This is a genomic window from Methanobacterium sp., assembly GCA_039666455.1.
In the GTDB taxonomy this organism is placed as follows: domain Archaea; phylum Methanobacteriota; class Methanobacteria; order Methanobacteriales; family Methanobacteriaceae; genus Methanobacterium_D.
This window is the reverse complement of sequence record JAVSLW010000007.1, coordinates 1-57,016: the sequence shown is the minus strand read 5'-3', so window position 1 is coordinate 57,016 and position 57,016 is coordinate 1. Positions and strand designations below refer to the sequence as shown.

Here is a 57,016-nt window from a genome sequence, read left to right as displayed (position 1 = left end):
GTGTAAGATCTATCAGTAATTAATTTTGTTGGACGCCCTATTAAAAACATGGGGTAATCAGGTTAAAAGTTAAATGTGATATTAACCAAATTATAGTGATATATTGAATCATCAAATTTTATTTAACTTTTCTGGTGAAAAATATGAAAAAAGCAATAATTGAAACTGATAAAGGAAATATAGAACTGGTATTATTTGATAAAGAAGCGCCAAACACAGTGGCTAACTTTGAAAAACTTGCAAAAGAAGGATTTTATGATGGATTAACTTTCCACAGAGTTATCCCTAATTTCGTGATTCAGGGAGGATGTCCAAGAGGTAACGGTACAGGCGGGCCAGGATACACCATAAAATGTGAAATAAACCCACATAAACACGGGACTGGAGCGCTTTCAATGGCCCATGCTGGTAAAGACACTGGGGGAAGCCAGTTTTTCATAACACATTCACCACAGCCCCACCTTGACGGAGTACACACTGTCTTTGGTAAAGTTGTTAAAGGAATGGATGTTGTAAACAGGATCCAGGCTAATGATGTGATGAACAAGGTCACAGTTTTTGATGAATAAATTCATCAAATTTTTTGGAGTTTAAAACAGGTTGAAACTTCATATTACTTTTTTATGTTAACTTATTCCTTAAAATTTTAACTGGGGTTTGCAAACCTGATGTTTATTTAGTATTTTAACCCATTACAAAATGTTTATTAGTGACCAACTTCAAATATTAGTTAAAGTTTTAGTTATTGGGTGAAAACAGTTTTGAATCTGGAAAGAAAGTGGAGGATACTTTTATCTCTTGCCATTGGAACTATAATGGTACCTATAAATGCCAGTATAGTTAATATTTCGCTTCCAACTATTACAGTTTTCTTTTCTACAAATATTACAGTCTCAGAATGGGTAATAACTGCATATCTAATCAATTTATTGGGATTTGTTTTATTCTTTGGTCGGCTGGGTGATTCTTACGGTCATGAAAGAATTTATATGGCCGGGCTTTTGAGTTTCATGGCCACATCATTTTTATGCAGTTTAGCCACATCAATAGAGCTATTAATTCTTTTTAGAGCACTACAGGGAATAGCAGCTGCTTTAATGATATCTGTTTCCATGGGTATTGTTAAGGAAGCATTTCCACATAAACAAACTGGAAAAGCGCTTGGAATATATGCTGTTGCAATAGCCGCAGGATTAGCCATAGGTCCAATGATAGGCGGGATATTACAGAGCCTGTTTAACTGGCAAACCATCTTTCTGGTTAATGTACCAATTGGAATTATAAGTTTTTTAATGTGTTATAAAATCCTGGAAAGAGGTGAAACCAAAAAAGTTAAATGGGATATTTCAGGTACCTTATTGCAGTATATATGTCTTTTTTCCACAGTATATTTATTAAACAGTATTCAAAGTTTAAAAATAGACATCCTAACCATGGTAATCGCCGCTGTTGCAATAACAACGTTTATTTTATTTTTATGGAATGAAAAAAATGTTGAACATCCTCTTCTGGATATAGAAATGTTTAAAAATAGATCTTTTTCTGCGTTCAGCCTCAGCCTATTTCTTAATTACATCAGCATGTACATGATCCTTTTTATAATGCCTTTCTACCTTCAAAAAGTTTTAAAATTTGATCCAGCAATGATTGGGGTAATTTTAACCATAAATCCTGCAATTATGATGATTTTAGCCCCAGTAAGTGGAATTCTTTCAGACAGATTTGGATCCAGACTCCTGGCTATTATTGGGGCATTAATAAGCGCTGCAGCATTTTATTCCATGACCTATTTAACCATATTTTCTGGAGTATTTGATGTGCTCTGGAGACTTGCTTTACTGGGAATGGGTGCAGCAATCTTCCAGGCGCCTAATAATCGGGCAATAATGAATATTATACCAGATAAAAATCAAGGAGTAGCATCGAGCATCATTGTGACTATGAGAAATCTGGGAATGGTTTTTGGAGTATGTATTGCAGGTATATTATTATCCAGTACTATAAATCCTGCTCTTTTAGAGCAAAATGTGCTTTATAATTTGAATGCTTATAATTTTACCATAGGAATGCGCCTGGTTGTTCTTTTAGGTGCTGTTTTAAGTATTCTTATTTTTATTCTCTCTCCGGTTGGTATTTACCGCAAAAAAATTGCAGAAACCAGAGAAATGATTGAGGAATCAGACATAATTCCCGCACCACAGGATATAATTGAGGAGTCGAAGGAGATCATTGATGACTCAGAATTATTAAAATATTCTAAAGATCTTATTAAAGAATCAGAGCTTGTAAGATATTCAAAAGAAATAATTGAATCTTCAGAATCACTCCAAAAACGTAAAGAAGTTCTTAAAAAGCACTACAAAGAAATTGGTTTATTGAGTTTCAAAAACAAAAATAAATGAATGAGCAGTTAAAGATATTCATGAAGAATAAATGCATAGAAATCAGCTATTTTCTCTGCTATTTTCAGGTGTTCATTATTGTAATCTTCTTCAGGGTTTCCAAGAACAATCTGGCCTAATATTTTTTCTTTATAAATAACAGGAACTGAAAGGAACTGCTCTACAGATACATGGCCTGGCGGCATGCCGTGAGCTGCAGGGTGAGAGGCAATGTTTTGAACATAGAATGATTTTCCTGTATCCAGAGAGTATCCGAGAAGTCCGCCGTAGCTACCGTCCTTTTGGACCTTGAAACGTGCTTCTCCCATTTTTTCATATTTTTCACATTCTCCAGTCATGTGCGTGAATGATATTCCAACACTGTCTTTGTTTTCAGGATCAACATATGCTACATAACAAAATTCACTTTTTGTAAGTTTTCTTGCTTCTGTATGCACCATATCTGAAATTTCTTTAAGTGAATAACTATTTGATATATTTACAATCTGGTTAATAAAAGTTTCATCTTCATGGGCTGAATCTAACTTAATAAATTCTTTAAGCATGGTTTTAAAACCAATGGTTCCAGATAAATCATTAAAGTGTGTTTTCATGAGTATTCACTTTGTTTTTAGTATTAGTTAACTAATCTGGAAATAAATGGGCATCATTTACTCCTATAATTTTCATTATTTTTCCTGCAGTAAATTCTAAAGGTATTTCCAGATCATCATGGGTTTTAATATACCTGCAATTGTCTTTATGGAAGGTCTTAGAAACTTCTATAATATTAAAAGGAATGTAACCTGCTAATTTAGCTTTTGAAAACCAGTAGGCAGATACCGGACATATTTGGGGCCATAAAATCAGATCACCCTCTTTAACAGATTCTGGATTTTCTTTAACTACCAGAAGATCTCCTTTTTTAGCAAAAGGTTTCATATCCTCTTTTAATTTTAATAAAAGAGTTTTATGATATTTAAGGTTTCTTGAATGCTTTTTTATAACTTTTGATAGATATCTGGAAGTTATAGCTTCTAAATTATCCCTGGAATCATTTTTTGAAAGTAAATGTTCATGAATTCCTCTTTCAAAAGCACCTGTAAGCCTTATCCATGCGTCAATATCTCTGCATGAGGTTGATTTACTTGTAGAACGCATAGGACATTTCCAGCAGTGTTCTTCATTTAAAATTTCCTGAATTTTCCTGTAATGATCCCTTGAGACCCTGCTGAATTCTTCTAAAGCTTCAAATAGTTTACTCATAAAAACCACTTCAATAATTAAAAATCAATATCCAGTATCTCTTTTATGTTCCCTACAACAATATCTGCAGCATCATAAACCTTTTTGGGATTATTTTCTTTTTGCTGCTCTGTTAAAACACCAATATCTGCTTCTTTCAGTGCAAATATGTCATTTACACTGTTTCCAACCATCATAACCTTATAATTTCGTTTTAATCCTTTAACTATTTCCATTTTTTTCCATGAATCAGCAGTGTCAAATACATTTTCTTTTGGTATTCCAGTATACTCTGCTAACTTTTGTAGAGATCCTTTTCTATCTCCTGAAGCAATAAAAATATCAATACCCCGATTTTGGAGTTCTTTAATTACATCTCGCACTTCTGGAAATACCTTTCCTCCTGAAGATACTGTAAACTCAATTTTTTGCATATTAAGCGCCACAATAATTCCAGATCCACTACATAGCTCCACATTATAATTTTTAGCCTTTACTGCATTAATGGTGTCCTGAATGTCTTTTACAAGGGACACGTCATTTTTGATAGCGTCCATAATTTCTTCTTTTTTAATTTCAGTTGCAGCGTAACTTATGGAAATATCTATTTTATTTCTATTAATAAATTCAAATATGGTCTGGTTTGGATTTGCATTGATTATGCATTTTCCAGGGTCTGTCTGCAGGACTACAAGCGCTCTTTCAATTCCATTATCAACAAGGTCCAGAGAACTTACATCATCGCATAATAAGCCTGTCTGGACATCTTTTAAAACACGGTATCTTTCTATGAGTGTCCCTGAATTATCGAATACAGCTGCTTTCATATTATTAACTTTCATGGTCCCCTTTTAGTATTTGTAAAATATCTTTTTAATACATTACTCTTTCACTCATGTTCCAGGTTGTGCAAATTTATATGAATTAAGTTCAAAATTAATGAATATGAAAGATGGGTTTAGTTTAGTTTCAAAGTTATGTATTCTGATGAAGAAAGGACTATGGAAGTTTTTGGACGTATAAAAAAAATTCTATGAGTTTCGAGTTTCATTTATAAACTGAATTTTAGCTAAAAACATGATGGAGATAATTAAATGGATAAAATTATTAAAAAGTTGAAGGATAAGGATGTTGAAGTAAGAAAAAATGCCGCAGAAGAAATTGGCAGGTCCAGAAATTCTAAGGGAATTGAACATTTAATTAAGGCATTCAATGATGAAAATCCGGAGGTAAGGTTTCAAGCTGCTAAATCCCTTGGATTAATAGGTAAACCTGCAGTAAAACCCCTTATCAGCGCCCTAAAAAGTGATGAAAATGGAAATACAAAAAAATATGCAACTCTTGCACTTAAAGATATTGGAGATCCAGGCGTGGTGGACACCCTGATTGAAGTTTTAAATGATGAAAATTTTGCAGTCCGAAAATTCGCTGCAAAAGCACTTGGAGAAATAGGAGATGTAAAAGCTGTGGCTCCCCTGATTAAAACTTTAACAGACGAAGATTGGGGAGTAAAAATGGCAGCACTAAAAGCTCTTGGAGATTTAGGTGATGAAAGAGCAATGGATCCTATTAAAAAAGCTAGAAGAGCTGCAACAGGCGATAAAGATTTTAAAAAAGTAGCAAATAAAGCTTTAAAGAAACTCAGCAAATAGATTACACCAATAACATGAAAAATAACTCTATTTTCTTATTTTATTAATTAAGTTACCTACAACGCTTCTTTTTTCTAAATCCCTTATAATTTTGTCTTTTTCCTGGACAACATCCCACAAAAGTTCGTGACTTTTCTTTAACCTATCGTATTTATCACTGGCTAATTCAATTTCATGAAGCTTAATTTTTAAAGATTCTTTTTCCAAAGCCCTTAAATTTTCTAATCTTTTTAATTCCCTTTCAAGCTCTCTTATTTTATCATTAAGCGCTTTTATTTCAGTTTTGTATTCATTTGCAGTATTTTTAAGCTTTAATTGAAATTCTTTATTTAAATTCTTCTTCAGATCATCTATACTATTATTTTCATTGATCTGTTCTTTTAAATCTATTAGTTGCAGTTCTTTATTTTTAAGAGATTGTTTGAGCTTTTCATGACTTAAATCCATGACCTTTGATTTTTGTAACTCATGTTCAAACTCTTCTTTACATAATATGACTATATCATCTACTTCTTGAAATTTAGTACCTTCAATCTGGTCCCTTTTAACAGGGATCATATATCTTCTGCTAACCTGTTGTTTACCGTCTTTAGATTTTTGTCTGGATTTTCTCTCATATTTTTTGAGCTTGCAGTGTAAAACAGAGATATTATCATTCATTATCTATGGATATAACAACTTCTGGTATAAATGTTTTGAGCATTTTTCATTAAATTTTATCCTCTAATTTAAAAATGAAATTATAAAAATATTTAGCAAAAAAAATACAGATTATTACTATGAAAACCAGTGCACAATCTGAAAAAATCCCTATTTACTCGGTTAAATTAAAAAAAATTGAGTTAAAGGAAAAAATTGTAAAAACAGATGATGAGTGGAGAGAGATTCTTACCCCTCAGCAATTTAATGTAGCAAGGAAACAGGGTACAGAACCTGCTTTTACTGGAAAATATCACGATTGCCATGAAGATGGGGTTTATAAATGCGTTTGCTGTGATATAGATCTCTTTGATTCAAAAACCAAGTTTGAATCAGGTACTGGCTGGCCAAGCTTCTTTAAACCAGTTGCAGAAGAAAATATTAAAACTAAAACCGATACAAGTCATTTTATGGTTAGAACTGAGGTTTTATGTTCCCTGTGCGATGCACATTTAGGCCATGTTTTTGATGATGGCCCACCACCGACTGGTAAAAGATACTGCATGAATTCCGCTGCATTAAAGTTTGTTAAAAGAGGAGATTTGTAGGATCTTATCAAACGAATATTATTTTTCAATTATGCAATACATGTCATCTCTTCTATTTTTTAGTAATGGCAGCTCATTTCTTACCTTTTTTAGTTTATTCAGGTCAATATCTGCATAAATAATTCCTTCCTTTTCGTCTGCTCTTGCTATTACATCACCCCATGGTCCTGTAATCATTGAGTGGCCGTAAGAAACATATGAAAGTTCTTTATTTCTTGCAGGTGATGCTGCAGCTATAAAAACCTGGTTATCAACTGCTCTACCACGTATCAATAATTCCCAGTGCGCAGGGCCTGTGGTCATATTAAAAGCTCCAGGTATAATAAATAGTTGTGTCCCTTTAAGTGCCATAATCCTTAATAATTCTGGAAATCTTATATCATAACAGATTGCAACTCCAATTCTTGTAAACTGTGTATCAAAAACACCTATCTGATTTCCGGCGCTTAAAGTATCTGATTCTTTAAATTTAATTTCAGGAGTATCTATATCAAAAAGGTGCATTTTTCTGTATTTACCTATTAAATCCCCATAATTATTAAAAATAAAACAGGAATTGTAAATTTTATCATTATCTAATTCTGGAATGGAACCGGCAACAATTAAAACATTGTTATCCTTTGAAGCTTTAGATATTGCTTTAAGAGTTATACTTTCCTCTTTAATTTCAGCATATTCTTTAAATTTAGTGTTATCGTAGGGACAGTTGAACATTTCTGGTAAAATAACTATATCTGCACTGTTTTTTGCTGATGTTTTAATCATTTTCAGCGCCTGATTAACGTTAGATTTTTTATCATCAACTACCTTCAACTGACAAACAGCTACTTTAAAATAGTTTTTCATTGATATACGCCCCAAATTTTTCCCTTTGAAATATTTTTGGTATTTCATTAATTAATACATATTACATGTTCTTTAAAATTAGGCTTTGTAGAAAGATGAGTTAACAAAAAGTGATCCCATGAATGATTTAGGTAAGTGGAAACAGAGAATTTCTTTCATTAAAGAGTGTTATCATGCAGGCCATTGGGTAGGCCCTTCTGGAGTACCAAGTGTAATTTATTCCTGTAAAAATGTCTTAGAATTGATAATAAAAGGTTAAAAAGGATTAAAATACAAAAATAATACCGATTACTATTTATTTTTCAAGTATTTATAATATTAAGATCTTCTTAAATAATTAATATGGTTGAAATGCTATGAAAAAATCTCTAAAAGTTCTTTTAGCTGGCTATAACGGCGCCAATAATACAGGTTCTGAAGCAAGATTACTTTCAATAATAGATGATATAAGGTCTATTTTAGGTCTGAAAGTTAAAATTACTGTTCCCACACTAAATGAAGTTAATTTAAGGCGTTATCTTAAGGAAGATGAGTATTTAAAGATTGCTCCTATTCATCCAATATTCTTTTTTGATATCAGAAGACTGGTTAAAGAACACGATGTTCTTTTATTAGTTGAGGGAAGCTGCTATATGGACACATGGACTTCAGCACTTTTATGGGCCTTTTTATGGGCCACCAGGTGTGCAAAAAATTTTAAAAAGCCAAGCATTGCTTATGCAGTAGATGCTGGTCATTTATCTCCTTTTAACAGGCGTTTAGTTAAACGGGAAGCAAGTAAAACTGATCTGATTTTAACAAGAACAAAATTAGCAGCAGAAGAACTTAAAAAAATTGGGGTAAAGGCTCCTATTGACGTAACAGCTGACTGTGCATTTACATTTAAGCCCCTAAAGGAGGATGCTAATATTTTAAGAGAAACATGGCATCCGTCTAATTTGGGGGTAGCAGGTCTGGCACCCATAGATTTCTATTTATGGCCTGTTGTAATGCGTCCGTGGGGCAAAAAGGAGAATCAATATAAATGGCCTTATTATTTCTCCCGCTCCCAAAAAAGAATTCAGGAAACTGAAAGACTGGCCAGTAGATGGGCGAAAGTTGCAGATAGAATAGTTGAAAAGCATGGAAAAAGGATAGCACTAATTTGCATGGAGGAACTGGATGAGCCCATAGCTATAAGTGTAAAGAATAAAATGAAAGACCCTGAAATGGCGAAAATATTCTCGTCCCGGGAATTTAATGCATCACAGATGACAAATATCCTTAGAAGTCTTGATTTACTTGTAACTTCTCGTTATCATGGTGGAGTTTTATCTCTTGAAGCTAAAGTTCCCCAAATAGCTATAGGGCATGATACACGTCTTAGAGGCTTTTACATGGAACTTGGAATAGAAGATTATTTATTAGATTACATGGCACCTGAAATCTGGCATAAATTAGAAAAAAAGGTTGATAAACTGCTTGAAAATCCTGAAATACAGCAGGAAAAATTAAAAAATGGATTTATCCACCATTTGAGCCGTGCCAGTAAAAACCCTGAAATACTTAGGAACTTCCTCCAAAAAAGGGGATGGAAAGTGAGAACATGAGCAGATCTATATTATTAACAGGTGCTAATGGCTTTTTAGGGACACAAATTGCTTTACGTATTATTAAACATTATGATCATGAAATCATCGCTTTAGTAAGGGGTAAAAATAAAGAAGATGCTGTAAATAGGTTATATAGGGCATGGTGGGAGTTTCCAGAACTTTTAGAGGAAATAGGTAATCGAATTCATGTAGTTAATGGTGATATATCAAAAAATGGACTTGGAATGGAAAAAAATGAATATGAAAAGCTTGTTCTGACGGTTACTCATGTAATTCACACTGCTGCAGATTGGAGTCTTAAATCTTCTTTAGAAAAATTACAAAAAATCAATGTACAGGGAACTCAAAATGTGCTAAAATTAGCCCAATTAGCTCATAAAGACCATGGGTTGGAACGATTCTCTCATGTATCAACTGCTTATGTTGCTGGAGGAAAAATGGGCATTATTTTTGAGGATTCTCTAACTTCAGAATATGGATTTTTAAGTGATTATGAAAAAACCAAATTTGAAAGCGAAGCCCGAGTAAGAAAATCATCATTTGACATATCTATTTTTCGTCCGAGCATGATTGTAGGGGATTCTTCCACAGGATATATTAAAACGTTTAATACGTTATATGTACCACTTCGGCTCTATTTAAACGGAAAATTACCTTTAATTCCGGTCTCCAGCTCAATGAAAATTAATTTAGTGCCTGTAAATTACGTTGCAGATGCAGTCATAAATCTGACTTTTGATAAGCGAGCAGTGAATAAGACTTTTCATCTGACAGCACCAAATGAATCTCTTCCAACGATAGAAGAACTTCTTAAATTTGTTAAAGCATGGAGCAACGAAAATATTGATGTTAAACTTAACGATCCTATCTACATGCCGTTAAATGCTTCATTTATTCAAAAAGTCGTATCTATGGGTCATTTATTTGGAAAAGGGACCGCTAAATTGCTTGAAACCATGGATACTCTTTCCCCTTATTTCAATGAAAATAGAGAATATCAAAGGGATAATGCAGATGAATTATTAGGGCCTTATAAATATAAATGGCAGGATTTAATGCCTAAAATCCTTGAATTTGCAGTTTATTATGGGTTTTTCCACCGATCTGACCGTACAGTTCATGAGCAGGTTTTATTCAGACTAAAAGGCAGAAACAAGTCTGTTAATTATTATGATATAAGAAAAGGCGAAGTTAAGCATCGACAATCAACTGAAATTTATCAGGACATGCTTGCTGCTACAAAATCACTTAAAAGCATGGGAATTGGCAAGGGAGATAGAGTAGCGATTGTTGGATTTAACAGCACCCGTTATCTCACTGTTGATGTTGCAGCTGGTTTATCCGGTTGTGTAAGCGTACCACTTTATTATACAAGCCCCTTAAACGAAATTAAAGAAATACTGGATAAAAGCGAAGTAAGTGTTCTTTTTGCCGGCACTGAAGGACTTTTAAAAGAATTAGAAAAGCTTAAATTAGATATTTCAGTTATTTCATTCTGTAGTGGAGATATTAACCTGCATTCTAATATTATATCCTGGAATGAATTCCTTAAAATGGGAAAAAATGAAAAAAACATAACTAATGCACCATTAAATTTTAATGATATCGCCACCATCCGTTATACTTCTGGAACTACTGGAAAACCTCGAGGGGCTGTGTTTACGCATGGAAATCTTCGGTGGATGGCGGAATTTATTGCTTCAATGCCCCCATGGAAAGATCGAATTAGTGAAGTATCTTATCTTTCATTCCTTCCAATGAATCATGTAGTGGAGGGAATTATGGGAATTTATTCACCTTATTATGCACCGGCATCATTAAATCTTTATTTTTTAGAAGATTTCTATGATCTTGCAAAGGCTCTCCGGAAAGTAAGGCCTAAAATATTTTTTTCAGTTCCCCGTTTCTATGAAAAAGTGTGGTGCAGTGTGAAGGAATCAAAAATGGGTAAAATATACTCTACCTCCAGCGGGATTTTAAAGAAGATTTTAGGAAAGTTGATTAAAAGACAAATTCTAAAAAAAACAGGTCTTGACAGATGCGCCCAACTGATTGTTGGTTCTGCTCCAGTAAGCGATGATTTGCTTCAATCCTACCATGAAATGAATATTGAAGTCTATAATGCCTATGGATTAACAGAAGCACCGCTTGTAACTATTAACAGGATTGGAAGAAACAGAATAGGAACAGTGGGTGAGCCTCTTCCATCTACTGACATTAGTATAGATGTAGATGGTGAAATACTGGTAAAGGGACCACAGGTGACTTTAGGCTATTTTAAAAAAAGTTCAAGTTCTCTTTTTAAAGACGGATGGCTTTGCACTGGTGATTTGGGCCATATGACACCTGAAGGAAGTCTTGTAATTACTGGCCGTAAAAAGGAAGTTTTGGTAAATTCCTATGGAAAAACCATCAGTCCCTTAAAAATTGAAGGAATGCTTAAAAACATTCCTGGAATTGATGAAGCAATGGTAATTGGCGATGGAAAACCTTACTGTAGTGTGCTTATATGGTCAGATGAACCGGATAAGTTAAATAATCTCCAGGGTTATATTAAAGAAATAAATAAACGACTTTCTCGCCCAGAAGAGATTAAAAAGTGGGTTATTTTGGATAATGATCTTTCAATAGGTGTTGAACTAACTGCAAATCTTAAACTTAAACGAAAAGCGATTATTAAGCGTTTTGAAGATGTTGTTGATTTCATTTATGGATCTGGAACTAAGCCTGAATATGTACGGTATTATGGCCATATTGAGGTGCATTCATGAACATTCCACTAAAAATCGCTTCGTTATGGCTTCCGGATTTTATTTTAAAAAAAGAACTGGATAATGTGGCTATAAAGACAATCAACGGGCTAAATGATGTTTTAAAGCAGCATGCGCCTGAAAAAATAATTGATAAAAAAGATGAGGTTCTAAAAGGTAGTTTAGAAGAAAGAAGAACCATAATGACTAAGGCACATAATAGACGAGTTAAAGCATTAATTGAAGAATTAGGATATGAAAACGCTATTAAATTTGGAAGAAAGGCTATGTTTAAGGTTGGTTATCAATTAGGACGAGATGCTCGCCTGAAACTTGGAGTTGGCGATGATTTTAAGGATCTTGAACTTGCAGCAAGGGTACTTTACAAAATACTTGGAATAGAATTTAAAATAGAAAATAAAGGCGGAAATATAATTATGGTTGTAAATAGATGTGCTTTATCTAAATATTACACTCGGGAAGCTTGCATGGTTTTAAGCGCTGCAGATGAAGGCGTGGTCAGCGGCTTAAATGAAAACGTGGATATGCAGTTTAAAGAGAGAATTACTGAAGGCGCATCTGAATGTATAGCCCGTATAAATGAGGTAAAAAAATGAGATCAATAGTTGTAGGCACTGGAGCTGGAGGAGCAACGGCTGCACGTGAATTAGCAGCTAATGGATTTGAGGTCATAATACTGGAAGCAGGAGGAGAATTTAAACCATTAAGAGGGCTTTTAAAATTAGCTGAGCCTTTAAGGAAAACCGGTCTTTTAAGTGAGAAAATAATCACTCCCCTTTTCCCACATTATGCTGTAACTCGCTCAGCAAATGATCTTGCACTGTTCAGGGGCATGACCACAGGCGGTTCTACAGTACTCTCTTGTGGTAATATGGTACGTGCTGAACATGGATTAAAGGAAATAGGGCTTGATCTTACACCTGAATTTGAAGAAATTGAAAGAAATATAGGTATAACTGAATTTCCAAAGAAAAGATGGCGGCCAGTAACCAGAAGCATGTTTGAAGCTGCGGAGAAACTTGGCCTGAAACCTAAAGTGACTCCAAAAGCAGTAGACAGCGTTAAATGCATTTCCTGCGGATTATGTGAGCTGGGATGTACCACTGGTGCAAGGTGGGATTCTCGAAGATTTTTAGATGATGCAATTAAAAAAGGTGCATTATTGCAAACATCTTCACCGGTTGAAAAAGTTATAATCGAAAATGGTCAGGTTAAAGGAGTTGTTGTTAAATCAAGAACCGTAAAAGCAGATATTGTAGTTTTAGCTGCAGGTGGAATTGGCACAGCACAAATATTAAAAGCTTCAGGACTACCTGCCAGGGATAATTTATGGGCAGACATTGTCCTTACATTAGGCGGCGTCTTAAATGGGGCCGATCAGATTAAAGAACCACCTATGGTGTGGTATACAAAACATGAGGATTATATTCTCTCTCCTTATCTTGATATTCTCTCTCACTTATTCCATAAACCATGGAAAAATGTCTCTATAAATGATAGAGTTGGAATGATGGTTAAACTTGCAGATATTGAAGAGGGGGCAGTTTTTGCTGATGGAAAAGTGCAAAAAACCGTTAAGAGAGAGGATCATATTCGTCTTGATGAGGCGGTTGGTGAAGCTAAAAAAATTCTGGAATCTGCAGGTGTTTCAGGTCCATATATTAAAGGAATGCATCATGGAGGACATTTAGGAGGTACAGTCCCTCTAAAAGTAGATGATGTGGATTCAATGAAGCCTTCATGGCTACCTGAAGGATTATGGGTTGCAGATCTCTCATTAGCACCTCGTTCACAGGGTTTACCTACAATACTGCTTACTGCAGCGCTTGCACTTAAAGTAGCAAGAAAAATAACAGAATATATCGGGCCAAAGGAAAATTAGTTCTAATTTAAACTCATTTTTTGTTCTTTTAACCATATGGCATAAATTATTTGCATAATAAGAACTATAAATATGTGTATGAAAGAAATTTACACAGAAATCGAAATTAATGCTTCTGCAAGCATAGTTTGGGATATTATCACTGATTTTGATAATTTTCCAAAGTGGAATCCATTTATTAAAGAAATATCTGGAAACCAGCAGGAAGGATCACAAATCGAAGTTTTTATTAAGCCTCCAAACTCAAATGGGATGAAATTTAAGCCTAAAATAATTAAATTTCAACCAGAACAAGAGTTAAGATGGTTAGGGAAATTATGGATTCCAAAGCTTTTCGATGGAGAACATGGCTTAATTATTAAAAAAATAAATGATAATAAAGTATTGTTTATTCAAAAAGAAAGATTTAGTGGGTTATTAGTCCCGATTCTTTCAAGTATGTTAAAAGATACAGAATCTGGTTTTGAACTGATGAATCAGGCTTTAAAAGAGGAAGCTGAGAAGAAATAGATAGTATACAGGATATTTTCTTTAAAATTAAAGTTATTATTTAGCTACACTGTTAATTAAAAGATTGTAGCCCATTTATCTAAGTTTTGAGAAGATTTAAATAATTCTTTTTACTAATATTTAAATAATTTAAATAAACTTTGTTAAATTAAGAAGGGTCAAAATGTCAGTAAATCAAAATGAGGCTAATCTGGAAGCTATAACCATTACTATCGCTCATTTAGAGAAAAATGGTAAATGCGATGAAAAAGTAGTGAAAAAACTTAAAGATGAAAGAGATAGGCTTTTAAGAGAATTGAATGTTTACAGTCTTTAAATTATTCGCAAAAAGGTGATAAATATGAAAAAATCCATTGGTGCAAAAACAATTGTATATCCAACTCCTGTTTTTATAATTGGGACGTATGATAAGGATGGAAAACCAAACGCAATGAATGTAGCGTGGGGAGGAATATCCTGTTCCGTTCCACCGTGTGTTTCAATTTCTCTAAGGGAAGCGACTTATAGTCATGGAAATATCAAGAATAAAGAGGCATTTACAGTAAATATCCCTTCAGAAAAATACATTAAAGAAGCAGACTACTTTGGAATGGCATCTGGAGAGAATGAAGATAAATTTGATGTTACCGGTTTAACGCCTGTAAAAAGTGAAAAAGTAGATGCTCCATATATTGAAGAATTTCCAATAGTCTTAGAATGTAAATTGGTACATACTGCAGAATTAGGGTTACATACTCATTTTACTGGGGAAATTGTGGATGTAAAAGTTGATGAAAGTGTATTAGATAATGGAGATCCAGATATAGAACAGATTAAACCGTTTTTATACGATCCTTCATTTAGGGCGTATTATGGTATAGGAAAGCGTCTGGGAAATGCATTTTCAATTGGAAGAGAATTAATGAAATGAGTTACCATTTTAAATTCAAACGGATCTAATGGTAACTTTTAAAAAAACACCTGATTTTTTAGAATTTACTGATTTAGAAGAACATCTTTCCAATTTGGTGGGATTTAAAGTGGAAATTGTGACTCCCCGTGGCTTAAAAGAGAAAATAAAGCCAGTCATAATGAAAGATATGGAATTTATAGGTGCAAAATCAAAATAATCTTTATTTTTATTTGAGGCAAGTACTTCCCGAACTTAAAACCCAAATAAAAGAAATAAAAAAGATTTAGTGACTGAAACTTTAAATAGAAGGAATTTATGAAGATCTTTCTTTAATTTTTTCCAGTTTAGCTTTTTCTTTTCTCCATATACGTAAAAATGAGTCTTCATCTTTTGTAGGAGTTATATCTAATCCTAATTTTCTATGTTCTTCGATCCATTCAGTGTTAAATATAGGAAGGTCTACTTTTATAGGTTCATTTGTGGGATTAACTACAATCATGTTTCTGTAAGGGAAATTAACTTCAACAATATATCCGCCGAGACTTACAATGTGTTGAGGTCTTACTACGAATTTCATGTTCATCCTGTCCTTTGATGTGAATTAATTTTGTTTTTATCAAGTTAAGGGTTATAAAAAAGCTGCAACCAGTGCAAGCACTCCTAATATTGATGTTGCAGCTACTACTGGGTAGAACTGCCTGAATGTGAATACCGGGGAGAATGTGCTCATCACCGCCATTGCTATGGGGAATATTACTGCAACAGCAACTGTCACCATTATTCCAGGGCTAAATATGTTTGGTGGAATTCCAAGGAACATGGTTGTAAACAGGCTTGCAAGCACAAATATCAGCAATCCTCGAGTGATATAGGTGTATGCTCTGTATTTTGACATGTACTCCAGTAGGGGTCCTTCTATAACATCTGCTCTGGTTTTCATTATGGCAAAGGGGTATTCGTTTAAAAATATCATGAAACCAATGAAGTAGACAACTGCACCAATGGCCCCGGCAACAGTAAAGAGCACTGGGCCGTGCAACTGTTGATATACCACTATATCTCCTATGAATAAGCTTTGAGACATAACTACAGGTACAAATAGTGCAATGTAAAGTGGGAAAGACCCGAAAGCTATAAGGCGGAATGCACGGAGGCTACTTAGCTCTTCAATAAAAGATCTTGTGGTATTAACATGTTTAGCACCTTTTACAAGGTCTGGAAATGGCATACTCACTGATAATACTGATTTTGAAAGCGAACCCATGAACATGTACATTATTTCTTCAACTTTAAGCAGCCCTATAACTGCTATAATACTTGCTAAAGCCCCTAAAAAGTATAATTGAGGTATTATTGCCAGTAATATGAATACTACTATAATTAAACTGATAAGTGGAAGTGCGTTATACAATCTGGGCATCGGAGAGTTGGGTGTTAAAGTCTGTTTAAAGAAGAACTTGATGGGGGCCATGAATCCGGGACTTGAAACTGGGGGTCCAACCCTTTGCTGAATCCTTGCATGAACGAATTTCCTTTCAATACCTGGAAGCCAGATACTGACTGCAAATGCTATAATCAATGTTCCAATTACTGCCACAACCGAACTTATAATCATTGTTGTATCCATTCTGACACTTCCTAAGATTTATTATAATTTCTATCACTATAAAAATAAATCAGTTTTTTAAGCTGATTAAATTCTGTTCTTATTTTTCTTAAGCGGATGATCCACTATTTGAACCGCACGGTCAGTGCATGTAAAGCAGGGATCACATTGAACAATTGCTAATTGTGCATCGGTTATATGAGTTCCGATACATGCAAACTCCATTGTGTTAACATTTGTTATTGAGGGTGTCCGGACAATAGAACTTCTTACTCTCCCATCCTCTATACTGTAAGAGTGATAGAGCTCACCTCTTGGCACTTCTATGTAACTTCTTATAATGCCTGTATCCTGCATTTCCCAGCTTCTATTGGTTATTTTCCCATCTGGAAGGTCTTTAACAGCCTGTCTAATTATTTTTACAGCCTCTGGAATTTCAAAAATACGCATCAAAAGGTTTGCCTTAACATCTCCAGTATCCTGGGTAATCACATCAAATTCAAAAGGTTCATATTGTTCCATATCTCGCCTTAAATCAACTTCAATACCTGTTGCTCTAAGTGTGGGGCCGGTTGTAGCTAATCTTCTGGCATCTTTCCTCGTAATTGCTGCAACTCCAGATATACGGGACATAACCATCGGATCTCTCATGAATCTATCAGCAAATTCTGCAATTTTCTCTTCAATGTAATCCATGCCCTCGTTGATCTTTTTTATTCTCATTTCATTTAGATCACAGCGCGGTCTTACACCGCCTATGATGGAAGCACCATACTGAACACGGTTACCTCCTATCATTCTTAGAAGTTCCATTGCAGTTTCTCTTATATAAAAAAGCCTCATTGCAAAAGTTTCATGCCCCAATACTTCACTACCATGAGCTAAATAAAGCATATGGCTGTGTAATCTTTCCAGTTCTTCCATGATGATTCTTATATATTCTGCACGTGGAGGGACATCAATTTCAAGCCCTTTTTCTGCAACAAGACATGAGTTCCAGAGGTGGCTGTTGGAACAGATTCCACATATTTTCTCAGTGAGGCTGTTTGCCTTTTCAACAGGTAATCCTTCCATTATTCTTTCTATTCCTCTGTGATTGACACCTACTGTTACTTCAGCATCTCTTATAATTTCATCCTCAACAAATAATCGCACTCTGTATGGTTCAATTGCAGCAGAGTGAACTATTCCTATGGGAACTTCTGTCTCGATCATTTTGTCTGTGATTTTGTTATTGTTATCCATAATGACACTCCTTGCAAAAATAGTTCTGGTAATTTAATCTGCATCTAATAATAGGGGTAAAGCTCTGACCAAACCTGAAATAACATCTTCAGGCCTTACTGCACAGCCAGGGACTTTAGCGTCTACAGGTATAATTTTATCAACCGGTCCTGCAATCTCTTCAGATGGTATATCTCCGTTAATGTTTTTATAAACTCCACCCATTGTTGCACAGGCACCTGCAGCAACAACAGCTTTAGGTTCGGGTATTGCTTCATAAATTGCTTTTAAAGGTGCTTCTGTATGCCGGGTAACAGGCCCGGTTACAAGTAGAACATCAGCTTCCCTTGGATTCCATGTTAAAAAGACTTTATACTGTTCTGCGTCGTATTTAGGTGAGAATATACAGTTTACTATTTCAATATCACATCCGTTGCATCCTCCAGTGTATACAAGCATAACGTGTACTGCTCTTCCTCTTGAATATGATTTTAAACCCAAATTCATCCCTCTTGATTAGTTAATTACCTTTGTTTTCTCTTTTTCTGATTATTGCATTGTCAGAAAGGTATTGAGATATAAATGCTATTTTATCGTCAGATATCTTAACTGGCTTTTTAAGCAGTTCTTTTATATTTTCTTCAACAGCTCCCACATCATTTGGATGTATGGTGCCTGCTTCTCCAAATAAAGCGTAAAGCGGGCAAAAATCATGGCAATAATAACAATTTACGCATTTTAAACTGTCTAAAACAGGTATTTCTTCTTTAATAAGTCCTTCTATTAATTCAACGGGTTCTTCAAGTTTTACCATTTCTATTGCGCTTGTTGGGCACACATTTTTACATCCAGCACAACCTATGCACGGTATTTTAGCAACCTTATCTGTAGGTGCAATACTGCCTTCCAGGATTTTATTTCGAAGTTCCATGTCTGTTACTCTATCTGATGCGAAAAGAATTCTCATTATGTTGCTATATGTTCCCTCCAGGATAATTCTGACTATATTTTTCATTGTAATACCTCAAATTCCCTTTCAAATAATATGGCCCTTGCAGGACACACATTATTACACGCACCGCAGTATATACACTTTGAATCGTCTACAATAATCCTGCCGTTTTCATCTTCAAAAATTGCTTCTTCTGGACATGTTTTAACACATAGTTTGCAGTTCATACATAATTTATTTTCAATAAATACGAATCCGTCTTTGATGGCTTTTTTGTGCATTGTGGTTTTGGGAATTGCATCCACCGGGCAGTGGGTTGCGCATTTTTCGCATAAAATGCATTTTTCAAGATCTACATCAATACTTCCTCTTTTAAGGGTTATTGCACCTTTTGGACATAATTCTGCACATATTCCGCAGGATATACAGTCATCAGTTACGGTTCCATCCCAGGTGACGTTTTTAAAGCTTCTTGCTTTATTTACATCGCATGCTCTGACACATCTTCCACATGAAACACAGAATCCCTTTATTCTGCATACATGGTCCTCTGATAACCTGAGTGTCCCTACAGGACATACATCCAGGCATTCCATGGTATCACATTCATCGCAAAGCGAAGGATCGTAACGTATTTTTCCATTTACCCTTTTTAATGCACCGCTTTTACATGCATCAGCACATAAACCACAGTTCAGGCAGGATATGATACTTCCTTTTACTTCTCCTTTGTTTTCTGCTTTTTTAATTTTTATTTTAAAATCGTCAATGTAAATTGCATTATTTGGACATTCCCTGACGCATTTAAGACATAATGTGCATTTTTCAGGGTTAATGCTTGTATCTTGTATGGCATCAGCAGGGCAGACATCTTCGCAAACTCTGCACTCTGTACATATACCGGGTTTAATATCAACTTCTATGGCATCTGTTGGGCAGTAATATTCACATCGTCCACACAGGGTACATTTTTCGGTATTTGTAAGCACATTAGTTCGAATTGCTTTTGTATCTTCCTTTTTAACTCTTATTTGGGGCGGAGTTGTGAGATTTAATGATTCAAGGAATTTTAATTGCCTGTATTCAATTATATCATGAACATCTGCTCTGGCGCCTGCAGGGCATTTATCTGCGCATATCCCGCACATGGAACAGATTCCTTTTACCATGTCGCCTTCAATAGTAATGCTGTTTATGGGGCATGTTAATTCACAAACTCCACATGCATTACATTTTGCTCTATCAATAACAAAGCCTCCGTATTTGTTTTTAAATATGGCTCTGTTGGGGCATGCTTCAGCACAAGCACCGCAGGTAATACAGCTAAATGGTTTGCCCTCAATCATTCTTATTGCACCTGTTGGGCATTCTTTTATGCATTCTCCAATGCCTTTGCATTTTTTAGTTGATAAAAACATGATTTTGCCCTCTGATATTATTTGCTTACTTTTAGTGTACTCACTATATTTTGCTGTAACTCCAAATCAATTTTTTTGAGATTTTATTACATCCTCCGAAAACAAAGCATGCAAAAAACTTCGTTTTTTGCTGCGCCAAACCAAAGATTTGACAGCATGCAAACACTTTGCGCTTGGAGGCTCTGTTTAATTGTTACAATTTAATTAGCAGCTTTTTTTACCTTCCAAGCGTTAATTTCCCAATTATTATTCCTATAATGGCAGATACAAATCCTGATGCAAATGGACCGTCCTTATAGTAAGGGAAAGGCCCTAAGAAGTATGCTACTATAATTGCTGCAATCACCACGATAGCATAAACCACTCTATCAAACTTCAATTTACTTTCTGGAACTGTTTTAATCCTGGTTCCTAATATAAACCCTAATAAGAATCCCATTACCAGGGGACCAGCATAGAAAATCATTGTTCATTCTCCCCATGAACTTTATCACTCCCTAAAAAAGCTATTACAACAGCACTCAGACCCACTAAAACTTTTATAGCAACTACAAAGTTAAGGTAGGGGATTATACCTGCATTTATTGGGTCGGGGTAGTTAAATACTGTTTGAATTGCCAAAGGGACTATACCATAGAGATCCACTCCCAGGTTGTACAGATAAAAGCCTGAAAAGAACAGACCTGCAAGTCCTAAAATTACAAATCCTAAAGCTCCTGCACTTTCCATTGAGGCCATGAAATTATGTGTAAGTTTAAAAGGACTTTTTAAAAGCCCGTATACAATGATACAGAATATTAATCCTCCTGCTATCATCGCACCTCCTTGAAAACCTCCTCCCGGAGTTATATGTCCTCCAAGGATGGTGTTTATTCCTAAACAGATTATTATGAGTGAAATTGGAAACACGAATAATTTAAGGATTATACTCATTCATCATCTCCTCCAAGATCTACCCTTCCTCTTCCAAACGCCAGAAGAGTTACAACCACTGCAGTTACAAGTATGAGTGCTTCCCCAAGGGTATCATAACCTCTCCAGTCAAATATAACATTTGTAACAGCATTAGGAGCAATTTGAGGGCCTATCCAGTTATAAATTTGATTTATACCAGGTATAAGTAGCTGGTCAAACCCAATTATTGTTTGAAACAGTGTAACTGCAAAAAAGGCCAGAGAAATACTGGCGATAAGGTTTCGTATTCCTTCAGACATTTAAACCTCCCCAGTAGAACAGTGTTGTGATAATTCCAAGTGCCAGGACCACGTAGAAAATCATGCGGTTTAGAGAATCATTCTGTTCAGTTTTTAATTTTGGCATTATTGGCATGGCAGAAACTATTATTGCCATTACCAGAAGTACTGCAATGACCATTAAAGCATTACTATAATATCTTAACATTATAACTGCAACTAAAATGGATGATAAAAGCGTTATTTCTGCTGCCAATGTTGATGAAGCTGCAATGCTGGTTACAGGTCCATCTTCTGCATCTTTTCCTTGAATTTGTTTTATTTTACTTATTATAATGTCATAAAGGCTCATATAATCCCTCTATATTATGCTGTTTGCCAGGGGTTGTAAATAATTGGTTGCTATTTGCGGGAACAGGCCCAGTATAATACAGACTATTAGTAATACAACCAGGGAGAATATGGTTGCATATGGTATTTTTGAACTGTTAATTTCAAGATCTCGGGGTTTGGGGCGCATGTAAATTGCATAAAACGCTTTCATAAATGTCATAAAGGTTACAATACTTAGAAGTATCATGATTATACCTAATTCAGGTATTCCTACGTTTAACGATGCTTGAATTAACATAAATTTACTCTGGAAGGCGTTTAGCGGCGGAACACCGGCCAGGGCAAGTCCTGCTAAAAGCACTAATAATGCTACTTCGGGTGTTTGAACCATCATTCCACCTAACTTTCTGATATCGCTTTGGCGAGTTTTATAGAGAACCGTTCCAAACCCAATAAACAGGAATGCTGTAATAATTGCCTCATTTACTGCCTGGAAAAGACCTGCGGTAATACTGGCTGCTGTTCCAAGTCCCAGACCTATTCCGATGTAACCAAGCTCTCCAACTGCAAGGTACCCTATAATCCTTTTAAAATCAGTTTGCATCAGTGCCATGGTTATGCTAAGTATCATGGCAGCTAATGATATTGCAATGATGAATACTTTTGCAAAGGGCAGGAATGCAAATATTTTAATGATTATTAACCCCAGTGCTGCCAAGGTAAATACTGAAAATGCCTGAAGCAGTGCAGCACCATGGGGGAGAGCTTTACTGTAAACTGACGACTTTATGGTATGAAATGGTGGGAGTCCTGAACCATATAACCATCCAAAAATTATCAGACTGCATGCTGTAAGTACCACTGGACTTTGAGGATTTACAAGGCCATTTTTTAGTGAATAGACAATATCAGTTATATTAACATTTCCGGTTACTCCAAGAAGGAGTGCTATTCCAAGTAACAGCAATGGAGATGCAATACTGCCTAAAATCATGTATTTTAAAGCAGTTTCATAGTTCTCTTTAACTTTAGAAGCTACAATAATTCCTACCTGCGTGACTGCTGCAATTTCAAAGAAAACATAGAGGTTGAATATGTCATCTGAAAGGATAATTGCTGATATTGCCGCAACTCCCATGAACATCAAAAATGCATATACTCCTGAAGCTTTTTTTGTCTCACTTAAAGAAGTTAATACAGCTAAAAATGCTATTATTCCAAGTATAATTAACAAAAACTGCTGGGCACTGGCAAATGAATATGTAATGGCAGGGTGAAATATGTTTAAAGCTGAACCAGTAATGGAAGCAGGCAATCCCTGAGCTAACCCTGGACTTTCAGCTAATGGAGCATGTCCTCCAAAGTAATGAAGACCATAACTTGTAAATAAAGGTATGATTGGCAGAAACAGTGCTACAATAATTGCCAGTATTTTAACAGTCCGGTCCTTTGTATGGAACAGATTTAAAAGCAGTGCACATGCTATGGGTATTATGACAATTAATGGGATCAGCGGATTCATAAAGTATCACCCTTAACCTGATTTTCTTTATCTTTTAGAACCCGGGATGCTTTTATGGATCCGTATTTTTTGTAAAGTACTATGATTAAAGCAAGCATTACAGCAAGCGTACTTGCACCTATAACAATACTTGTAAGTACCAATGCAAATGGCAATGGATAAGAGGCGTTTTGAGCAAACCAGTCTATTGACATTCCTGGAAGGAAAATATATACAATTCCACCAGCTCTGTACCCCATAGTGACTATGAAGAGATTTACTCCATCTGCCAGAAATAAAAGTCCTATTACTTTTTTAATTAAATTATCAATAAATAGAGATGCATAAATCCCTATTACTATTAATGCTCCTGCTGTGAAGAACGATGCCAGCTGTGAGTCTATAATCATGACAATCCCCCATTTACAGATAAATCTGTTCAGTCTTCCTCCATTCTTCGTGTCTTTTTAACTGCTAAAGCAATAAATACAGGCACTATTGCAGTACCTACTATGGCCTGAGTTAGTGCCACATCCGGGGCCAGTAAAAACTGGAACAGGAAAGCAATTGCAGCCCCTGGAACTCCAGTTAATATGGCTGCTTTGAGGAGGTCTCTCTGGATAAGCGCAATAACTGCACCTAAAACCGTTACAATCATTAATATGTATTCAATCATCTTTTTTCCTCTCCGTAGTAATATGCATTGGCTATGGCATGTGAGGCAAAAGGTGTGAGGAAGAAATATGTAACTGCAAGAAGTGGCTCATTAAGAGCAAGTAATGCTACAATGCATCCCATATCAGCTACACCAAGCATATGGACTCGTGCATATAATATTCTTTCCATATCGTCTTTGTATCTAATAATTCCAATTGCAGTAAGGGCTATAAGAACGGCTGCGATTATTAAAGCCGCTGATTTTATGAAAATTAAATCTATCAATTCACCATCCCCTTATAACCTTTGAAAATGCTATTGTACCTACTGGACCTAAAATAACCAGCGCATATGCTATATCTTTACAGAATGCTATTCCATAAACGTTTTGGATTAAAATTAATAATGTTGCCACTGCTGCACTTAAACCAAGCAATCCCACGATCCCCATTGAGATGGTTTTCCTGGTTGCTATTCTTATAGTTGCAACTGCATAAAATGCTAGCGCCGATATTAAAATATATTTAGATATCAGTAATATATCCATTTTAACACCTTTATAATGTATTTTTTACTCTAACCATCCTTTAATGTAAGGTTCAAATGGAATAACGTCTTCTTTTACTCTTGGTACAATTGTTGCAACTTTTATTATGCAGTTTTTCGTGTCCACGTCGATTGAAAGGGTACCGGGAGTTAAAGTTATACTATTTGCCAGTATAACCTGGGAAACTGGTCTTTTAAGTTCTGTTTCAATTTCAACAATTACTGGTTCAACCTTTCCGTTAAGGGTTCTAAGCGCCACGTCAAAAGTGGCCTTTATTATTTCTGCAATAAGTACAATGAAATAAGCAACAGCATAAAATGTTCTGAATATGATATTCATGGAGTAACCTCCCTAATACTACAAACAGTATAAATTTCAGACTTTTAACGTAAATATCCATGATTAATGGAGTAAAAACCCATTAACCACCTTCAAAAATCTGACCACGAATCATGTAACTATAATGATAAAACATGATATATAAATCTACCTCTTTTTTCCTGACAAAGGATACTAAAAAAAATAACACTTTCTGTGTGTCATTAAATATTTGAAAAATAAGTTAAATCCAATTAAACATTAATCAAAGTTCACCTGAACGCTGTAATACAAACACGTGCTAATTAATCAGGTTCCTTACCATAAAGAAACAGAATATTTAAACGTAAAAATAAAAATAAACGATGATAATCCCCATAATATAAATAAAGCAGTTCCAAAATATTTTTTGAACTTTCTTGACGATAATGGGTTGAATAGTTCTATTCCGCTGGGGGTAAAAAGATCAAGCATTATATGGCTTAAAGAACCGGTTAATATTGCTAAAAAAGTATAATAAATACTTAAATTTGTATTAGGAGTTATAATTACTCCGATAAGCACAAGAACAAAAAAAGGTAATAGTATTTTCTTATTTAAGATCATGATTCCTGAAATAACAGATATTATAATTAGAGAAATTTTACTTTCAATATTAAGCCCATAAAATAGGGAATAGAGTCCTAAAAGAAAAAAAGTTAGAAGAGATGATAAAACCAGTATTCCTGATAGAGAATGGGTAAACCCCCTGTGTCTGGATAAGTGGAAAATTAATACCATTACAATTAGAGAAATTCCTATTAGATAGGGTAATTTAAGCATATAAAGTAAAATAAATAGTATAATACCAAAAATAGTCATTATTATTAGATTGTTCTTTTTAACATGATGATCCATGTCAATTATGGCAGCGCCAATAACTGCAAATGAAAGGTAAAAAACATCCTGAATAAATGGAAGAGCTATTATAATAGAAAATAAGGCATGTTTTTTGTAAGAAGACATTTTATCACTGTGAAGTCGTTGTTTTTAACCATATAAAACTAAATCAGGTTAAAATACTTTAAATATGATTCCATCTGGAGATATGACCTTTCAGGACTGTGGTTATCCACCACGCCATTTCTTGATACTACTTCACAGGTTACTGCGGGAATTCCTGCAAGGTTACATTCATCTTCCAGTGCTCCATTATAAATGCTACCTGCCTCATTATGACATATCATTTTAGATGAGGTATCATCAGTAATGTATTTTGCAATTAAATAGCTTTCATTAGATGGTTTTTTAGAGCAAAAAACACTTTCAATACCAGGATTACTTCCAGGTTTTGTGGAGTGGAAATCCCCTACAGCACTTACTTTAATAGATTTAATGGTGTTGATTATATTATTGGATATAAATCCTCCTTTTGAAGCTATTCTATTCATGTCCATTCCTTTAAATCTTCTTGAATTTTCCATTGTAGCATGGGGTACTGCAAAAGGAATGATATAAAGAGTCCCATTTACCCCATTTTCTAAAAGATTTTCAATAAGATAAGTGGCAGCTATCTGGGGCGGAAGTTCGTTTCCATGTATTCCTGCTGTGATCATCACCCGTGGATGGCCATTTCCTAATTTTAAAAGGGGAGTTCCAAGTTTTGCAGCACTAACAATCTCGTTTATAACACTGTTTCTGCATATTCTGGCCATCAAAACTTTATTTTTTTCTATTTTGCCCCTGGTTTCATGGGATATTATACTTATTTTTTCTTTAAGTGCCATGCCTTCCACCAAGTTTAAATTGATATATTCCAATATGTTATATTAATCTTATATTTTTTATCAGGCTTATAATATAATTAAGGTGAAATAATGAAGAAAGTTGTTCTCGCATTCAGTGGAGGCCTGGACACATCAGTATGCATAAAACTGCTTGAAGAAAACTATGACATGGAAGTTGTTACAGCATGCGTTGATGTAGGACAGCCTGAAGAAGAAGTAGAAAGACCAGCAGCGGCTGCAGATAAAATTGGCTCTTTAAAACATTATACTGTTGATGCAAAGGATGAATTTGCAGAAGAATTTATATTCAGAGCAATTAAGGCCAATGCATTATATGAAGGCTATCCTTTAAGTACAGCCCTTGCAAGGCCTTTAATAGCCATGAAAATTGTAGAACTTGCCAAAAAAGAAAGTGCAGATGCAATAGCTCACGGATGTACAGGAAAAGGTAACGATCAGTTCAGATTTGAATCTATAATAAGAGCAATGTCTGATCTTGACGTAATAGCACCTATACGGGACTTAAACCTTACAAGAAGTGAAGAAATAGAATATGCAAAAAAACACGATATTCCTCTTCCTTCTGATAAGCAGTACAGTATCGATGAAAACCTCTGGGGAAGATCCATTGAAGGAGACATCCTTGAAGACCCCATGGTTGAAACACCTGAAGAAGCATTTGAGTGGACAAATTCAACTGAGGATGCTCCAGATGAAGCTCAAATTCTGGAAATTAAATTTGAAAAAGGAGTCCCCGTGGCTTTAGATAATGAAGAAATGGGTGCACTGGATATAATTGGAAAATGTAATGAAATTGCAGGTAAGCACAGCATTGGAAGAATCGATATTATCGAAGATCGTATAATTGGACTCAAATCAAGGGAAAATTATGAAGTACCTGGTGCAATTTTACTTATAACTGTTCATAAAGCACTAGAACAGCTTACATTAACAAGAAGTGAGCTTAAATTTGCTGCACATGTTAGTGAAGTTTATTCTGAACTTATATATGATGGGTTGTGGCATGATCCTTTAAGGGAAGATCTCGATGCTGCCATTGATAATATGCAGAAAAGAGTAGCCGGAACTGTAAAAGTGAAACTTCACAAGGGAAATCTTAGAATACTTGGAAGAAAATCTCCTTACAGTCTTTACAGGGAAGATGCAGTTTCCTTTGAAGATAAAGGAATGGATCAGCGCGAGATGACTGGAATGGTCAAAAATTATGGGATGCAGGCTGCAACCTATCATGAAGTGTGTAAAAAAGACTGAATAATTCTTTGTTTTTATTTTTTGTTTAATCCTGATAACTGGAAAAACCACAAAAAACATTAATCAGTTTAAATATATTCAAATCGTGATAACATGGTTTTGGATATAATAGGCCTTGCTGTAATTGCGATTATTGCAATAATTGGAATTTTAATTCTGGTTAAAATAGGGAGTTTACTTTTAAAATTACTGATTCATGCTATTTTCGGCTGGATCCTTCTTGTATTTGTAAATTTTATTCCTTATATTAATGTTCCAATAAATCTATTAACCATCTTAGTCGCGGGATTTGGGGGAGTATTTGGAGTTATACTTCTACTAATTGCACAGGCTCTGGGAATTAATTTGGCTATCTAAACGCATCATCAATGTATTTTATCATGTCACTTGCTGTAAAATGATATTCATACTTTTCAGTAGCCATATCGCCAGCTCTTCCATTTATGTAAGCCCCAAGACATGCAGCTTCAAATCCATCATGTCCCTGTGCCATTAACCCTCCAACAAGACCTGCAAGGCAGTCGCCAGTTCCCCCAACTGTCATTCCTGGATTTCCAGTTTTATTGAGCCTTGTTTTTTTACCGTTGGATATTATGTCTAAAACTCCTTTCAGGAGAACAACGCAGTTATTTTCACGGGCAGCTTTTGAAACAGTTTCTATTTTATCTTCAAGACTTTCAGGCATTTTTATATCAAATAATGCTTTAAATTCTGCAGAATGAGGTGTAACAACCATTTCACTTTTTATTTCCTTAATTATGTCAGTATAAACTAATTTTAAACCGTCTGCATCAATTACCATTGGTTTTTTGATTTCACTGACGATTTCATTTACAGCTAAAGCTGTTTCATTATCTCTTCCCATACCGCATCCAATTACAACTGAATCTGCTTTTTTTGAAAGTTCTATTATTTTATCAACGTCATCATCGACAATAAAGTCATGAGAAAGAGTTTTGATTATCAGGTCAGGAGAATATGATCTGATTGTTTGAGAAACACTTTCAGGACAGGCCACATAAACTAAATCCACACCAGATTTAAACGCAGAAAGTGCTGCAAGCGTTGGGGCTCCTGAATAATCCATACTCCCCCCCACTACAAGAACTGTTCCATTGTTGCCTTTATGTGAAGATATATCTCTTTTTTTAAGACGTAGTAGATCTCCTTTACCTAAAAATGTTTCAGCTTCAGCAGGAATGCCTATATCATACAGAATCACATTTCCAACATGCTTTATTTTTGCTTTTTTAAGCCCTGTTTTGATTTTATGGAATGTGATGGTGAAATCTGCCTCCACAGCTTTATCTGGAACTTCGCCAGTTAAAGGATCCAGCCCGCTTGGTACGTCCACCGCAATTTTAATTCCTTTAGATTTGTTTATGATGTCAATGGCACTGGAGATGGGCTCTTTAATTTTGCCCCTGATTCCAGCTCCAAGCAGTGCGTCAAGAATAACAGGAGAATCAACTTTTTTAAGTGCAGATGAATCTTCAATTAATTCTAATTTAAGAGAATTTAACCCTAAGTTAATATTCTGGATAGCAGTCCAATTTTGGATGGTTTCAAATGATTTAATTTTATGTGGATGGCCTAAAAAAAATAAATCCACATTATAACCATTGTTTAAAAGATGCCTTGCCGCCACAAATCCATCGCCACCGTTACCTCCCGCACCTGCAAATATAGTAACTTTACATGGATTTGAAGTGTTAATTATGTGGTGGGCTACAGATTTACCCGCATTTTCCATAAGCGCGGACTTAGGAATTCCTAAATCTTCTGTATTGCTGTCAATAACCATCATGTCCTTGGGAGTCATTTTATCACTTTATACATATATATTAGAACCAGTTATTCTAATATATATAAATTGAATTGTTTAAGCTTTATTATTTATTGGTTGTGGTGATTTGGTGAAACTTAAGCTTCCAGAGATAAAATCAGAAAATATGCCTTCATTTTCTATATTAACCTATGCTCTTATAACTCTGCTTTCGCTTATAATTTATGGAATAATAGGGTCTATGTATCTTATGCACCTTGATATAATTGATGCTCTGTATTTTACCATTATAACCATAGCAACTGTAGGTTTTGGAGATATTGTTCCAGTGACTCCTATCCAAAGGCTTTTTACTGTAACCCTTGTTTTAGGAGGAGTTGGTTTAATTGCCTATGTATTTACATTAGCAATTTCTGTGGTTATAGTGGCTGTGGAAGAAATCACATCTGGTTCTAAAATGAAAAAAAGAATTGCTGCTACTAAAAATCACTTTGTGCTTTGTGGATATGGTAGAGTGGGCGCAGCAGCTTTTAGAGAGATTATGAAAAGGAATTTAAAAGTAATAATAGTTGAGCAAGATAAGGGAACTGTGGAAAAAGAGTTATGGGAAGATCCTGATGTTCTTGTAATTCATGGTGATGCCACAGATGAAAGTACACTGATCGATGCTGGAATAAAAAGGGCACGTGGGGTTATAATAACCACAGGAGATGATGTTGACAATTTATTTATAACGCTGGCTGCAAGGGAGATACATCCGGGGATCTGGATTGTTGCAAGAGCCAGTAAACGCGAAAATATAAAAAGACTTCACTGCGCTGGGGCAAATAAGGTGATTTTACCAGAGGTAAGTGGTGGAGAAGACATGTATTTTGCAGCAGTTGAACCTACCATGATGAAGATCACAGAAATACACAGCATAGAAAACCTGATAGAAGATATACGAAAAGAAACAGAAATCATACTAAAACATGGATGCACACTTGAAAACATAGAATATCATCTATTAGAGTTTAGAGAACCCTTGAAGAGAAAAATTGGGATATCTAAAATAGATGAACTGAATCGATTTTTAGATAGTTTAGACCGCGATGCATCAAGAAAACAATCATTAGAGCGAATATATGAATCGGTAAGCGGAATTCATTCCCACTGGATTTCTGGACCTGACAGGGAAAGTCTATGTGGAGTGGTAAATGACCTTAAAAAAGAGGGCTTTCTTTTAGGCGTTAATCTCAATAAGAATGAAACAAGAGAGATGATAAAAAAACATGGTAGAATTGTGGAGGTCATCATAAAACCAGAAATCAAAATCACAGAATCACATATGGTAGAGGATATAGGTGAAGAGGCAGAAGTTATTATGCGTCATGGATGTACCATAGAGGATATAGAGTATTACCCTCCCGAATTCAGGGAGCCGTTACACAGAAAAATAGGTGTATCAAAGTTAGAAGAGACAAAGAAGTTCTTACACAGCTTAAGCCGCGATCGTGCGAAAATAGAATCTTTGGAGAGATTATATGCCCTTTCAAGCGGGATCCATTCTCACAGGATCCAGGGACCAGATAATGAAAGTCTTTCCAGGGTAGTGGACGATCTAAAGAAAAAAGGCTTTCTATTAGGCGCTGATCTATCGAATAAAGAGATAAATGATGTAATTAGAAAATACAGCAGGGTCTTTGAAGTGACGGTAGATCATGGTGCTGAAAAACTTGATGATAAGAGGATCATGATAATGGCGGGAGGCCATGTGATAGATTCAAAACATTACCTTCCAGGCATAAGACAGATTGTAACAAGAAGAGTGTATTTTAGATCTCTGGAGAGTCTAAAAAAGTCTGAAGAAGAACTGGAAATATCTGCTACCAGAAGATCTCTGGAAACACTGTACAGAGCATCAAGGTACATACATTCCCATTACGTTTTTGTACCTGATGCTAAAGCCATAAAGAAAATAGAAAAAGAGCTAAGCAAAAAAGGAATACTTGTGGGCATTAACCTGCCAGATGAGAAAATATGGAGAATGGTTGAAAAACCAGAATGAACAATATTGATATGAGGGTTACAATGGCAGATGAAGAAATCACATGCGGTGCTAAAGTTAGAAAAAAACTGGCTGAAATCAGGAATCATTTTGTTCTTTGCGGTTATGGTAGAGTTGGTGCTGCTGTTTTCAGGGAACTTAAAAAAAGAAATCAAATGGCAGTAATAATTGAAAGGGACAGAAAAATTGTGGAAAAAGAGTTATGGGAAGATCCTGATGTTCTTGTAATTCATGGTGATGCCACAGATGAAAGTACACTGACTGATTCTGGAATAAAAAGAGCACGTGGGGTTATAATAACCACAGGAGATGATGTAAACAACCTATTTATAACACTGACTGCAAGGGATATAAATCCAGATATATGGACAGTAGTAAGGGCAGGTAAAAGTGAAAATATCAAAAGACTTTATCATGCTGGAGCAAACAGGGTCATATCGCCAGAGACAAGTGGTGGAGAAGACATATATTTTGCAGCAATTGAACCCACCATCATGAAAATCACTGAAATACATGATGTGGCCAGTATCCATAAAGAGGCAGAAATTATCTTAAAATATGGGTGCACCCTGGAAAATATTGAATATCACCTGCCAGAATTTAAGGAGCCCTTGAAGAGAAAAATTGAAATATCTAAAATGAGAGAATTAAACAGGTTTATGAATAGTTTAGACCGCGATGCATCAAGAAAACAATCATTAGAGCGAATATATGAATCGGTAAGCGGAATTCATTCCCACTGGATTTCTGGACCAGATAGGGAAAATTTAGACAATGTTGCACGTGAACTAAAAAAAGAAGGTTTTCTTTTAGGTATAAATCTCAATGATGATGAAATAAGGGAAGCCGGCATGAAACATGGAAGAACTGTTAAAGTGATTATGAAACCTGAGATGAAAATCACCGAGATCCATGCAGTTGGAGATATACGTGAGGAAGCAGAAACTGTACTGAAACATGGCTGCACATTAGAAGACATCGAATATTATCTACCCGGATTTCGGGAGCCATTAAGCCGGAAAATAGGGCTTTCTGATGCCCCGGAGATGGAAAGATTCTTAGAGAGCTTAGAACAGGATCCTGCCAGAATGGAATATTTAGAAAGGTTATATGCTCTTTCAGGTGGAGGGATTCATTCTCACAGAATCTCCGGACCAGACACCAGGAGCCTTACCAATGTGGAAAAAGATTTAAGGGCTAAAGGATTCCTTTTAGGCACTAATCTGTATCATGATGAAATAATAACCAAAATCAAAGAATATGGTAGAGTTGTTGAATTGCTACTGAAACATGGAGTAAGCGATCTTAATGATAAAAGAACAATAATAAATCTGGGGGGGAGGATACTGGACTCCAGGTATTATCTTCCAGGCATAAGGCAGGTTGTAACCCGGAAATTGTACATAAATTCTATAAAAGACGTTGAAAACTGCGAAGAAGAGCTTAAAAATCCTGATGCCCGAAGGTCGCTGGAAGCTCTGTATAACATGTCAGGGCAGATACATTCCCATACTGTGGCAGCGCCTGATATTAAAATCATTGAAAGAATCAAGGAAGCTTTAGATGAAAAAGGAATAGTTTTAGGGGCTAATTTATCTGAAGAAAAGATATGGGAAATTGTTGAATCTCAAAGTCTTAAAAGTTAAAATAGAGATGGAAATATAGAAGAATTATCTGATCTGGAGGTAACCATGAAAGCAGAGGAATTAAGTGTTAAATGTCCTGAATGCGGATGTCCAGACAAACATATTTTAAAGGATTCAGGAACTGTAGGTGTTGTAGGAGGACAGCCTCATAAATCATCAACAGGTTTCAGGTCTAAAGAAGGCAAATACCGTTGTTCATGCTGTGGCTACATATTTGGGGATGATTAAAACAACTAAAAATAAAAGAAAATATTTAAAAAGACGTTAAACACTCTAAAAATTTAATTCATACTAATTTAAAACAGGTCATGCAGGTTTATTTTGTATGCACCGAGGTTTCCACCGAAGTTTCCAGCACTTATCTTTAAAACACCGGGAACTTTAACTGCAGCTTCTATTCCTACTTTCATTGCTTCTTTAACCACTTCTTCGTCAGCACCGTCTATAACAATCTCATAAATACCGTTAACATCTGCTGGAACTTCACTGTCTTCAACTTCGTCTTTAAGAGTTACAGCCATTTTTTCATTGGTGGAAGCTGTTAAAAACTTGTACTTGGAGCCCACTTTGGAACCAGAAGCAACTATTCCTCCAGGAAAAGGAGTTATGACGTTATTTACATTTTCAATGGCAAATACTGCTGCTTCTGCAGCTATAAGGGCTGAAGGCTGATTTTCTGACATGATAAAGAAGTTTCCACCAGCCACTCCTTTTTTCATACCCAGTTCGTCCTCAATTAGGAAATCTCCAGACATGATGGGTATTGAAAAAACAGTTCTCCCATCCACCTCTAATTTTTTCTCGTAGCCGTCTCCAAAATACCGGAGTTTGGCGCCAGTTTTTAATTTTTCATCAGGTTCATCAAGAGCATCAAAAACTGCTGTTGTAGCTGCGGTTAATACACACATTGCCACCCGTTCCATTACTTCATGATCGAGCTTATCTTTCTTCATGTTGCAGATCATGATGATGTAACCAGGTCGTCCATCAGGGGTTTCCTCTGGAGGAACGTAACAGTCTATTCCCGCCTCTGCAGGACAGCCTATAACTGATGTTCCGTAGCCTGTAGCTTCAGTGGCTGCGACCTTGGCCAGATTTTTTGTTTCTGCTGTTATGAGCATTCTTGAAACCTGTATATCAAATGCCTCTGCAAATGTATCTTCTATTTCTACTCCGTTTATTTTCATATTATCACCATAAGATCGTAGTTTCAGGAATAGTATATATTTTTCTATTTGAAACTTACATAAAAACAAGGAAAATACTAACGTTAAACAAAAAAAAACGTTTAATCGTACTTTGTAGTAAATTATATGTCTTATAAAAGTATATACTAATATAAAGAGTCCAAAAACCTGATGGGGGACAAAAACATGATATGTGGGATAGGAACCTGGACTTATGAGAGAGTAAAAACAAGCGATGGTGAAAATATACACATTCTGCACCCATGAATGCTAACTTCAATCATTGATTTTTTTAGAATGAGAGAAAGGATAGTTTATATCCAATGTCATTAGTATAGCAACTTATTTATACATGCAACATAGAAAATTTTATATATATGTGTTTTAATTGAGTATAATATGTGTCACGGGTGTGTTAAATGAGCAGAAAAAGAGTTCAAGTTACATTTACAGATAGTCAATGGAAACTAATAGAAAAATTTAGGGGAGAATTAGGGGATAGGGACGCTGATATAATAAGAAATATTGTACTTGCGTGGCTATTAGAGAAATCGTTCATATCTTCAACTGTTAAGAATAAAGAGGAGTAATATGGAAACTAAACATAAAATAATCTTTTCAAATTCATCAAATATGGAAAAAATACCTTCTAAAAGTGTGAATCTGGTAGTAACATCCCCACCTTATCCAATGATAGAGATGTGGGATGAACTATTTTCATCATTTAATCTGGATATTAAAGATGCACTAAAAAGAAATGATAGAATGAAGGTTTATTCATTAATGAATAAGGAATTAGATAAAGTATGGAAGGAAGTTGACAGAGTTATGGCTGATGGTGGTATTGTTTGTATTAACATAGGGGATGCAACCAGAAAAATTGGCGATAATTTCCAGCTTTATGCTAATCATGCACATATTATCCGTTTATTTGAGGAAATGAATTATCAAGTATTACCTATGATATTATGGCGAAAACAATCTAATAAGCCTAATAAATTTATGGGTTCTGGAATGTTACCGCCGAATGCATATGTTACATTAGAACATGAATATATTTTAATTTTCCGTAAATCAGGTATGAGGAAATTTAATGATAGTGAAAGGATTATCCGCCAAAATAGTGCATATTTTTGGGAAGAGAGGAATTTATGGTTTTCAGACATCTGGCATGACTTAAAAGGAACATCACAGAAGTTAAACCATAAAAAATTAAGGGAAAGGTCAGCAGCATATCCATTTGAACTTGCATATAGATTGATTAATATGTATTCAGTTCAAGGTGACACCATTTTAGATCCATTTGTTGGTACTGGAACAACAACAATTGCTGCAATGTGTTCAGCCAGAAATTCTGTTGGATTTGAACTTGATATGAATTTTAAGGAAACTATTGAATTGAGAATTGATGAAGTTAAATCTATATGTAATGAATTAATCTTAGATAGGCTTAAAAATCATATAGATTTTATTAAGAACAGAGAATTGGAAAATAAAATAGTTAAACATGAATCTCAGCATTATGGATTTAAAGTAATTACTAATCAGGAAAAGAATATTCTTTTACCATTACTTAAAAAAATTGAGAATATAGGAAATAATGAATATAAAGCTACATATAGTAGGGATGTAAAATTTGAATTGGAAGACAATAAGATAGAAACAAGTGTAAAAACAGATAAAAAAAGAGTAAATAACATACAAAGTAAATTATTTTAATTATTCAGTGTAGATATAAAGATATTTATCTGTTTTTTTATAATAAATTGTTTCTATGTCTATTTTTTCTCTAACGCTTGATTTCTTGGATAAATAAGTCGTTGGCTTTATTTGAACAGGAGTATCTCCGATATATCCATCTATATTTTTACTTTCTTCTTCATCTGTTGCAAGTTGCCAATTAACTCCTCTTTCATTAGCTATGTGTTTTAAGATTATTTCTTGGATTATAAGACCCTCTGCTGTCTTTGTAATTACTAAGTCTTCTATCCATTCAGTAACCATGTTTTCATCTATTAATCCTATAGCTTCTTTCATATTGACTATCATTGGCATAATTTTATCTGCAGCCTTTTTAATAGCATCAGGATGAGTTTCTAAGTACCATTGTTTCCAACCTTCATATGTTTTTGTAGGGCATTCCTTGATTAAATTAGACATTTGCCCTACGACTTTGGGTCGTGTACCTTGGGCATTTTGATTTGCCATATTAATTAGCTGCGTTGTATATTTGGGAAATTTCTTTGAATCCCCTATTATCTCTTTGAATTTCTCCTGTACATCAAGTTTAACTTCTTTTAGGTCTTTAAGATTAGTATTTTGGCTCATAATGTTACCTTTTATTTAATTAATCTACAAATTCACCTAAGGTTTAATGATATGTTATAGATATTAAAATTAGCTTTCATTAAATGGTGCTTTAATGTAATAATTGATATATGGGGAACAATAATAAACTTATTTGGAAGTTATATACAATTTTGAAGGATAATCTTTATTGCCCTATAAGATACAATCAGCATTAAAAAGAAGGACAAAATGTTTTTTAAAGCTATGCTAAACTTTCCTGGTGATTTTTTCAACTACTCCTGTTCCAAAATAAGGAAGCAGAGCAATACCTATGATTGAAGTAAGCCAGAAAGATATTAACCGTTCTACAATTGTTGCAGCTGCACTTATAGGTGGGGGAACGCCTGCAGCTGAAAATAAGATTATCATGACTCCATCAACTGCTCCTAAGCCGCCTGGAAGAAGTGGAATTAATCCAATTAAAGTTGATATTATAAAAACTTCTGCAATCAATAAAAGAGATAGTTCAACGTTAAATGCGGAAAATATTACGTACACCCTTATTATCTCTAAAATCCAGATTAAAAAAGAAAATGGGAGGCCATAAGCCATCACACTCCTGTCCTTTACCATTGTACGCATGCTTTTCTGGAAACCGTGAACTGCTTTTTGAGCGTTTTCCTCCAGTTTACTTCGGTCCTTTTTAGAAAACCTTTTTATTATGTTTACAAGCCATAATGATACTTTACGCCCAAATTCAAGGTTAAACGACATGTAAATCGCTATTAAGAACACTGCAAGTAAAACCACAACTGCAATTATAAGGGTGTATACAGCATAATCTGGCAAATTCAAATAAAAGACAGCAGCAACTATTGTAATAACAGCTAAAACTATAAATGGGAATGTATCAAGACCTCTATCAGCCATAACTGTTGCAAATGATTTTTCAAATGAAGAATTTGAATATTTACTTAATATATAACCACGTATGGGTTCTCCACCTCCTCTTGCACTTGGAGTCAGGTTATTTATGGCCAATCCCACCATAAGCATTGGAAAAATGTGTATTTTTTTAACAGAAATACCAACAGATTTAATATTTATAGACCACCGCCATGTCCAGAAACCATAAACAGTTAATTGTATAATTATTGCAATGGCAACATACCATGGATTGGCCAGTTTAAGGGCATTTTCAATATTGCCAGGCCCTATAAACAAAATCATGGCAATAAGAGTCCCAATTGCAATTACTAACAGGATTAGAGGTTTATGTTTCATTTTAATGCACTGATTATTAATTTGGGGCTTTATTTAATTAAGATAGAAGTTGAAAGTTCGAGGGAAGCAAACATTATATTCATTTACAGAAACACTGTTTCATAGCTTAGATCATCTGGATCAAGCAGTAATATGGTTTGCATGCCTGATAAGTAACCACAGGTTTCTCCAGGGTTTATCATCATACACCTTCCTTCTTTTACCTCTAATTGGTGCGTATGCCCTCTTATAACAGCGTCATATTTCTCACTTTTAACCAGTGCATCTACCACATCCTCATTGGTACCGTGAATAACTGCAAACTTTTTTCCTTCAATTTCAAGACTTTGAAAATCATCGTGATAACATATGTCCTTAAAAAATTTCCTTAGACCATCTCTTTCTCCATCATTGTTCCCAAAAATGGCCTTAAATTCACAATTTAATTTTTGAATTTCTTTAGCAGTAAACGGGGAAATCATATCTCCTGCATGTATTACAAGTTCTACTTCAGCCCTATTAAATGTCTCAACTGCCTTTCTGATAGCATCCAGATTATCATGTGAATCTGACATTATACCGATCATACAGATTATTATGTGACTAATTTTATAAGAGAATTTCTATTGACTTCCTAAAAGATTACCAATTCTTCAAAACATAACTTTATATAGGTTCATGATAAACATAGTATCAAGCCATTTATCTGGCTTATTAGGATGTGATGAATTGTTTAGAAATAACTATGGAAGAGATAATTTCTCAGATAATAGAGGACCTTCCGCTCCTATAAACGTAGGAGAGGAATACGATGTTAAAATTGAAGATGTTGGAAGAGACGGCGATGGAATTGCAAGAGTAGAAGGATACGTAGTATTCGTTTCAGGCGCCAAGCTTGGTGATGAAGTTAAAATTAAAATAAATTCAACAAGAAGAAACTTTGGCTTTGCTGACGTAGTTGAAAGTTCAGATGATTAATTAGTTGGATAAATTAGTTTTAAATTAATTTAAAAGCTGTCAAAACACCCGGTGTTTTGATGCATCAAAAATCTTTAATTTTTGAATGTTCATGAAACAATAATTCAGGATCATTCTAAATTTTTAATAGAAATTCTGAAAAATTTCCAGTGCTAACTGCATGGGGCTTTATAAAATTTTAATTTAAATAATGTAATTTAACTTTATTTCTATTTTTTTTATACTTTTAAAAATAATTTTATTTTTGTTCCAAAAACACTGTTATAACATTTCATACGGCTTTTTAAGAGCATAACTTAACCGGTTATTTTAGATTAGTTAATATTTAAACTTCATATTTAATAGCTAGTTTATACATAATACCTAAATTAATATTGAATAGAAATTTTGGAGGTTAAAAATGGATCTGGTAAGCCTTATAATCATTGGAATTATAGTTTTAATTATTTTAGGGCTTTCAATAAGAATAGTGAATCAATATGAGCGAGGGGTTGTTTTTAGACTGGGGAGAGTTATAGGAGTAAGAGACCCAGGGCTTCGACTTATAATTCCTGTAGTTGATAGGATGGTTAAAGTATCGCTTAGAATAGTTACCATGCCCATCCCATCACAAAAAATAATTACTCAGGACAATGTATCAATTGATGTGGCCGCAGTAGCATATTTCAAGGTTGTTAATGCATATGATGCTGTTGTTGCAATTGAAAACTATAACCGTGCAGTTAACCAAATTGCACAGACTACAATGAGAAACGTAATAGGACAGTTCCTTTTAGACGATGTACTATCTTCAACCACAAGAATAAACGAAAAAATTAAGGAAATAATCGATAAGCACAGCGAACCCTGGGGGGTGCAGATTACTGCAGTGGAAATTAAAGATATTAAGCTCCCTGAAACAATGCAAAGGGCAATGGCAAGACAGGCAGAGGCAGAAAGGGATAAAAGAGCCAAGATAATTGCTGCAGAAGGTGAGTTTTTATCTGCTGCTAAACTTGGAGAAGCTGCTGATGTTATAGAAGCACATCCAGTTGCACTCCAGTTAAGGAACCTGCAGGTGCTAAACGAAATTGCAAGCGAGAAAAATTCAACCATAATCTTTCCTGCTCAGTTCATGTCAACGATTAGCGAACTAAAAGATTTCATGAAGTTGGAAAAAAGATTGAAATAATTTACAGGTTTAAAAAATTTTAAACTTTCTTTTTTCAGTTTCATGTTTTTAAAAAGGATTGAAAAGTTCCTGTTTTTCTATTTTGAACTTAATATTATTTATTTAACCTGGAAAATTCGGTAAAATGATCATTATTAACCATTAAATTTATAAGTATTGTTGCATATCATTAATACGATATCGATGATTGGCCAGTTTAGAAAAAAAGATTTTTTTATCATTTTAGAGCAGTTAGGCCTGATAATGGCGGGTATTGGCGTGGTAACATTAACGCCACTTATAGTTGCTCTAATTTATGGCGAACATAACTACCTTTCCTTTGTAATCCCTTCTGGATTTTCTATTTTGCTTGGATTGGGTTTAAAAAAGCTTTTTTCAGGTAAAGGTACCAATATACGTCTTAAACATGGAATGATGATTGCAGCATTGGCATGGCTCTGGGCAGCATTGATTGGAAGTCTTATATTAGTGTCAGCAACACAAATAAGCTTTTTAAACGCTTATTTTGAAAGCATGTCTGCATGGACAGGAAGCGGCCTTACCATATTTACAGATGTTGAAATACTCCCCAAATCAGTCCTGTTTTTAAGAAGTATTCAACAGTGGATTGGGGGACTTGGTGTCGTTATTGTGGTTATTGGAGTATTAATAAGACCTGGAACAGCAGCAGCAAGGCTATATAAATCTGAAGCCAGAGAAGAAAAAATTAAACCAAGTATTCTTGGGACTGTAAAGACCATATGGTGGATTTACATTTTTTACACAGTTTTAGGGATTATTCTATATATTCTTGCGGGGATGCCTCTTTTTGATGCCATAAACAATACATTCACCAATTTATCAACAGGGGGCATGTCCATTAAAAATAACAACATAGGTGCTTATGAAAACGATTTGATTTACATAATAACAATCATGTTAATGTTTATAGGAGGTACAAGCTTCCTTATTCATTATAAACTGTTAAAAGGTAAATCTAAACGCGTGATAAAGGATATTCAGTTTCAAGCATCTCTAATTATAATTTTCATTTTCTCGGTACTTTTGATAGTAAATGCAAAATTTGTTCCAATAGAAGCTGTATTTAATGTTGTTTCTGCGCTTTCATGTACTGGATCCAGTATTCCTCCTGTAAACATCATGATTGCATGGCCCCCATATGCCAAAATAACTCTTATGGCCTGTATGGTAATTGGAATGGCTGCAGGTTCTACAACAGGAGCATTAAAGCTTATAAGGATAATTACGCTGGTGAAAGGATTACACTGGGAACTATTAAAAATTGTGGCCCCTGAAGGTTCTGTTATACCTCGAAAGATATCTAATAAGCCTGTAACTGATGTAGAAATTAGAGAGGCAGGATCATACGTGTTTATTTACATTTTTTTCATTTTTATTACCTGGCTGGTTTTTGTGCAGTATGAATACGACGCTTTAAATTCATTATATGAAATCTGTTCTGCACAGGGAAATGTAGGGCTTTCGATGGGTATTACATCTCCAACAATGCATCAAATTCCTCAAATTTTATTAATATTCAATATGTGGATTGGGAGGATTGAGATAATTCCTGTACTTGTTTTATTAAGAGCTTCATTAGGCCTGGTTAAAAGATAATTTTTCAGGGACAAGCTTTTATAGTATGATGAGAAATATTTGAAAGTCAAGCGAATTAATGATGATCATGCTTAATCACATTAAATCTTTAATTTAATTTTTAAGGTGTATAAAATGTATATAGTTATAATGGGTGCAGGAAGGGTTGGATTGAATCTTGCATCTAATTTGGTGGGCAGGGGTCACGATGTCACCATTATAGAAAATGATGATAATTTATGCAGTGATGCTGCCTCTGAACTGGATGCGTTGGTCATCTGCGGCAACGGTACAGATACAAAAACCCTTGAAGAGGCCAATGTAGCTGATGCAGATGTTTTTGTCGCTGCAACAGGTAATGATGAAGCAAATCTACTTTCATGTATACTTGTTAAGGAATATAAAATCAAAAAAATCATCGCACGGCTTAGCAACCCTGATCACGAAGAAGCATTTAAAAAAGTAGGTATTGATGATGTTATAAGCCCAGAACTTACTGCAGCAGGCTATCTTGAGAAATTGATAACAAGACCTAAGGTTGCAGACCTGATTGTTATTGGAAAAGGGGATGCTGAAATATTGGATATCACAGTGAAAAATAAAAAAGTGATTGGCAAAAGAGTAGGAGATATAAGTCCTACTGATGATTATATAATTGTTGCAGTATACAAAAATGGTGAAATAACGATTCCTCGAGAAGACATGGTTTTAAAGGAAGGAGATAAAATATCAATTCTTGTTAAAACCAAAGCTGTAAAGGATATAGTTAAAATGTGTACAGAATAATGGTTGTAGCTAAAATCCTTTCAAAATTCTGTTTGCAAGGCTTATATGTTCAGATCCGTTATCTACTGCAGGTCCATGCCCTGGAAGAAGATATTCAACATCCAGTTTAGAAAGTCTTTCTAAAGACTCTTTTAACATAATTAAGTCTCCACCAATATCATATCTTCCAAATCCGCCATCTGCAAATACTGTATCTCCAGATATCAGTGTTTCGCCATCATAAAGGCAAATACTACCAATTGTATGTCCAGGGGTATGAATTACTTCAAAATCATGAATTTTATCGTCTTCAGTTAATTTAAAATCAACTTTCCTCGGTTCAATCCTTCTTCCAAACATGTAAGCCGCGGTTGCTATAGGATCTCCATTTTCAAGTGCGGGAGCATCTTTTTTGTGTATTGCAAGTTTAGAATCGAAATATTTATTTCCGCCAGCGTGATCAAAATGACAGTGAGTATTTACAATCATTGATATGTCAGAAGGATTTAAATCAGCTTTTTTAAGTGAATTGAGCACATATTCAATATTGTCTCCAGTTCCAGTATCGATTATTACATCATCAAAGACGTAAATATTAGAATCAGAGCCAGATCCTTCTATCATGAGGATATCGTTGAATTTTTTCATATTGGCACCATAATAACGAATATTTTCTAAAATTTGAAAAAAATTTGGTTTATTTTAAATTTGATCAACTGCTTGAAAAATCATTAGTATTTTACCAGTTGAAAAAGTGGATGGGGTCACTGGGATTTGAACCCAGATCCTGGGATTTCTCTTGTCTCAGTACTCCAATTGATCATCATTGGGTACTAAACCTCAGAGCGCGCGTTTCTTCAAAGACAACTGGAGTCCCAGATGATGCCTGGTTACACTATAACCCCAAATAGTTAGTTTTTAATAACAGAAAGCCAAGGGAGAGATTTGAACTCCCGTGTAATGGATCTGCAGTCCACCGCTTCGCCTCTAAGCTACCTTGGCATACCACATCGCATTTGTTAAATTATACTTTATTTATATTTAAACCTTGCGGATGTAAATATCCAGACCAAATCCTGGATTCAATAACTTCTGCTTTTCACCGTGAAATGGGGGCTGTCAGGCTCGGGTGATGGATACATCCTCCATTTTTTTAGCCATGGATATCTTTCCTTTTTATTAAAGACTTATTTGACTTGAAAAAAATTTACAGCCCTGAAAAGGAAATAACTATAATAGTTATCAGACAAATAATAAAATGTACTGTGTTGCGATTACGAAAAAGGAGCCTGGAAAATGAAAACTGTTGAAGATTGGCAGGAGATAAATGTGGAAGATGCCTTAAAAACTCTGCATACAGAAAGAAATGGTCTTCTGGAAGAGGATGCAGAGCAGAGATTGAAAGATTTTGGGCCTAATGAACTGGTGAAGAAGAAAAGGATAACAGCCCCTGAATTATTTCTCAAACAATTCAATAGCTTTCTGATCTTTGTGCTGTTTGGTGCAGCAGCAATATCAGGAATCGCAGGAAAGATGTTTCATCTTAAGGTTATTTTGCTCATCATTCTCTTTATCGCTATTTTGGGATTTGTTCAAGAATACAAAGCAGAAAAGGCAATGCAGGCTTTGAAGGGGATGATACGCGAAGAAAGTGTTGTGCTTCGAGGGGGCAGACCAAAAAAGACACCGGTAAAAGATGTAGTTAAGGGAGATATAGTGGTTCTTGAAGCTGGAGACAACGTTCCTGCAGATGCCAAGGTTATAGAATCCATCAGCCTGAAGCTTGATGAATCTGCACTTACAGGAGAATCTGTATCAATAGATAAGGAACATGGAGATTTAATATTTGCCGGCACCCATCTGGTGCATGGCCGTTGCAGGGCAGTAGTCTTTGCAACCGGGATGGATCGAGAGATCGGAAGGATTGCAGGAATGATTTTGGAGGAGGAAGAGAAAACACCCCTTCAGATAAGGGTAAACAGACTTGCAAAAATACTTGCTGTTGCAGTTGTTGTAATTTGTTCAGCAATCTTTTTTATTGGTATAGTTAAAGGGGCGCCTATCCTCCTTATACTTATCACTGCACTTGCACTCTCTGTCGCCGGAGTTCCAGAGGGTTTACCACTTGCCCTGGCTTTAACACTGGCAATAAGCATGCACAGGATGGCAAAGCACCACAGTATTGTGCGAAAGATGTCTGCAGTGGAGACGCTTGGTTCTACAACAGTTATCTGTACAGATAAAACGGGAACTATAACCAAAAATGAAATGACAGTGGAGCGGATATTTACCGATGAAACTGTGATTGAAGTTACAGGAGAAGGATACACGCCAGACGGTATGTTCACCATAAGTGGAAGTAAAATCGATCCCCAGAAAAACGAAGCATTGATGCTTCTGCTTAAAGGTGCAGTTCTATGTAATAATGCTCACCTTGAGAAAAGAAAAACATGGGATATTATTGGGGACCCCACAGAGGGAGCGCTACTTGTGATGGCTGCAAAAGCTGGAATACAAAAGGATGTACTTGAAAAAACAAGTCCAAGAATTGAAGAACTGATCTTTACCACCGAAAGAAAGATGATGACCACAATCCATAGAGAGATAAATGGATTAATTGCATTTTCGAAAGGAGCGCCTGAAATCATTTTAAGTCTTTGTGGATACATTCAAAAGCAGGGAAAGGTCTCAAAGATCCATGAAGAAGATGTGGATAGAGTATTAGAAATGAACAGGTCATTTGCAGACGATGCCCTCAGAGTGCTTGCAGTTGCCTGCAAAAAGGAACCATTGGGAGATATTGAGGATGACCTGATATTTATAGGTCTTGTAGGCATGATGGATCCACCAAGAGCAGAGGCAGAGGAAGCAGTGAAGCAGTGTAAACATGCAGGTATAAGGGCTGTAATGATAACTGGAGATAACGAACATACTGCATCCTCAATAGGGAAGAAGATTGGGCTGGTGAGAGAAGAACCTATCCTCTCGATGACAGGTGAAGCTGTGGATAGGTTAAGTGATGAAGAACTTGTAGACGTCGTTGAAAACGTTGATATCTATTCCAGAACATATCCTGAACATAAACTTAGAATTGTGAAGGCATTAAAACAAAGAGGTGAAGTGGTTGCAATGACTGGTGATGGTGTAAATGATGCACCGGCGCTGAAAAATGCAGATATAGGAATTGCAATGGGAATAAAAGGGACAGATGTTTCAAAAGGAGCATCAGACATAGTGTTAACAGATGATAATTTTGCAACGATTGTTGAGGCTATAAAGGATGGGAGGACCATCTATGAGAACATAAGAAAGTTCACAGCCCTCATGATCTCTGTAAACTTTACACAGGTTCTTGTAATCCTTTTGGGTATCCTGATTTTTGGATTCGAACTCCTGCCCCTGGTTGCACTCCAGATCCTGCTTTTAAATGCAGCAATGGCCGAACTTCCATCTGTAACGCTTGGAATTGACCCTGCAAGAGCTGATGTTATGAATAAACCGCCGAGAGATCCAAAGGAGAAGCTATTAACAAGGAAACTATGGTCGGTAATTTTTTCCATTGCTCTTTACATGTCCATTGCATGTCTCGTTGTCTTCTGGATTTACCTGCCCGACCTTACAAAGGCAAGAACAATGGTTTTAAGCACTCTCACTGGATTTATAATATTCAACACATTCAACTTCATATCCATCAAGGACTCAATTTTTAAGGTCGGGATTTTTAAAAACAGATGGTTATTTGCTGCAATAGGCGGGACACTTATGATACTTTCTTCAGTAATATATATACCATTGATGCAGATGATATTTGAAACAACAACATTAAATTTGGACGATCTGGTTATTGCTGTTTCTGTCTCTTCAACAATTCTAATTGTAGCAGAAATTGTAAAGTTCACCTACAAAAAGAGCAGACGAAAAATATGATAGGTAAAAATGCCTCTAAAACTGGCTGCCATGTAAACTATGGTACTCTGGGAAATGCTTCACCCATGTGGACAATTCCAGCAACCATTGAGACATCCACCACAAAGGCCATTCCCCTACCGGGTTTATTTAATTCTCCTTTTGCCACCACAGCTTCAAGCACTCTTTTCGTATAAGTTTTTTTGATTAGAATCATCAACATCTCTTTTTCAGGCTCTATAGGGGTGCCAAAAAACTTGCTGTGTTCGTGTACCCCCACCCCTCTACCATGAAATATGGTACCTCCTTCTGAACCTGCCTCTCTTGCAGCTTCCAGTAAAGAACTTGCATATCCTGTTTCAACAACCACCATGATTAACTGGAACTCATCCTTATTATCCACTTTTCCTCCTCCTGTTAAATATAATGCCTAAAAATAACATAAATATAATGGGAGACATTGCAATCAAACCTACAGTTCCAAGCCCCAGAATTCCAGATCCTTCACCCCATAAGCCAGTGGCCATTCCAATCATCATTGGCAGGGCAAATGTTATTGCAACAGGCCCAACAGCCACTGCACCAGCATCATATGCTATTGGAACAAACTCCTTTGGAGCAACACATGTTAAAATAAGTATTAAAATGTATCCAGGTATCAGAATATATGCAAGAGATAATTCATGGAAAATCCTAAGCGCCCCGAATACTAAAGCCAAACCAACACCAATTGCAATAGTGGGAACAACCAAGTTTTTGCGTATGTAACCTGAAGAAACTTCCTCTATTTCATAGGCAAATATATTAACTGCAGGTTCTGCAAAAACTACAATTATTCCAAATACAAATGTGAACAGGACCACCTCTAATATGTTACTTTTTGAGAGAAATTCACCAATCATCTCACCAAATGGTATTAAACTTATCTTTGCGCCAAAAAGAAAAAAGAAAAATCCAAGAATCGTCATCAAAACACCAGAGAGCATTCTTTTAATGTCAGGAGGTGTTTTTTTAAGTACAACGATCTGGAAGAAGAGTATTAACCCCAAAACAGGCATTATAGCAACAGTTACATCGATGAAAACTTGAAACACATTTTCGATCATAGCATTCCCTCTATAATACCCCATATTAAGATTACAATTATCGGCCCGATAGAAGCTATGGCCATAGTGCCAAAACCTGACTTAAGCCTGTTCCTTCTACCAAGAACTGACACCATTCCCACACCAATTGTTATTAAAAAGGGTATGGTCATTGGCCCGGTGGTAACAGCGCTCATATCAAATGCTTTAACTAAAAACACCTCTGAAGATACAAAAACCAGTATTAAACAGATCAGATAACCTGAAATTAAAATATAATTGATATTAACATCAAACACTGATCTGATAAAAGCAATAAGTGCAAATATACCAAGACCAAGTGCAGTGATGAGGATAAGTTTGATTTTAGAAATCTCAGGCATTATACTTTCAATCAAAAATGCAAGCAGCCTTACATCAGGCTCTGCTAAAGTAAGCACCACTCCCAGAAGAAATCCAAATATCACTATCAAAAAAATATCACGCCTTTCTATTAGCGATGCTCCCACCCTTTCACCCATAGGTAGGAGTCCAAGTTTTGCACCCTGAACAAACAGCACGAAACCAGTCACTGTAAAAACAAGCCCCATAACTATTGGGATAAACTCTGAAAGGGGCATTCTAATAAAAAATATCTGGAAAAAAAATATTAACACTATTGCCGGTGAAAGGGATTTCAAGGTAGACTTAAACTCTTTTTTGAAATCAGCGGATTCCATTTTAACATCTCCATAGTCCCCTCTTTGGCAATGGTATCTTTAAATTCAGCACTATTAAATTTTTCCGGAAATTAATTTCATAATCTACTCAAGGATCCTTATAATGGTGCCAATTCCTTTACTTCTACCTTCTCGAAATATGATTTTTTGACCTTCCTTAACACAATAAGGCCTGTATTTAAATCTCATTCTAACTTTACCGCTGTCTCCTGCGGACATGTATTCGTTATCTATAGGTTCAAATGCTGCGGTTTCAGCGATTGTTTCAATGTGAGTTATGCATTCGTAGCCATTTTTAATGGTTGTTGGATGGACTAATATGGCTACATCTGCCTCAAACTCTCTTACAGCTTTCATTTCATAATCAGAAGAACAGATTATCATCCCTCTTTTAATATCATCCATATCAACGCCAGTAATAGAGATTCCAACAACTTCACCAGCTTCTGCATGATCTTTTTTATAATGGTGCATTTCTATGGTTTTAACTCCCACTTCCATGAATTTTCCAGAACCATCAGGACCTAAAAGTAGTTTATCTCCAATATTTACTTTTCCCTGCCTTATAGTACCACTTACAACTGTTCCAACTCCAAGAACAGAATATATCTTGTCGATATACATCATAAATGGCTTTTCTTTGCTTTTATTCTCATCAATGATGGGTAAATTTAAAAATAAGCTGTCAAGTAAATTTAAACCTTCACCAGTTAATGATGAAACCTTTACTACAGGAACTAAATGTTCATTCATATTTTTAGCAGCAAATTCAGCATCTTCTCTATTTTTTACCATGTAAGGAATTCTACCCACCAGTTTCAGGAGTCCAAAAACTTTATTCTTAACTTCCAGAGATTTTTCTTTGTTAACCGTGTCTATCTTGGTTATTACAACTATGACTGGCAATTCCATAGCTATTATGATTCCAAGATGTTCTTTTGTAATGTGGGTTGGGCCCTCATTTGCAGCAACTGTGACCAGGCCATAATTAAGTTTCTGGCCTACAATTCCTCTGATAGTTGTTCTAAGCCATGGTTCGTGCCCTACAGTATCTACAAAGGATATGACTTTATCACATTCTTCAACAAGCCTGGCTTTTTCTTTTTTATTCAGGGGGTTTTTAACCCGTACAGGCTGATCTTTGCAAAATCCATATATTGCAAAGGAAAGGTCTGCAGAAAGCCCTCGTTCCATTTCATGTTTTTGCAGGTCTAAAAAGATCCTGGTCCTGCCTGAACCGTTGTCCAGTGTTCCTGTTGTTAAAGTCCCCACAAGGGTGCTTTTACCATGATCAACGTGTCCTGCAACACCAACAAGCATGTGATCCTTTTTACCAATATTTCTTTTACTGATCAGGACTTTTGCCACATGTCCCTTATCTACAGGATATTTTTCAACCTTTAAAATAGATGAACCTGCTTCTTCTGCTATATTTTTCAAAACAAAAAGTGATTCTTCGAAATTTTTATGGTCAAGACCTGTTAAATTGCCAGCATCGTCAACACCAATAAAATAGATGGCTTCTCCGTCACCGCGCTCCATTCTGTATTTCATCTGCGATGCAAGTCGCTGTTTTCTATCTTTTTGAAGATGATAGTTTCTCTTCAAGCCTTCTTTAAATTCTATATTCTTTCTCTCGCCTTTTTTGGTGAAATTATAGATGCTTGTTATCATGAGACTGAACTGTCCTCTTTTTGTTTAAGTTTTAGATTTTATCAGCAGTTGTAAAGTATGCTCTGCCATATTTCTCTTCTTGAAGTTCCCTGACCTTCTTTGAAGCTAACTGGATATCATCAGCCTTTGCAATGATGCGTCGACTTTTTAACTTAAAAGTTTTACCGCAGACACATTTTTTCTGTATAACTCCTTCTCTGGAGTACATTGCACGTCCGCAGTCGCATCTAAATATCACGTACATGAAAATCACGCTTAATCTGAAAATACATGTTTATCACATTCTTTGGTTATTCAAAATTGTAACACTTAATCCATTTAAAACTTTTCAATAACATATTTATAAAAGAAAAATATTATTCTGATTTTTATATTAATTTGATTGGATGAATTTCCAGGTTAAGTGTTTTATCCACCAAAAAGTTTGCTTATAAGTGGATAGAAAACATTTGATATTGTAAGGATTGCCCCTATACTTGCACCAATATTGGTTCCCACAACAACAAGTAATACTCTAAAAAGGTTGTTGTTCCAGAAATCCCTTACACTCTGGCATTCTTTGAAGCTTGCTAAATCGTCCATCCCTACTTTTCTTACTTTGGCTTCAATAAGGCCTGAAAACCATCCTGCAGCAAGTAGGGGATGTAAAACTGTCAGAGGGGCAGCGATAAATGCAATTATTGCAGAATAAATTTTAGATCCTGATAAAATACAGCCAGCAAAAGCCAAACTACCCGTTATTAAAACATATTGAAAAAGGCTTGTTTGTATATTTATCCCGCTAAGAAAAGCTAGTACAAATATGGCCACAAAAAGGACAGGTATTAGAAATAAAACCACTTTACCTATGGATAATTTAGATTTTTGAACGCTCAATAACTCTTCAAATGATGGAAGTTCCTCGGGATTGTTCATGTACTTTTTAATCCCGTTTTCATGCCCTGCACCCACAACTGCCACTACATTTTCTTCATCAATATTTAAAAGCATTTTTGCCATGTAAGCGTCTCTTTCTCTTACCAGTACATGGTATGCTTTTGGCGACATCTCCTGGAAGTAGTTCATAACTTCCTTTAATGCATCTCCTTCAGTTATGCTGTCAATATCTCCAATATTCTTATCTTTAGTGAAAAAAGAAGCAATAATTCCATATATGAACTTCATTTTTTCAAAAAAGCTCATTTTTTTAATTGCCCTCTTTAAGGTGATAGAAATATCTCTATCTATTAAAGCAACTCTTGCTCCTACTTCATTTGCAGCATCAATAGCAGCAAGCATCTCTGACCCGGGTTTAACTCCTACTTCATTTCCAATTTTTCGCTGCATATATGAAAGAAATCCACTTATTAAAAATAAGGTTAAATTATCGCCTTTTATCAGTTCTTTAATTTGAAATTCCTTTTTTGTGTCAACGCCGTTTCTCTCATTCATGAGGTTGTTATAACGGTTTATGCACAGTTCCACCGCAACAACATCAGGGGTTTTCTCTAAAATAGTGTTTCTTACTTTTTCAACACTTTTTTCTGAAACATGTGCTGTTCCAATTATTTCGAGTGATTCTGGTACCATGTGACCTCACATTAGTTTAATTTTCTTATGATCCCATTATTGTAAACAGGGACTATATCATATTTATCTTTCTTAATACAAAAACTTATGTCTTTATTATATCCAAGTTTTTTAAGCCCTGAAGCAGAATTAGAGTTTAAAACAGCTTTATTAACCATTTTTTCATCTCTTGAAGCCATATAAGATGAAAGAGCCATTTCATCAAGCTTATAATCTGTAAGATTTGATATAATTGCACCGGCACCTAAAAAATCTTCGATTGCAAACTCTCCCCTGACTCCGGCCATTACAATCTCAATGTGGTTATCTGCAATTTCAGAAGCTGCTTCTGCCACTGCTTTTGCATTTATAAATGATCCGATCAACACTCTTGATTTCATATCTTCCAGGATACGCGTGCCATTGCTTGTAGTGATCACGAGGTAATCTCCACTGAAATTTTTTATTTCAACAGGTGAATTTCCAGTATCAAAACCTTCAATTGCAGCACCGTTTCTCTCACCAGCAAGAACTGCATCATATTTTTTTGCAAGTTCAACTGCTTTTTCTCTGTCTTTTACGGTAATTACATGATTAAAAGTATTTAAAGCAACAGTGATAGTAGTACTGGCCCTTAAAACATCAACCATTATGGAAACATCTCTGGAAAATGATTTTTCAAAACTTAACGTAACCTGCATTAAAATGCACCAAAAATAGTTAATTTATTTAAATAAAAATTAATTAGAAAGTTTATTAAACTTTTTCAGCAAAACCAAAACGCTTTCTAACAGAAACAATTCTGACTCTAACCTCATCTCCGGCTTTTGTATCTGGTACAAATACCACAAAACCTTCTATACGGGTAATACCGTCTCCTTCTTTACCCACATCTTCAATTTTAACATCGTATTCTTCCCCTTCTTCAATGGGAGCTGTTTTTGGACCTTGATCTGTTCGGAACAATTAATTCACTTCCTTCGACCAAAATTAAATTGGCCTTACTTAAGTTTATTGTGAATTCATTATATAAATGTTTGTATAAATAATTAATAAACACATATCTTTTAGATTAAATATATTTAAAGAGTTTAAGAAAAACTTTTGGTTTTTGGTTTTTGGGGCGTAGTTCTGCAGGTCCCTTCTGTAAGGGAAAAGTAGTTCACTAAACTCAAATTTCAATATGTGAGATGGTGATTAATATGCATTCCTCTTTGAAAATAGTTACAACTCCTATGTGTGAAGAAATTGTAAAAATTGCAGGAATTTCGGATTATATGGTAAGTAAAAATCCAGATTCGCTAAAAGCAGACATAGCAATTGTTTTATCGGAAACAGAGCCTTCTACAAAATCCATAAAAATTAAATTAAACACATTCTCACAGATTAAAGAAAGCATAGAAATGCTTGCAGCTAAATTTGGAACAGTTCCTTTAGATTATACATTAAAGAATACAAAAAATCTAAAGAATAGAGAAAATCGAAAGATAAAAGTAAAAGTTTATTCAAATTTTTTAAAAGAGATCGTGGAAGATATGGGCTTTAAGATAGTAAATGAAGGTTATGATTTTGTTGTGTATCCAGATTATATGAAAGATAAAATAAATGAGAAAGATAATATAAAAAAGGTTGAAATACCTTCCCACAAAAATGTGCCCTTAAGCCCTATAAAAAGGGCTGAAATGCGTTATGGTATCCTGGAGAAAGAATTATGTATGAAACATTAACTTATACTGGCGGCGTTCACAAACACGAAGAGATAACTGAATTAATAGAAGATCTGGGCGGATTTGTGCTTCAAGAAAACTTAAGTCAAATGGATCTGGTCATAACACTTGCTGTACCCATAGATGATGTGGATAAAGTAGATGAAAAAGCAAGAGAGCTCCTTGGAACAGTAAAAGTTGCTCCAATGGCAGGTACAGAGATTGCAATAGTTTCCCCAACACTTGCAAGACAGCATCTTCCTCATTCTGCCTGTGATATTTCAGAATACCTTAGAAGATACGGTGCAAAGGATAACATGATAGGACTATCCCGTGGAGCAGGAAAAGGTATATCCAGAATCTCAGAAGATGAAAAAAACCTTATTGAAGAACATGATCTGGCAGTTTTTGCACTTGGAAGCTTTAGGGAGTGTATATTAAATAAAACTCATCTATTCGAAGATATTGAGATACCGGTGGTTGTAACAGGTGCTCCAGATATTAATGTGGATGATATTCCTGGGGCAACAGCATATGTCGGTGGTTTAGGTAGAATTCCAAGAAGGTTAAAGCGCGGAGAGAACATCAGAGCTCTTAAAAATCTTGTAGAAGTTACTGAAGGCATTTTAGATGACAGGAGAAAAGAAATTTCTGAAGATCCGCCCATAGTGCCATCAATACTTGTAAAAACCGAAATTGAAAATCAGATACCTGCAATAAAGGAGGTTTATTCTCCTTTACCTGTAACAAGCCAGCTTGATGGTGTGAGAGTTAAACTTAACTATGCTCGATTTAAAGATGAAATTGGAAACGTTAAAGTGGATAATTACCTTTTAAAGGATGTTTCTGAAATTAAAAAGTCTTTCATGTATGATTATACACTGGTTAAACTGTTACCTGAATCATCAATTATCTAAGTATGAGGAATTTAGATTGATATGAAAAGAATAATTCAACCAGCCATGTTCATTCCTTTAATTTTTACTGTATTCCTTGCTCTTAACTACTTTATTTTTTCTACAATAGGTGGTTTATTAGATTTATCCAGCACCACAATATATTCACTTGTTTTTTTATTTGCAATATCTTTTCCAGCCGCTAATGTTCTCGAAAGGACAGTTTCACATGCATTAACCAGGGCTTTTTATACAATTTCCTCTGCATGGATGGGAATTTCTATTTTCATTGTTTTTCTCGTGATATGCTATGAAATACTGAATTTAATTTTTTATATCCCTCCCTTTATTGCAGGAATCGGAATAATACTACTTGCTTCAGCTATAAGTGCATATTCAATATTAAACAGCATTAATCTGGAAGTTAAGGATGTTGAAATTAAAATTCCAACTTTAAAGAGAGATATGAAAATAGTTCAGCTCAGCGACATTCATGTGGGCTCTGTAAGGAATTCAGGGTTTATAAAGAAAATAGTTGAAAAAACAAATGTGTTGAATCCAGATATTGTACTGATTACAGGAGATACAATAGATGGAAGTGCCCCCATACATCCGCATGTGTTAAATGCCATAGATGATCTTGAAGCTCCAGTATTTTTAGTAACAGGTAATCATGAGGTCTATGAAGGAATGGAAAATGTTTTAAATGTTCTTAAAACCACAAAAATTAAAGTATTACGGGATGAAGTGGTAGAGGTTCAGGATATTCAAATAATTGGCGTTGATTATTCCTTTGATAGAAATCATCTTAAAAATGTGCTTTCCAGGTTAGAAATAGATAAATTAAAACCCTCTATTTTGATGTACCATCTACCTGATGGACTGGAAGCTGCAAATAAAGCAGGGATTGATCTGCAGATTTCTGGACATACCCACAAAGGACAATTTTTCCCCTTTAATTTTCTGGGAAGACTGGTATTTCCATATTTCAATGGACTCTATGAATATAATGGAACAAGTCTCTATGTTTCTCCGGGAACTGGAACATGGGGCCCTCCCATGAGATCTGGTTCAAAAAATGAGGTAACAGTGATTAATCTGAAAAATAAATGATTTGGGATAATGTAAATGTTAATACTAAGTGAATAAATTGATTTTGTTTTTTAGTATGGTTTTACATGAACTTGATTATTTCAGTTTTCTAAATGAGATATGCTTCAAATAGATTTTATTATTTTGATAGAAAAATTTAAATTAATTAAAATTTGGATTTACAATCCTTTAGAAGATTTTTTTCTGCGATATAATTAATTTAAATTTTTACATTTGATGATGAAAACATTTCTTTTTTAGTTTTGAATATATATTCAAAACAGAGGCCAAGACCCAGAAGTTTATAGAAAAATATTTCGAGAACTTCAAATCAGGTGTTTTAGATCTTGATTTAGAAAGAGATAAAAAACAGATTAATCCTATAGGGCTTACACTAGGTGAATTCAAAGTAATAAGACTTAGAAATTACTAAAACATCGAACAGCAAAAAGCAGCAGAAATAATGGATATTTCACAGCCCAAATCCCATAAACTTTGAATTCAGCTTGGAATTGAGGTTTTTCGGATAGTAAAATCATTAAGTGAGGAATATGTATGAAAGTAGCAGTTGCATCAACAGGGAGTAATTTAAATTCTGATATAGGTCATCTATTTGGAAGAAATCCTAATTTTTTAATTGCAGATATGGAAAATGGTGAAATTAAAGACATATATCCAATTGAAAATCCTTCAAAAAATGAAAAAGGAGCAGGAAACATGGCAGCGCAATTTATTGTGGATAATGAAGCTAAAATTCTAATTTCAGGAGAATTAGATCCAATTGCCTTCGTATTTTAAAAAATACAGGGATCAAAATATATAAAGTTACTTCAGGGAGTGTGGAAAATAATTTGAAACGTTTCAGGGAAGGTAAACTTGAAGAAATAACTTCTTTATCTTATGGATTTCCAGGAGCTGGAAGAAGAGGCTTTGGAAGAAGAAGGATGGAATAAATAAAAATACTTATATTTTAGTTTTGAATATATATTCAGTCATGCCTAGGCCCAGAAGATTTAGAAGAATATTAGAAGAACCACAGATACGCTGTTTTAAACCAGAAAGAGATAATATAGGCTCTTTCAAACCTATTGAAATTACAGTAGACGAATTCGAAGCAATAAGACTCAGAGATTATCATGATATTCAGCAGAAAAGATCCGCGGAGATAATGGGAATTTCACAGCCCACGTTTCACCGAATCTTAACTTCTGCTAGAAAAAAGATATCTAAAGCCTTGGTTGATGGAAATACAATAGTAATTGTAGGGGGGAATTATATAACTGACAAAAACAGGTATAAATGCAATACATGTGGGTTTGAATGGCGTAGTCCTGAAAAAGAATACGATAAATGCCCAGACTGTCAATCTAAAGACATAACTATTATTATAGAAAAGCAGAAACTGAAGACAAGAACAGAGCCTCCATTAACAGAGAGAAGATCTTATGGGGGTAGAGGTATTGGAGCAGGTCCACCAAGCGTTTGTAAATGTCCAAACTGTGGATATGAATCTCCAAAAATACGAGCAGTACCATGCAGGAATACTAAATGCCCTGAATGTGAAACTCCGCTATGTGGGGCAGATTAAACATCTTAAAAAGAAAACTGGTGATTACATGCCTTTTATAGAAATAAAAAACGTGACAAAAACCTTCAATGGCGTGGATATCTTAAAAAATTTGAACAGGAATGTGGAAGAAGGAAGTGTTTTAGGAATTCTTGGAAGGAGCGGGTCAGGAAAATCTGTTTTAATAAACATGCTCCGTGGAATGAAAGAATACAAGCCAGACAGCGGTAAAATATTTTATAACATTGCGCTGTGTCATGAATGTTTTTTTGTGGATGCTCCTTCGAAAG

At 35.1% G+C, this 57,016-nt stretch carries 68 protein-coding genes and 2 tRNA genes; 31 read left to right on the top strand and 39 right to left on the bottom strand.

The annotated features are described in order from the left end of the window. Positions 1-143: 143 nt before the first annotated feature. The gene (locus tag PQ963_01820; GenBank protein MEN4028409.1) at positions 144-569 is read left to right on the top strand and encodes a peptidylprolyl isomerase; all 426 of its coding nucleotides are present in this window, start codon (positions 144-146) and stop codon (positions 567-569) included. 192 nt (positions 570-761) lie between these two features. Beyond that, complete coding sequence (locus PQ963_01815; GenBank protein MEN4028408.1) at positions 762-2,402, top strand: MFS transporter; 1,641 nt, start codon at positions 762-764, stop codon at positions 2,400-2,402. Positions 2,403-2,410: 8 nt separating this feature from the next. Here PQ963_01815 and PQ963_01810 read toward each other — a convergent pair whose 3' ends face one another. From PQ963_01810 to PQ963_01800, 3 genes are read right to left on the bottom strand one after another with little or no spacing between them, the layout of a single operon-like run. After that, positions 2,411-2,995: a GAF domain-containing protein gene (locus PQ963_01810; protein MEN4028407.1), complete on the bottom strand. Its 585-nt coding sequence runs from the start codon at positions 2,993-2,995 to the stop codon at positions 2,411-2,413. A gap of 31 nt (positions 2,996-3,026) precedes the next feature. After that, on the bottom strand, positions 3,027-3,647 hold the full coding sequence (locus PQ963_01805; GenBank protein ID MEN4028406.1) for a hypothetical protein: 621 nt from the start codon (positions 3,645-3,647) through the stop codon (positions 3,027-3,029). Positions 3,648-3,664: 17 nt separating this feature from the next. Next, a complete protein-coding gene (locus PQ963_01800) occupies positions 3,665-4,468 on the bottom strand; it encodes an HAD family hydrolase (GenBank protein MEN4028405.1) in 804 nt (267 codons plus the stop codon). A gap of 252 nt (positions 4,469-4,720) precedes the next feature. Here PQ963_01800 and PQ963_01795 point away from each other — a divergent pair, with 252 nt between their 5' ends. After that, positions 4,721-5,278 carry a HEAT repeat domain-containing protein gene (locus PQ963_01795; GenBank protein MEN4028404.1) on the top strand — a complete coding sequence of 186 codons (558 nt, stop codon included), beginning with the start codon at positions 4,721-4,723 and terminating at the stop codon, positions 5,276-5,278. A 27-nt stretch (positions 5,279-5,305) separates the two neighbouring features. Here PQ963_01795 and PQ963_01790 read toward each other — a convergent pair whose 3' ends face one another. Beyond that, positions 5,306-5,938: a hypothetical protein gene (locus PQ963_01790; GenBank protein ID MEN4028403.1), complete on the bottom strand. Its 633-nt coding sequence runs from the start codon at positions 5,936-5,938 to the stop codon at positions 5,306-5,308. Positions 5,939-6,057: 119 nt separating this feature from the next. On the opposite strand from PQ963_01790, the gene msrB reads away from it, so the two are divergent. Beyond that, the gene (msrB, locus tag PQ963_01785) at positions 6,058-6,525 is read left to right on the top strand and encodes a peptide-methionine (R)-S-oxide reductase MsrB (GenBank protein ID MEN4028402.1); all 468 of its coding nucleotides are present in this window, start codon (positions 6,058-6,060) and stop codon (positions 6,523-6,525) included. 18 nt (positions 6,526-6,543) lie between these two features. On the opposite strand, the gene PQ963_01780 is transcribed toward msrB, so the two are convergent. Further along, positions 6,544-7,371 (bottom strand): carbon-nitrogen hydrolase family protein, encoded by an 828-nt coding sequence (locus tag PQ963_01780; GenBank protein MEN4028401.1) that lies wholly within the window; start codon positions 7,369-7,371, stop codon positions 6,544-6,546. A gap of 118 nt (positions 7,372-7,489) precedes the next feature. Here PQ963_01780 and PQ963_01775 point away from each other — a divergent pair, with 118 nt between their 5' ends. The 9 genes from PQ963_01775 to PQ963_01735 all read left to right on the top strand — a co-directional run bounded on the left by PQ963_01775 (position 7,490) and on the right by PQ963_01735 (position 15,235). After that, complete coding sequence (locus PQ963_01775) at positions 7,490-7,630, top strand: hypothetical protein (protein MEN4028400.1); 141 nt, start codon at positions 7,490-7,492, stop codon at positions 7,628-7,630. A gap of 97 nt (positions 7,631-7,727) precedes the next feature. Continuing rightward, a complete protein-coding gene (locus PQ963_01770) occupies positions 7,728-8,960 on the top strand; it encodes a polysaccharide pyruvyl transferase family protein (protein MEN4028399.1) in 1,233 nt (410 codons plus the stop codon). After that, the gene (locus PQ963_01765) at positions 8,957-11,734 is read left to right on the top strand and encodes an AMP-binding protein (GenBank protein ID MEN4028398.1); all 2,778 of its coding nucleotides are present in this window, start codon (positions 8,957-8,959) and stop codon (positions 11,732-11,734) included. Before PQ963_01770 ends, PQ963_01765 begins: the two co-directional genes overlap by 4 nt. Beyond that, entirely contained in the window at positions 11,731-12,330 is a 600-nt protein-coding gene (locus PQ963_01760) for an L-2-amino-thiazoline-4-carboxylic acid hydrolase (GenBank protein MEN4028397.1), read from the top strand. Before PQ963_01765 ends, PQ963_01760 begins: the two co-directional genes overlap by 4 nt. After that, positions 12,327-13,616 carry an FAD-dependent oxidoreductase gene (locus tag PQ963_01755; GenBank protein ID MEN4028396.1) on the top strand — a complete coding sequence of 430 codons (1,290 nt, stop codon included), beginning with the start codon at positions 12,327-12,329 and terminating at the stop codon, positions 13,614-13,616. Before PQ963_01760 ends, PQ963_01755 begins: the two co-directional genes overlap by 4 nt. A gap of 78 nt (positions 13,617-13,694) precedes the next feature. Beyond that, on the top strand, positions 13,695-14,126 hold the full coding sequence (locus PQ963_01750) for an SRPBCC domain-containing protein (protein MEN4028395.1): 432 nt from the start codon (positions 13,695-13,697) through the stop codon (positions 14,124-14,126). 163 nt (positions 14,127-14,289) lie between these two features. Next, on the top strand, positions 14,290-14,442 hold the full coding sequence (locus tag PQ963_01745; protein MEN4028394.1) for a hypothetical protein: 153 nt from the start codon (positions 14,290-14,292) through the stop codon (positions 14,440-14,442). 24 nt (positions 14,443-14,466) lie between these two features. After that, the gene (locus PQ963_01740; protein ID MEN4028393.1) at positions 14,467-15,036 is read left to right on the top strand and encodes a flavin reductase family protein; all 570 of its coding nucleotides are present in this window, start codon (positions 14,467-14,469) and stop codon (positions 15,034-15,036) included. Positions 15,037-15,064: 28 nt separating this feature from the next. After that, entirely contained in the window at positions 15,065-15,235 is a 171-nt protein-coding gene (locus PQ963_01735; protein ID MEN4028392.1) for a hypothetical protein, read from the top strand. Between the two features lie 96 nt (positions 15,236-15,331). Here PQ963_01735 and ehbP read toward each other — a convergent pair whose 3' ends face one another. The 18 genes from ehbP to PQ963_01645 form a co-directional block, all read right to left on the bottom strand. Continuing rightward, positions 15,332-15,595, bottom strand: a complete 264-nt coding sequence (ehbP, locus tag PQ963_01730) for an energy-converting hydrogenase B subunit EhbP (GenBank protein MEN4028391.1) — start codon at positions 15,593-15,595, stop codon at positions 15,332-15,334. A 51-nt stretch (positions 15,596-15,646) separates the two neighbouring features. Beyond that, a complete protein-coding gene (locus tag PQ963_01725) occupies positions 15,647-16,645 on the bottom strand; it encodes an NADH-quinone oxidoreductase subunit H (GenBank protein ID MEN4028390.1) in 999 nt (332 codons plus the stop codon). 66 nt (positions 16,646-16,711) lie between these two features. Beyond that, a complete protein-coding gene (locus PQ963_01720; protein MEN4028389.1) occupies positions 16,712-17,869 on the bottom strand; it encodes a nickel-dependent hydrogenase large subunit in 1,158 nt (385 codons plus the stop codon). Between the two features lie 33 nt (positions 17,870-17,902). Then, on the bottom strand, positions 17,903-18,349 hold the full coding sequence (locus tag PQ963_01715) for an NADH-quinone oxidoreductase subunit B family protein (protein ID MEN4028388.1): 447 nt from the start codon (positions 18,347-18,349) through the stop codon (positions 17,903-17,905). Positions 18,350-18,368: 19 nt separating this feature from the next. Next, on the bottom strand, positions 18,369-18,863 hold the full coding sequence (locus tag PQ963_01710; GenBank protein ID MEN4028387.1) for a 4Fe-4S dicluster domain-containing protein: 495 nt from the start codon (positions 18,861-18,863) through the stop codon (positions 18,369-18,371). Beyond that, positions 18,860-20,218 carry a 4Fe-4S binding protein gene (locus tag PQ963_01705; GenBank protein MEN4028386.1) on the bottom strand — a complete coding sequence of 453 codons (1,359 nt, stop codon included), beginning with the start codon at positions 20,216-20,218 and terminating at the stop codon, positions 18,860-18,862. Before PQ963_01705 ends, PQ963_01710 begins: the two co-directional genes overlap by 4 nt. A 217-nt stretch (positions 20,219-20,435) precedes the next feature. Beyond that, positions 20,436-20,684, bottom strand: a complete 249-nt coding sequence (locus PQ963_01700) for an energy-converting hydrogenase B subunit J (protein ID MEN4028385.1) — start codon at positions 20,682-20,684, stop codon at positions 20,436-20,438. Next, on the bottom strand, positions 20,681-21,151 hold the full coding sequence (locus PQ963_01695) for an MnhB domain-containing protein (protein ID MEN4028384.1): 471 nt from the start codon (positions 21,149-21,151) through the stop codon (positions 20,681-20,683). The genes PQ963_01700 and PQ963_01695 overlap by 4 nt, the downstream gene beginning before the upstream one ends. Continuing rightward, the gene (locus PQ963_01690) at positions 21,148-21,432 is read right to left on the bottom strand and encodes an EhbH (GenBank protein MEN4028383.1); all 285 of its coding nucleotides are present in this window, start codon (positions 21,430-21,432) and stop codon (positions 21,148-21,150) included. Before PQ963_01690 ends, PQ963_01695 begins: the two co-directional genes overlap by 4 nt. Then, positions 21,425-21,763: an energy-converting hydrogenase B subunit G, EhbG gene (locus PQ963_01685; GenBank protein ID MEN4028382.1), complete on the bottom strand. Its 339-nt coding sequence runs from the start codon at positions 21,761-21,763 to the stop codon at positions 21,425-21,427. Before PQ963_01685 ends, PQ963_01690 begins: the two co-directional genes overlap by 8 nt. A 9-nt stretch (positions 21,764-21,772) precedes the next feature. Next, positions 21,773-23,266, bottom strand: coding sequence for an energy conserving hydrogenase EhbF (gene ehbF / locus PQ963_01680; protein MEN4028381.1), 1,494 nt, complete (start codon positions 23,264-23,266; stop codon positions 21,773-21,775). Continuing rightward, entirely contained in the window at positions 23,263-23,655 is a 393-nt protein-coding gene (locus PQ963_01675; GenBank protein ID MEN4028380.1) for a cation:proton antiporter subunit C, read from the bottom strand. The genes ehbF and PQ963_01675 overlap by 4 nt, the downstream gene beginning before the upstream one ends. Positions 23,656-23,684: 29 nt before the next feature. After that, positions 23,685-23,921 carry a DUF4040 domain-containing protein gene (locus PQ963_01670; protein ID MEN4028379.1) on the bottom strand — a complete coding sequence of 79 codons (237 nt, stop codon included), beginning with the start codon at positions 23,919-23,921 and terminating at the stop codon, positions 23,685-23,687. Continuing rightward, positions 23,918-24,187, bottom strand: a complete 270-nt coding sequence (locus PQ963_01665; GenBank protein MEN4028378.1) for a cation:proton antiporter — start codon at positions 24,185-24,187, stop codon at positions 23,918-23,920. Before PQ963_01665 ends, PQ963_01670 begins: the two co-directional genes overlap by 4 nt. 1 nt (position 24,188) lies before the next feature. Beyond that, positions 24,189-24,449, bottom strand: a complete 261-nt coding sequence (locus PQ963_01660; protein MEN4028377.1) for a monovalent cation/H+ antiporter complex subunit F — start codon at positions 24,447-24,449, stop codon at positions 24,189-24,191. A gap of 24 nt (positions 24,450-24,473) precedes the next feature. Next, the gene (locus PQ963_01655; protein ID MEN4028376.1) at positions 24,474-24,788 is read right to left on the bottom strand and encodes a Na+/H+ antiporter subunit E; all 315 of its coding nucleotides are present in this window, start codon (positions 24,786-24,788) and stop codon (positions 24,474-24,476) included. A gap of 297 nt (positions 24,789-25,085) precedes the next feature. After that, positions 25,086-25,772, bottom strand: a complete 687-nt coding sequence (locus PQ963_01650) for a metal-dependent hydrolase (GenBank protein ID MEN4028375.1) — start codon at positions 25,770-25,772, stop codon at positions 25,086-25,088. Positions 25,773-25,810: 38 nt separating this feature from the next. Further along, on the bottom strand, positions 25,811-26,533 hold the full coding sequence (locus PQ963_01645; protein MEN4028374.1) for a succinylglutamate desuccinylase/aspartoacylase family protein: 723 nt from the start codon (positions 26,531-26,533) through the stop codon (positions 25,811-25,813). Between the two features lie 90 nt (positions 26,534-26,623). On the opposite strand from PQ963_01645, the gene PQ963_01640 reads away from it, so the two are divergent. After that, positions 26,624-27,805: an argininosuccinate synthase gene (locus PQ963_01640; protein ID MEN4028373.1), complete on the top strand. Its 1,182-nt coding sequence runs from the start codon at positions 26,624-26,626 to the stop codon at positions 27,803-27,805. A 93-nt stretch (positions 27,806-27,898) separates the two neighbouring features. After that, on the top strand, positions 27,899-28,162 hold the full coding sequence (locus PQ963_01635; GenBank protein ID MEN4028372.1) for a pro-sigmaK processing inhibitor BofA family protein: 264 nt from the start codon (positions 27,899-27,901) through the stop codon (positions 28,160-28,162). Here PQ963_01635 and PQ963_01630 read toward each other — a convergent pair. Further along, on the bottom strand, positions 28,155-29,627 hold the full coding sequence (locus PQ963_01630; protein ID MEN4028371.1) for an NAD(P)H-hydrate dehydratase: 1,473 nt from the start codon (positions 29,625-29,627) through the stop codon (positions 28,155-28,157). The two genes, PQ963_01635 and PQ963_01630, sit on opposite strands and share 8 nt — an antisense overlap. Before the next feature lie 94 nt (positions 29,628-29,721). On the opposite strand from PQ963_01630, the gene PQ963_01625 reads away from it, so the two are divergent. The 3 genes from PQ963_01625 to PQ963_01615 are packed head-to-tail and all read left to right on the top strand — an operon-like array spanning position 29,722 to position 33,512. Then, positions 29,722-31,638: a 3H domain-containing protein gene (locus tag PQ963_01625; GenBank protein MEN4028370.1), complete on the top strand. Its 1,917-nt coding sequence runs from the start codon at positions 29,722-29,724 to the stop codon at positions 31,636-31,638. A 23-nt stretch (positions 31,639-31,661) separates the two neighbouring features. Further along, positions 31,662-33,284 carry a 3H domain-containing protein gene (locus PQ963_01620; protein ID MEN4028369.1) on the top strand — a complete coding sequence of 541 codons (1,623 nt, stop codon included), beginning with the start codon at positions 31,662-31,664 and terminating at the stop codon, positions 33,282-33,284. 45 nt (positions 33,285-33,329) lie between these two features. Continuing rightward, positions 33,330-33,512 carry a hypothetical protein gene (locus tag PQ963_01615; GenBank protein ID MEN4028368.1) on the top strand — a complete coding sequence of 61 codons (183 nt, stop codon included), beginning with the start codon at positions 33,330-33,332 and terminating at the stop codon, positions 33,510-33,512. Between the two features lie 68 nt (positions 33,513-33,580). Here PQ963_01615 and fhcD read toward each other — a convergent pair whose 3' ends face one another. After that, a complete protein-coding gene (gene fhcD, locus PQ963_01610; protein ID MEN4028367.1) occupies positions 33,581-34,471 on the bottom strand; it encodes a formylmethanofuran--tetrahydromethanopterin N-formyltransferase in 891 nt (296 codons plus the stop codon). Between the two features lie 419 nt (positions 34,472-34,890). On the opposite strand from fhcD, the gene PQ963_01605 reads away from it, so the two are divergent. Both PQ963_01605 and PQ963_01600 read left to right on the top strand, forming a co-directional pair. Further along, positions 34,891-35,061 (top strand): CopG family transcriptional regulator, encoded by a 171-nt coding sequence (locus PQ963_01605; protein ID MEN4028366.1) that lies wholly within the window; start codon positions 34,891-34,893, stop codon positions 35,059-35,061. 1 nt (position 35,062) lies between these two features. After that, the gene (locus tag PQ963_01600; GenBank protein MEN4028365.1) at positions 35,063-36,190 is read left to right on the top strand and encodes a site-specific DNA-methyltransferase; all 1,128 of its coding nucleotides are present in this window, start codon (positions 35,063-35,065) and stop codon (positions 36,188-36,190) included. Here the strand turns inward: PQ963_01600 and PQ963_01595 are convergent, their stop codons facing one another. The 3 genes from PQ963_01595 to PQ963_01585 form a co-directional block, all read right to left on the bottom strand. Next, positions 36,191-36,799 (bottom strand): MjaI family restriction endonuclease, encoded by a 609-nt coding sequence (locus PQ963_01595; GenBank protein MEN4028364.1) that lies wholly within the window; start codon positions 36,797-36,799, stop codon positions 36,191-36,193. 228 nt (positions 36,800-37,027) lie between these two features. Continuing rightward, positions 37,028-38,044: a UPF0104 family protein gene (locus PQ963_01590; protein MEN4028363.1), complete on the bottom strand. Its 1,017-nt coding sequence runs from the start codon at positions 38,042-38,044 to the stop codon at positions 37,028-37,030. Between the two features lie 83 nt (positions 38,045-38,127). Then, the gene (locus tag PQ963_01585) at positions 38,128-38,598 is read right to left on the bottom strand and encodes a metallophosphoesterase (GenBank protein MEN4028362.1); all 471 of its coding nucleotides are present in this window, start codon (positions 38,596-38,598) and stop codon (positions 38,128-38,130) included. Between the two features lie 154 nt (positions 38,599-38,752). Between PQ963_01585 and PQ963_01580 the strand changes: the two genes are divergently transcribed. From PQ963_01580 to PQ963_01565, 4 genes are all read left to right on the top strand, one after another. Beyond that, positions 38,753-39,001, top strand: coding sequence for a TRAM domain-containing protein (locus PQ963_01580; protein ID MEN4028361.1), 249 nt, complete (start codon positions 38,753-38,755; stop codon positions 38,999-39,001). Positions 39,002-39,401: 400 nt separating this feature from the next. Further along, complete coding sequence (locus PQ963_01575; GenBank protein ID MEN4028360.1) at positions 39,402-40,172, top strand: slipin family protein; 771 nt, start codon at positions 39,402-39,404, stop codon at positions 40,170-40,172. Between the two features lie 243 nt (positions 40,173-40,415). Beyond that, positions 40,416-41,789 (top strand): TrkH family potassium uptake protein, encoded by a 1,374-nt coding sequence (locus tag PQ963_01570; GenBank protein MEN4028359.1) that lies wholly within the window; start codon positions 40,416-40,418, stop codon positions 41,787-41,789. Between the two features lie 96 nt (positions 41,790-41,885). Further along, complete coding sequence (locus PQ963_01565; protein ID MEN4028358.1) at positions 41,886-42,554, top strand: TrkA family potassium uptake protein; 669 nt, start codon at positions 41,886-41,888, stop codon at positions 42,552-42,554. Between the two features lie 9 nt (positions 42,555-42,563). Here PQ963_01565 and PQ963_01560 read toward each other — a convergent pair whose 3' ends face one another. The 3 genes from PQ963_01560 to PQ963_01550 form a co-directional block, all read right to left on the bottom strand. Continuing rightward, the gene (locus PQ963_01560) at positions 42,564-43,181 is read right to left on the bottom strand and encodes an MBL fold metallo-hydrolase (GenBank protein MEN4028357.1); all 618 of its coding nucleotides are present in this window, start codon (positions 43,179-43,181) and stop codon (positions 42,564-42,566) included. Between the two features lie 111 nt (positions 43,182-43,292). After that, positions 43,293-43,438, bottom strand: a tRNA-Trp gene (locus tag PQ963_01555). A gap of 25 nt (positions 43,439-43,463) precedes the next feature. Continuing rightward, positions 43,464-43,535: transfer RNA gene (locus PQ963_01550), tRNA-Cys, on the bottom strand. Positions 43,536-43,829: 294 nt separating this feature from the next. Here PQ963_01550 and PQ963_01545 point away from each other — a divergent pair. Next, the gene (locus PQ963_01545; protein MEN4028356.1) at positions 43,830-46,460 is read left to right on the top strand and encodes an HAD-IC family P-type ATPase; all 2,631 of its coding nucleotides are present in this window, start codon (positions 43,830-43,832) and stop codon (positions 46,458-46,460) included. 37 nt (positions 46,461-46,497) lie between these two features. On the opposite strand, the gene PQ963_01540 is transcribed toward PQ963_01545, so the two are convergent. From PQ963_01540 to PQ963_01505, 8 genes are all read right to left on the bottom strand, one after another. After that, a complete protein-coding gene (locus PQ963_01540) occupies positions 46,498-46,842 on the bottom strand; it encodes a P-II family nitrogen regulator (protein ID MEN4028355.1) in 345 nt (114 codons plus the stop codon). Further along, a complete protein-coding gene (locus PQ963_01535) occupies positions 46,835-47,545 on the bottom strand; it encodes a DUF1538 domain-containing protein (protein MEN4028354.1) in 711 nt (236 codons plus the stop codon). The genes PQ963_01540 and PQ963_01535 overlap by 8 nt, the downstream gene beginning before the upstream one ends. Further along, positions 47,542-48,243: a DUF1538 domain-containing protein gene (locus PQ963_01530; GenBank protein MEN4028353.1), complete on the bottom strand. Its 702-nt coding sequence runs from the start codon at positions 48,241-48,243 to the stop codon at positions 47,542-47,544. The genes PQ963_01535 and PQ963_01530 overlap by 4 nt, the downstream gene beginning before the upstream one ends. 84 nt (positions 48,244-48,327) lie before the next feature. Then, positions 48,328-49,917: a GTP-binding protein gene (locus tag PQ963_01525; GenBank protein MEN4028352.1), complete on the bottom strand. Its 1,590-nt coding sequence runs from the start codon at positions 49,915-49,917 to the stop codon at positions 48,328-48,330. Positions 49,918-49,948: 31 nt separating this feature from the next. Continuing rightward, on the bottom strand, positions 49,949-50,161 hold the full coding sequence (locus PQ963_01520; GenBank protein ID MEN4028351.1) for a DUF1922 domain-containing protein: 213 nt from the start codon (positions 50,159-50,161) through the stop codon (positions 49,949-49,951). Positions 50,162-50,325: 164 nt separating this feature from the next. Continuing rightward, positions 50,326-51,486: a TraB/GumN family protein gene (locus PQ963_01515; GenBank protein ID MEN4028350.1), complete on the bottom strand. Its 1,161-nt coding sequence runs from the start codon at positions 51,484-51,486 to the stop codon at positions 50,326-50,328. A gap of 11 nt (positions 51,487-51,497) precedes the next feature. After that, positions 51,498-52,166, bottom strand: coding sequence for a 2-phosphosulfolactate phosphatase (gene comB / locus PQ963_01510; protein ID MEN4028349.1), 669 nt, complete (start codon positions 52,164-52,166; stop codon positions 51,498-51,500). A 55-nt stretch (positions 52,167-52,221) separates the two neighbouring features. Further along, the gene (locus PQ963_01505) at positions 52,222-52,431 is read right to left on the bottom strand and encodes a TRAM domain-containing protein (GenBank protein ID MEN4028348.1); all 210 of its coding nucleotides are present in this window, start codon (positions 52,429-52,431) and stop codon (positions 52,222-52,224) included. 248 nt (positions 52,432-52,679) lie between these two features. On the opposite strand from PQ963_01505, the gene PQ963_01500 reads away from it, so the two are divergent. From PQ963_01500 to PQ963_01475, 6 genes are all read left to right on the top strand, one after another. Further along, positions 52,680-53,192: a hypothetical protein gene (locus PQ963_01500; protein MEN4028347.1), complete on the top strand. Its 513-nt coding sequence runs from the start codon at positions 52,680-52,682 to the stop codon at positions 53,190-53,192. Beyond that, positions 53,177-54,088, top strand: a complete 912-nt coding sequence (locus PQ963_01495) for a methanogenesis marker 7 protein (protein ID MEN4028346.1) — start codon at positions 53,177-53,179, stop codon at positions 54,086-54,088. The genes PQ963_01500 and PQ963_01495 overlap by 16 nt, the downstream gene beginning before the upstream one ends. Before the next feature lie 21 nt (positions 54,089-54,109). Next, complete coding sequence (locus PQ963_01490; protein ID MEN4028345.1) at positions 54,110-55,180, top strand: metallophosphoesterase; 1,071 nt, start codon at positions 54,110-54,112, stop codon at positions 55,178-55,180. 534 nt (positions 55,181-55,714) lie between these two features. Further along, entirely contained in the window at positions 55,715-55,957 is a 243-nt protein-coding gene (locus PQ963_01485; protein MEN4028344.1) for a NifB/NifX family molybdenum-iron cluster-binding protein, read from the top strand. Positions 55,958-56,153: 196 nt separating this feature from the next. Further along, positions 56,154-56,747 (top strand): DUF134 domain-containing protein, encoded by a 594-nt coding sequence (locus PQ963_01480; GenBank protein ID MEN4028343.1) that lies wholly within the window; start codon positions 56,154-56,156, stop codon positions 56,745-56,747. 28 nt (positions 56,748-56,775) lie between these two features. Next, positions 56,776-57,016: ATP-binding cassette domain-containing protein (locus PQ963_01475; GenBank protein ID MEN4028342.1), on the top strand; the 241-nt coding region annotated here is incomplete at its 3' end.

Coding starts and splice junctions, on each gene's coding strand:
- PQ963_01695 (MEN4028384.1), bottom strand. CDS start 21,151: ATGAGTATAATCCTTAAATTATTCGTGTTTCCAATTTCACTCATAATA.
- PQ963_01635 (MEN4028372.1), top strand. CDS start 27,899: ATGGTTTTGGATATAATAGGCCTTGCTGTAATTGCGATTATTGCAATA.
- PQ963_01650 (MEN4028375.1), bottom strand. CDS start 25,772: ATGTCTTCTTACAAAAAACATGCCTTATTTTCTATTATAATAGCTCTT.
- PQ963_01485 (MEN4028344.1), top strand. CDS start 55,715: ATGAAAGTAGCAGTTGCATCAACAGGGAGTAATTTAAATTCTGATATA.
- PQ963_01645 (MEN4028374.1), bottom strand. CDS start 26,533: ATGGCACTTAAAGAAAAAATAAGTATAATATCCCATGAAACCAGGGGC.
- PQ963_01605 (MEN4028366.1), top strand. CDS start 34,891: ATGAGCAGAAAAAGAGTTCAAGTTACATTTACAGATAGTCAATGGAAA.
- PQ963_01770 (MEN4028399.1), top strand. CDS start 7,728: ATGAAAAAATCTCTAAAAGTTCTTTTAGCTGGCTATAACGGCGCCAAT.
- PQ963_01725 (MEN4028390.1), bottom strand. CDS start 16,645: ATGGATACAACAATGATTATAAGTTCGGTTGTGGCAGTAATTGGAACA.
- PQ963_01480 (MEN4028343.1), top strand. CDS start 56,154: ATGCCTAGGCCCAGAAGATTTAGAAGAATATTAGAAGAACCACAGATA.
- PQ963_01745 (MEN4028394.1), top strand. CDS start 14,290: ATGTCAGTAAATCAAAATGAGGCTAATCTGGAAGCTATAACCATTACT.
- ehbP (MEN4028391.1), bottom strand. CDS start 15,595: ATGAAATTCGTAGTAAGACCTCAACACATTGTAAGTCTCGGCGGATAT.
- PQ963_01545 (MEN4028356.1), top strand. CDS start 43,830: ATGAAAACTGTTGAAGATTGGCAGGAGATAAATGTGGAAGATGCCTTA.
- PQ963_01710 (MEN4028387.1), bottom strand. CDS start 18,863: ATGAAAAATATAGTCAGAATTATCCTGGAGGGAACATATAGCAACATA.
- PQ963_01740 (MEN4028393.1), top strand. CDS start 14,467: ATGAAAAAATCCATTGGTGCAAAAACAATTGTATATCCAACTCCTGTT.
- PQ963_01755 (MEN4028396.1), top strand. CDS start 12,327: ATGAGATCAATAGTTGTAGGCACTGGAGCTGGAGGAGCAACGGCTGCA.
- PQ963_01810 (MEN4028407.1), bottom strand. CDS start 2,995: ATGAAAACACACTTTAATGATTTATCTGGAACCATTGGTTTTAAAACC.
- PQ963_01590 (MEN4028363.1), bottom strand. CDS start 38,044: ATGAAACATAAACCTCTAATCCTGTTAGTAATTGCAATTGGGACTCTT.
- PQ963_01575 (MEN4028360.1), top strand. CDS start 39,402: ATGGATCTGGTAAGCCTTATAATCATTGGAATTATAGTTTTAATTATT.
- PQ963_01700 (MEN4028385.1), bottom strand. CDS start 20,684: ATGATTTTCTATGCTGGTCCCCTGGTAATGGGATTCTTATTAGGGTTT.
- PQ963_01685 (MEN4028382.1), bottom strand. CDS start 21,763: ATGAGCCTTTATGACATTATAATAAGTAAAATAAAACAAATTCAAGGA.
- PQ963_01630 (MEN4028371.1), bottom strand. CDS start 29,627: ATGACTCCCAAGGACATGATGGTTATTGACAGCAATACAGAAGATTTA.
- PQ963_01530 (MEN4028353.1), bottom strand. CDS start 48,243: ATGGAATCCGCTGATTTCAAAAAAGAGTTTAAGTCTACCTTGAAATCC.
- PQ963_01570 (MEN4028359.1), top strand. CDS start 40,416: ATGGCGGGTATTGGCGTGGTAACATTAACGCCACTTATAGTTGCTCTA.
- PQ963_01585 (MEN4028362.1), bottom strand. CDS start 38,598: ATGTCAGATTCACATGATAATCTGGATGCTATCAGAAAGGCAGTTGAG.
- PQ963_01750 (MEN4028395.1), top strand. CDS start 13,695: ATGAAAGAAATTTACACAGAAATCGAAATTAATGCTTCTGCAAGCATA.
- PQ963_01525 (MEN4028352.1), bottom strand. CDS start 49,917: ATGATAACAAGCATCTATAATTTCACCAAAAAAGGCGAGAGAAAGAAT.
- PQ963_01760 (MEN4028397.1), top strand. CDS start 11,731: ATGAACATTCCACTAAAAATCGCTTCGTTATGGCTTCCGGATTTTATT.
- ehbF (MEN4028381.1), bottom strand. CDS start 23,266: ATGAATCCGCTGATCCCATTAATTGTCATAATACCCATAGCATGTGCA.
- PQ963_01805 (MEN4028406.1), bottom strand. CDS start 3,647: ATGAGTAAACTATTTGAAGCTTTAGAAGAATTCAGCAGGGTCTCAAGG.
- comB (MEN4028349.1), bottom strand. CDS start 52,166: ATGCAGGTTACGTTAAGTTTTGAAAAATCATTTTCCAGAGATGTTTCC.
- PQ963_01670 (MEN4028379.1), bottom strand. CDS start 23,921: ATGATTGAATACATATTAATGATTGTAACGGTTTTAGGTGCAGTTATT.
- PQ963_01560 (MEN4028357.1), bottom strand. CDS start 43,181: ATGAAAAAATTCAACGATATCCTCATGATAGAAGGATCTGGCTCTGAT.
- PQ963_01765 (MEN4028398.1), top strand. CDS start 8,957: ATGAGCAGATCTATATTATTAACAGGTGCTAATGGCTTTTTAGGGACA.
- PQ963_01600 (MEN4028365.1), top strand. CDS start 35,063: ATGGAAACTAAACATAAAATAATCTTTTCAAATTCATCAAATATGGAA.
- msrB (MEN4028402.1), top strand. CDS start 6,058: ATGAAAACCAGTGCACAATCTGAAAAAATCCCTATTTACTCGGTTAAA.
- PQ963_01595 (MEN4028364.1), bottom strand. CDS start 36,799: ATGAGCCAAAATACTAATCTTAAAGACCTAAAAGAAGTTAAACTTGAT.
- PQ963_01675 (MEN4028380.1), bottom strand. CDS start 23,655: ATGATTATAGACTCACAGCTGGCATCGTTCTTCACAGCAGGAGCATTA.
- PQ963_01655 (MEN4028376.1), bottom strand. CDS start 24,788: ATGAATATCATATTCAGAACATTTTATGCTGTTGCTTATTTCATTGTA.
- PQ963_01775 (MEN4028400.1), top strand. CDS start 7,490: ATGAATGATTTAGGTAAGTGGAAACAGAGAATTTCTTTCATTAAAGAG.
- PQ963_01535 (MEN4028354.1), bottom strand. CDS start 47,545: ATGATCGAAAATGTGTTTCAAGTTTTCATCGATGTAACTGTTGCTATA.
- PQ963_01615 (MEN4028368.1), top strand. CDS start 33,330: ATGAAAGCAGAGGAATTAAGTGTTAAATGTCCTGAATGCGGATGTCCA.
- PQ963_01795 (MEN4028404.1), top strand. CDS start 4,721: ATGGATAAAATTATTAAAAAGTTGAAGGATAAGGATGTTGAAGTAAGA.
- PQ963_01640 (MEN4028373.1), top strand. CDS start 26,624: ATGAAGAAAGTTGTTCTCGCATTCAGTGGAGGCCTGGACACATCAGTA.
- PQ963_01620 (MEN4028369.1), top strand. CDS start 31,662: ATGGCAGATGAAGAAATCACATGCGGTGCTAAAGTTAGAAAAAAACTG.
- fhcD (MEN4028367.1), bottom strand. CDS start 34,471: ATGAAAATAAACGGAGTAGAAATAGAAGATACATTTGCAGAGGCATTT.
- PQ963_01720 (MEN4028389.1), bottom strand. CDS start 17,869: ATGGATAACAATAACAAAATCACAGACAAAATGATCGAGACAGAAGTT.
- PQ963_01515 (MEN4028350.1), bottom strand. CDS start 51,486: ATGGTACCAGAATCACTCGAAATAATTGGAACAGCACATGTTTCAGAA.
- PQ963_01800 (MEN4028405.1), bottom strand. CDS start 4,468: ATGAAAGTTAATAATATGAAAGCAGCTGTATTCGATAATTCAGGGACA.
- PQ963_01520 (MEN4028351.1), bottom strand. CDS start 50,161: ATGTACGTGATATTTAGATGCGACTGCGGACGTGCAATGTACTCCAGA.
- PQ963_01790 (MEN4028403.1), bottom strand. CDS start 5,938: ATGAATGATAATATCTCTGTTTTACACTGCAAGCTCAAAAAATATGAG.
- PQ963_01490 (MEN4028345.1), top strand. CDS start 54,110: ATGAAAAGAATAATTCAACCAGCCATGTTCATTCCTTTAATTTTTACT.
- PQ963_01780 (MEN4028401.1), bottom strand. CDS start 7,371: ATGAAAAACTATTTTAAAGTAGCTGTTTGTCAGTTGAAGGTAGTTGAT.
- PQ963_01705 (MEN4028386.1), bottom strand. CDS start 20,218: ATGTTTTTATCAACTAAAAAATGCAAAGGCATTGGAGAATGCATAAAA.
- PQ963_01820 (MEN4028409.1), top strand. CDS start 144: ATGAAAAAAGCAATAATTGAAACTGATAAAGGAAATATAGAACTGGTA.
- PQ963_01495 (MEN4028346.1), top strand. CDS start 53,177: ATGTATGAAACATTAACTTATACTGGCGGCGTTCACAAACACGAAGAG.
- PQ963_01660 (MEN4028377.1), bottom strand. CDS start 24,449: ATGGATATATTACTGATATCTAAATATATTTTAATATCGGCGCTAGCA.
- PQ963_01735 (MEN4028392.1), top strand. CDS start 15,065: ATGGTAACTTTTAAAAAAACACCTGATTTTTTAGAATTTACTGATTTA.
- PQ963_01690 (MEN4028383.1), bottom strand. CDS start 21,432: ATGTCTGAAGGAATACGAAACCTTATCGCCAGTATTTCTCTGGCCTTT.